Source organism: Halomonas sp. McD50-4 (genome assembly GCF_022348135.1).
GTDB lineage: Bacteria > Pseudomonadota > Gammaproteobacteria > Pseudomonadales > Halomonadaceae > Vreelandella > Vreelandella piezotolerans.
Map to the genome: position 1 here is coordinate 1 of NZ_JAKRFG010000018.1, position 56,862 is coordinate 56,862.

Consider the following 56,862-nt stretch of genomic DNA (forward strand, 5'->3'; position numbering starts at 1 on the left):
AGGTGGATAGGCTTTCACCCATAGCGGATGGCTCTCTTGGTTCAGATTCTTGGCGGAACACACTGAATTTTCAAGAGAATACCATCCGCTATCTTCGTTTTCGGGCCGGCCTCATGAATAAGCCGGGTGGATGGTTGATGGGCTTTCATGGTACTTGGCCACCAGCTCGCTCATCACTTCTATCGGATATTTAAAATCAAAGCAGCTAACGCCTCACTGCGGTATTGCTTAGTCATGGTCATGTACCTCCGAAAACAGCCCCTTTTCTATCATCGCTGTTAGGTGCGCATCCGATAGTGACAGGATGTGTTGAGCAGCCTGTTTGAAAGCCTCCTCTTCCTCATCACTGATGTTGGCCTCTTGGCTTTTGGCGAACTCATACATGAAGAGAGCACGGCTCTCCTGTCGTTAGAGAATGATGGTGCGGTGGCCCCGATTTGGCACGATAAGACAGCGCCTGGAACAAGGAAGTCAGCGACCACCTGCCTTGTTATCTTTTAGTATAGCTGCGCATGAACGAACTTGGACGTTCGATCCATTGAAACGAAGAGATAGGCCTTGCCTTCGCCTGTCTGGATATCGCTAATATCGATATGCAAATAGCCGATAGGGTAATGTTTGAAGAACTTTTTCTCGCGCGTTGCTTCGCCAGCCCTAGGCCGCTGACTAGTACCGTGGCGCTGGTAGAGTCGGTGCAGACTTGACCGTGTCAGCGATGTGGAGCGAGCTGCTTTGGGTCCCATACGCACAACTTCGACAGAGGTCCGGCTGCGCCACTTGCGTACGGTTTTAGGGTTAATGCCGTAGCGTCGACTTAACGTCGCGACCGACTCCGTCGATCGCTGTATGTCTTCTCGGATGGCGTGCGTGGTCGTGGCGCGTTGATGAAGTACCTGAGCCATGGATCCTCCGCGGACAAGGTTTCATACCATAAACCACCACACCCCAGGACCAAACACCTAGGCTTATTTTATTCCTTTATAATTAAAACAAAGTGATTATAGAAAAGAAGACTCTTACTCAGTTGGGGATATCGTTAAGCTGACATCAGGTGGGTAAGTTATGACTATCAGATAGTTGACGATAAATTTGGATAGATAGTGTACAGGTAGCTAGAAGTGTCAGTGGTTTGCTGGGAAGGTCGCTGATGACGCAACGTGCGATACGACCTCAACTGCTAATCGTCGCACGCGCGCCGGGCGTGTGGCGCTACCGCCAGAACTACCGCGCGTTGAGGTGGTGCATGAACTGCCCGATAACGATCACCACTGCCACAAGGACAGTGCCGCGCTAAAGATAATCGGTGAAGAGGTCATTGAGAAACTGCACGGGTTGCCTGCCCGGATCGAGGTGACCCGTCATGTGCGCCGCAAATATGCCTGCCCGACGTGCGAAGAAGGCATGAAGACCGCCCCCGCGCCGCCGGCCAAGCTGTTTTGCCTAAAAGCAATGCCAGCGCCACGCTGCTCGCCTCTATATCGCGACCGCCAAATACCAGGACGCACTCTCCCCTGATCGAACGACACAGCGGCTACCTCTTAGCAGCGCGCCTACCGAAGATAACGGCCACTGAAACTGCCAAGACGATGATCCGGTTGTTAGAACCACGCCGAGGCGCAGTGCAGACCATCACCTTGGATAACGGTTCTGAATTCGCCGAGCACCGACAGTTACTAAGACCGTCTCAGCCAAGATCTGTTTTTGTGACACGTACCACTCATGCCAGCGTGGCACCAATGAAAATACGAATGGCCTGATTCGCCAATATTTCCTGAAAGGGACTGACTTTCGAACCTTGTCTGACACAGAGCTAAGAAGAGTGGTCGATAAGCTGAACGATAGACTAAGAAAGAGGCTGAGATACCGCCCCCAGCCCAGGTGTTATTAAGTGAATACTTGGAGAACAACAAACCGCGGGTGCTGCACTTATTAGTTTAATTTAGGTGTTGCGCATGGACAAGGTTTGTAAAAACCTTTAACAATCTGCGTTAGGCGTCCTCTTCTGGTACCTGTACAGCTACAGCTTTGTCTTCGCCCTTGCGCTGCGCGACTGGCATCAGTTGGCGACGTATTTCAGCTTCAATCTCGTCTGAGATTTCCGGATTGTCTTCTAAATACTGCGCAGCATTGGCCTTACCTTGACCGATTTTTTTGCCTTTATAGCTGTACCAGGCACCGGCTTTATCGACCAATTTACACTGCACGCCAAGATCGATGACCTCACCAGCATGATAAATCCCTTTACCGTAAATAATCTGGAATTCCGCCTGTCTAAAGGGCGGCGCCACCTTGTTTTTCACCACTTTAACACGAGTTTCGTTACCAGTGACTTCGTCACCCACTTTTACCGAACCAGTGCGACGGATATCCAAGCGCACGCTGGAGTAAAATTTTAACGCGTTACCACCGGTGGTAGTTTCAGGAGAACCGAACATCACACCGATCTTCATCCGAATCTGGTTGACAAACACGACAAGACAGTTCGCGTTTTTTACGTTACCAGTTAGCTTACGCAGAGCCTGGGACATTAATCTTGCTTGCAAGCCAACATGGGAGTCGCCCATTTCGCCTTCGATCTCCGCCCGCGGCACAAGCGCTGCGACAGAGTCGATGATGATCAAGCCAACAGAGTTGGAGCGAACAAGCATGTCAGTGATTTCAAGAGCCTGCTCACCAGTATCTGGCTGAGAAACCAACAATTCATCCAAGTCAACGCCTAGCTTTTCAGCGTAAACTGGATCTAGTGCGTGCTCTGCATCAATAAACGCCGCGCTTAAACCTTTCTTCTGTGCTTCGGCCACCAGCTGTAAACAAAGTGTGGACTTACCTGCACTTTCTGGGCCATATATCTCGCAAATTCTGGACAATGGTAGCCCGCCTATGCCAAGTGCAATATCGAGACCCAGAGAGCCCGTAGAGATCGCAGGCATTGGGCCCGCTGACTCATTCATTTTCATAACAGCACCTTTACCGAACTGACGTTCGATCTGACTCAACGCGGCAGACAGGGCCTTTTTGCGGTTCTCATCATTCATGATCTTTCTCCAAAAAATGCTACATAATTAGGCGAGCTTGCTCTAAATTGTACTGGTACAAAATTAAAAAATATTTATTAAAGCATTGCGGAGCTGTTACTCACTCACTCGGTTAGCTTGTACCATTTTTTCTAGTACCAATTAAAAGATTTCGACGACGCGACCAAACGGCAAACCACCAATTCCCAGCGCAATATCCAGCCCCAGAGAACCGGTGGAGACAGACGGCATCACGACGCGTGGCGCATCGCCGAGGCGCATGACGGTTCCTTTGCCAAACTGGCGGTCAATTTGACTGAGTGCGGCATTGAGCGCTTTGGTGCGGTTGTCTTCCTGAGCCATGCAGAGATTCCTCATAACAAGCTGTATAATTAGCCAGTAGTATGCCAAAGATTCGCGGCTAAACAAATCCTCAACGGCTACTTTAACGATTATTTCTTCTGCGCTTGGGCGCTCAACCGAGCCACCAGCCCTGCCAGTGCTTCGCGCACCGCCTGCTCACGCACCGCTTGGCGGTCGCCAGGAAAATGGAAACACTCGGCTTCTTGCTGTTCGGCACCGCCCCAAGCGATCCATACGGTGCCGACCGGCTTGTCATCGCTGCCGCCATCGGGTCCGGCGACGCCACTCACCGCCACGGCCACATCGGCACCGCTCTCACGACAAGCACCGGCCACCATGCGCTTCACCACCGGCTCGCTGACCGCGCCGTGGGCATCGAGCGTCGCTTGCTCGACGCCTAGCAGGCGCGTTTTCGCGGCGTTGGAGTAGGTGACGTAACCGGCCGTAAAATAAGCCGAGCTGCCGGCCACCGAGGTAATGGCGCTGGCGATGCCGCCACCGGTGCAGGACTCCGCGGTGGTCACTTCCATGCCCAGTTGAAGACATTGCCGCCCCAGGCGCTGGGCAAGCAGCGATAGATCGAGGTTCTTGAGGCTTGAAACGCTGGGGGCCATGGTGACTCCTTCATGTAGGACCTTAGGGTAGCGTAGAATACTGCGTTTAGCTTTCTCAACGAAATTGCCCAACGAACATGCCGCAAGCCAATCGCTTGCGCCACGCTCAATCAGGACGCCCATGTCACAGGCCAGCCCCGCCCATACGCCAATGATGGCGCAATACCTTAAGATCAAGCGCGAGCACCCCGAGGTACTGCTGTTTTACCGCATGGGGGATTTTTACGAACTATTTTTCGACGACGCAAAACGCGCCGCCGCGCTGCTGGATATTACGCTGACGCAACGCGGCCAATCGGGGGGCAAGCCCATCCCCATGGCGGGAGTGCCTTACCACAGCGCCGAGGGGTATTTGGCGCGCTTGGTGGCTGGGGGCGAATCGGTCGCAATATGCGAGCAAATCGGCGACCCGGCCACCAGCAAAGGGCCCGTCGAGCGCCAGGTCGTGCGTATCGTGACACCCGGCACGCTGCACGACGAAGCCCTGCTCGATGCACGGCGAGATAACGTTCTAGTGGCCGTTGCCCCCGGCAAGGCGGGCTGGGGGGTGGCGTGGCTGGAGCTCTCCAGCGGTCGCTTCAACGTGCTGGAAGTCGAGAGCGAAGCGGAAATGCTCGCCGAGTTGACCCGGCTCTCTCCGGCAGAGCTGTTGGTCCCCGAAAGCCTGACGCTGCCCGATGTGTGGTCGCAAAAGCGCAGCCTACGCCGACAGGGGGAGTGGCTATTCGATCTGGAGAGCGCCACCCGCAGCCTGTGTGACCAGTTCGAGGTCAGCGATCTGCGTGGCTTTGGCTGCGCGCACCTCTCCACGGCGCTGATCGCGGCCGGTGTCTTGATCGACTATGCCCGCGACACCCAGCGCTCGCGCCTGCCCCACGTGACGGCCATCAGCGTAGAGAACCGCGATGATGCCGTGGTGATCGACGCCGCCAGCCGCCGCAACCTGGAGATCGACATCAATCTGGGGGGCAGCAGTGACAACACCCTGGCCAGCGTGCTCGACACCTGCACGACCGCCATGGGGTCACGGCTTTTAAAACGCTGGCTGAATCGCCCGTTGCGTCAGCGAGAGATCGTCGAAGGCCGCCAAGCCGGCGTTGCCCTGCTCTCCATCGATGCCGCTTATATGAGCTTGCGGGAAACATTAATCGATGTGGGCGATGTGGAACGCATACTCGCCCGTGTCGCTCTTTATAGCGCCCGACCGCGAGATCTCGCACGGTTGAGAGATGCGCTCGCCACGCTGCCCACGCTGGAAGCGCTGCTGGCCGATATCGACAGCGGCAGTGCCCTGGATAGCCTCAAGCCACACATTCGCCCCTACCCCGAGCTGGCCGATACGCTAGCACGCGCGCTGGTCGACAACCCGCCCGTGGTGATTCGGGATGGCGGCGTCATCGCCGACGGCTTCGATGCCGAGCTGGACGAGCACCGAGGCATGGCCGAAAACGCGGGCGACTACCTCGTACAACTGGAGCTGCGAGAGCGTGAGCGTACCGGGCTCGCCAACCTCAAAGTCGGGTATAACCGCGTGCACGGCTACTTCATCGAGCTGCCCCGCGCCCAGGCACAGCAGGCGCCCGCCGACTATATCCGTCGTCAAACGCTGAAAAACGCCGAACGCTTCATCATTCCAGAACTCAAGGAGTTCGAGGACAAAGCGCTTTCTGCCAAGTCGCGCGCGCTCACTCGAGAAAAATGGCTTTACGATCAGCTGCTGGCTGACCTCAATGCCCAGTTGCACGAGCTACAAAACACTTCCCGAGCGCTCGCAGAGTTAGACGTGCTGTGCGCCTTCGCCGAGCGCGCCGATGCGCTCAACTGGGTGCGCCCGCAGTTGGTCGACAGCACCGGCATCACGATTACGGCGGGCCGTCACCCCGTCGTAGAGCAGGTCAGCGATAAGCCGTTCGTGCCCAACGACGTACTGCTCACCCCAGAGCAGCACATGCTGATCATTACCGGCCCCAATATGGGCGGTAAATCGACTTACATGCGCCAGACGGCGCTGATTGCACTGCTGGCCCATAGCGGCAGCTTCGTGCCTGCCGATGCCGCTGAGATCGGTCCGGTCGATCGCATCTTTACCCGGATTGGCTCGTCGGATGATCTCGCCGGGGGACGCTCGACCTTCATGGTGGAAATGACCGAAACCGCCAATATCCTGCATAATGCCACCGAGCACAGCCTAGTCCTGATGGATGAGATTGGCCGCGGCACCAGCACCTTCGACGGGCTCTCCTTGGCCTGGGCGAGCGCCGAGCATCTCGCCAACGCCCGGGCGCTCACGCTGTTTGCCACGCACTATTTTGAAATGACGGCACTGCCTGAGCAGGCGGAGGGCGTCGCCAATATTCATTTGACGGCAACGGAACACGGCGATGGCATCGTGTTCATGCACCGTATCGAGGCGGGCCCCGCCAGCCAGAGTTATGGCTTACAGGTCGCCCAACTCGCCGGGGTCCCGGCTCCGGTGATTCGTCGCGCTCGGGAAAAGCTGATGATGCTCGAGCAGCGGGATGTCGACGAGCAGCAGCGGCCCTCAGCGAGCCCTGCGATACCGCAGCAAAACGACCTGTTCGCCAGCGTCCCGCACCCGGTGGTAGAAGCGCTCGGCAAGGCGGATATCGACGACTTGTCGCCTCGCGAAGCGCTGGCCCTGTTGTATCAGTGGCGAGAGCTGCTATAGACAATGGATATAATGAGCGGCAGTAATCGCATCAACAGATGAGCGCGAGCGCTTGCCGCCGGGTATGGGCACCACTAGAATGTCGCCCATACTTTTTTACCTTATAAAAAATCGCTGATTTATAACCATTCACGATTGACCACGACCGGGAGGCTTCTCGGTCTCGCAAGAGGGATAGCAAGATGACGTTTGTCGTTACCGAGAACTGCATCCAATGCAAATACACCGACTGTGTGGAAGTTTGCCCGGTCGACTGCTTCTACGAAGGCCCCAACTTCCTGGTCATTCACCCAGACGAGTGCATTGACTGCGCGCTGTGTGAGCCAGAGTGTCCTGCTGAGGCGATATTCTCTGAGGATGAGCTGCCCGATGGCCAGGAGCCTTTCATCGAGATCAACGCGGAGCTGGCCGAAGTATGGCCCAATATTGCCGAGAAGAAAGACCCTCTGCCCGATGCAGAAGAGTGGGATGGCAAAACGGGTAAGCTGGAAAAACTCGAGCGTTGAGCGCAGAGTGTTAGCACACCACAAAAAAACCAGCGTTTACGCTGGTTTTTTTGTGGTCGGATGGAAGACATTCATGATTGCGTAAATGGCCTGCACAAAAAAAGGCGGCCCGTAGGCCGCCCGCTCCAAGCACTTCCTCTGACCACTCCCTGTGTCAACCTCCTTAGGTGACGTCCTTGCCAGGGCTCACATCACTGTGTCACCCGGCGCACCTACTTACATCCCGTTGCATCCTGCCTGAAGCATCCTTGCCTCCCCTTGTCCTGTGTGCATTGTGGCAGAACAGGCTAACTTCACAAGCCAGCAGAAAATACAAAGGGCGAGCCTCCCCGGCTCGCCCTTCAGACAAAAAAATCTTAAATATCAACGGCTTAAATTAAGATTAGTGAAAAAATTCGCTTTTTCCTACACGGTTCCGAGCGAATGTCGTCGGCATTTGTAAGAGATCTCTTACAAATTTTTGAGAGATCTCTTACACGCGAACGCTATATTTTTGACCTATTGGCCTTTGATGGCTTTCAAACCGGGGTAGCTCACATCACCCAGCTCGGCTTCGATCACCAGCAGGCGGTTGTACTTCGCGACACGGTCAGAGCGACACAGCGAGCCGGTCTTGATTTGTCCCGCACAGGTGCCTACGGCCAGATCGGCAATGGTGGTGTCTTCGGTTTCACCACTACGGTGGGAGATGACCGCCGTAAAGCCCGCATCTTGGGCCATTTTGATCGCGTCGAGAGTTTCGGAGAGCGAGCCAATCTGATTGAACTTGATCAGAATCGAGTTACCGATCTGCTCGTCAATGCCACGCTTGAGGATGTTGGTATTGGTGACGAACAGGTCGTCCCCCACCAGCTGCACCTTGTCGCCCAGCTTGTCGGTCAAGGCTTTCCAACCGGCCCAGTCGGACTCGTCCATGCCGTCTTCGATAGACACGATGGGGTAGTCGGCACACAGGCCCGCCAGGTAGTCCGCAAAACCTTCGGCGTCGTAGCGCTTGCCTTCGCCAGAGAGGTCGTACTGGCCGTCTTTATAGAATTCGGAGGAAGCACAGTCCAAGGCCAAGGTGACATCGCTCCCCAACGTGTAACCCGCATCGGCAACGGCTTGCTTGATGACCGCCAGCGCGTCGGCGTTGGATGCCAGGTTTGGCGCAAAACCGCCTTCATCACCCACCGAGGTAGACAGCCCTTTGGCAGAGAGCACTTTCTTGAGGGCGTGGAAGATCTCTGCGCCCATACGCAGACCTTCACGGAAGTTCGTAGCGCCAACCGGCTGCACCATGAACTCCTGAATGTCCACGTTGTTGTCCGCGTGCTCGCCGCCGTTCAGAATGTTCATCATCGGGACCGGCATGCTGTACTGGCCGGGCTGGCCGTAAAGCTCGGCGATATGGGCATACAGTGGCACGCCTTTAGCATTGGCCGCCGCCTTGGCTGCCGCGAGCGACACCGCCAGAATCGCATTGGCTCCCAGAGTCGCCTTGTTATCCGTGCCATCCAACTCCAGCATGGCATTGTCCAAACCGCGCTGGTCCCGCGCATCCATGCCCAACAACGCATCACGAATCTTGCCATTCACGGCCTCGACGGCTTTTAAAACGCCTTTACCGAGGTAGCGCGCCTTGTCGCCATCACGCAGTTCGAGTGCTTCGCGGGAGCCCGTGGAGGCACCGCTGGGGGCACAGGCAACGCCGACGGCACCGCTTTCCAAACGTACGGTGGCTTGAACGGTCGGGTTACCGCGCGAATCGAGCACTTCCAGCGCACTGATTTCAACAATTTTGGTCATGACAGTGTCCTTTGGTTGTCGGTCTAATCGATGAGAGGTCCAATGTATACCACGGATATCCGCCGCGATTAACGGATGGTCAAGGGGTCGAAGCCTTTGACCAGTGCGTCCAGCTGTGACAGTTGGGTCAGAAACGGCTCGAGCTGGTCCAGTGGCAGTGCGCAGGGGCCATCGCACTTGGCGTTATCGGGGTCTGGATGAGCTTCCAAAAACAGCCCGGCCAAGCCCACTGCCACACCCGCGCGAGCAAGCTCGGCAACCTGGGCACGGCGGCCATCGGCGCTGTCCGCCCGGCCACCCGGACGCTGCAGAGCATGGGTGACATCGAAGAACACCGGGTAACCGGTCTGCTTCATGTCGCCAAAGCCCAGCATGTCCACGACGAGGTTGTTGTAGCCAAAACTGGTGCCGCGTTCACATAGCATCAGGCGGTCGTTGCCCGCTTCCTGAAACTTGGTGAGGATATGGCGCATTTCGTGCGGGGCCAGAAACTGCGGCTTTTTGATGTTGATCGCCGCACCGGTTTTCGCCATTGCTACGACGAGATCGGTTTGGCGCGCCAAAAAGGCCGGCAGTTGGATGATGTCGGCGACTTCCGCCGCAGGCGCTGCCTGCCACGGCTCGTGCACGTCGGTGATGATGGGCACGTCATGGCGGGCCTTGATATCGGCCAGGATTTGCAGGCCTTTTTCCAGCCCAGGCCCGCGGTAGGAGTGGATCGAACTGCGGTTCGCTTTATCAAAACTGGCCTTGAACACATACGGCATGCCCAGCTTTTGCGTCACATTCACATAAGCCTGTGCGACTTCATCGGCCAGCTCCGCCGACTCCAGTACGTTCATACCGCCCAGCAGCATGAGTGGCAAAGAATTGCCGGCGGTTAAGCCGGCAACGTGGATGTGATGCTCTGGGAATGGAGACTGAGAAGACATGCTTCCCCCTTTATTCCTGAGGTGCGGCGTGGGCACGGGTCCGTGCCGTTTTGTGCTCTAACGCGGCATTGACGAAGCCCGAGAAGAGCGGGTGACCATCACGCGGGGTGGACGTGAACTCTGGATGGAACTGACACGCCACGTACCAGGGGTGATCGGCCAGCTCGACCATCTCCACCAGAGACTGATCGACGCTCTTGCCGGAAATCACCAGGCCTGCCGTTTCCAGCTCATCGATGAACTGGTTATTGACCTCGAAGCGGTGACGATGACGCTCGACGATCTCGTCAGCCCCATAGGCTTCGCGGGCTTTGCTGCCTGACTTCAAATGGCAAACCTGGCCACCCAAGCGCATGGTGCCGCCAAGATCCGAGGCCGCATCGCGGAGCTCGATCTTGCCTTCGGCGTTGATCCACTCAGTGATCAAGCCCACGACGGGGTGCTTGGTGTCGTGGGTAAACTCGGTGGAGTTGGCGTCTTTCCAACCAGCTACGTTACGCGCGAACTCGATCACCGCTACCTGCATACCCAAACAAATACCCAGGTAAGGGATGTTGTTTTCGCGAGCGAACTGAGCGGTCAGAATCTTGCCTTCCACACCGCGCTCGCCAAAACCACCGGGCACTAGAATGGCGTCTTTGCCTGCCAGGCGCTCGGTGCCGTGACGCTCGATGTCTTCGGAGTCGATATAGTCGACGTTGACCTTGATTCGACCCTGAATACCCGCGTGGATCAGCGCTTCATTCAGCGACTTGTAGGCATCCAGCAGCTCCATGTACTTGCCGACCATGGCGATGCTGACGGACTTCAGCGGGTTGAGCTTGGCATCGAGTACCTTGACCCACTCCGACAGGTCCGCAGGTGCCGCTTCCAGGCGCAGCTTGTCACAGACGATATCGTCTAGACCGTGCTCGTGGAGCATCAGCGGAATGCGGTAGATAGTGTCGGCGTCTTGCAGCGGCACTACTGCACGCTCTTCCACATTGGTGAACAGCGCAATCTTGCGGCGCTCGCTCTCTTCGAGCTCGACTTCGCTACGGCAAATCAGAATGTCTGGTTGGATACCGATGGAGCGCAACTCTTTGACGCTGTGCTGTGTCGGCTTGGTCTTGGTTTCGCCAGCGGTCTTGATGTACGGCACCAGAGTCAGGTGCATGTAAATGGCGCGGCTGGCGCCAAGCTCGCTGCGAATCTGACGAATGGACTCCAGGAAGGGCAGTGACTCGATATCGCCGACCGTACCGCCGATCTCCACCAGCGCCACGTCGAAGCCTTCGCCACCGGCGTAGACGCGCTGCTTGATTTCATCAGTGATGTGCGGAATGACCTGCACGGTGCCGCCCAGATAATCGCCACGGCGCTCTTTGCGCAGCACGTGTTCGTACACACGGCCCGTAGTGAAGTTGTTGCCCTGGGTCATTTTGGTACGAATGAAGCGTTCGTAGTGACCTAAGTCCAAGTCCGTCTCGGCGCCATCCTCGGTGACGAATACCTCGCCGTGCTGGAAAGGACTCATGGTGCCCGGGTCCACGTTGATGTACGGGTCGAGCTTGAGCATGGTGACCTTAAGGCCGCGGGCCTCTAGAATCGCCGCCAGCGAGGCAGACGCGATGCCCTTGCCAAGAGAGGACACAACGCCGCCGGTCACGAAGATATATCGTGTCATGGAAAACCTGTCGAAACGTGATCAAAAGGCGTAACAGAAAGCCACACCAGGATGGGACGACAGAATAGCAGAGTACGCCTTAAGGCTCAATTTGAACTGCCGAGGCCACCTAATGAAGGATGAGAACTGACGACGCCGGGATCAGGCCAACGCGAAGGTATTTCGCCATGGATGGCGAAAATAGCGCCCAAGGATGGGTTAACAGCGCCCTCGCGTTGGCCTGAGGCGGGTAATGTCGCGGGGCTGGAGAACCCCGCGAAAAAAATCAAACCCCTAGGTAATCCAGGATGCCCTCAGCCGCCTGACGCCCTTCATAAATAGCGGTGACCACGAGATCGGAGCCGCGCACCATGTCGCCACCGGCAAAGATTTTTTCGTTGCTGGTTTGGAAGGCGTACTGGCCGTGCTCGGGCGCTTTGACCAGGTCCCAATCGTTGACGTCGATCTTGGCACTTTCGAACCACGGCGCCGGGCTTGCCTGGAAACCAAAGGCGACCACCACGGCGTCAGCGGCAATGATCTCTTCAGATCCCGGCACGACTTCCGGGCGGCGACGGCCGTTTTCGTCCGGCTCGCCCAGGCGCGTACGAACCACCTTCACGCCTTCGACCTTATCTTCACCAACTACCGCGACCGGCTGGCGGTTGAACAGAAACTCGACGCCCTCTTCCCGCGCGTTGGCCACTTCGCGGCGCGAACCCGGCATGTTCTCTTCATCGCGGCGATAGGCACAGGTCACGCTGGCAGCACGCTGACGAATCGAGGTGCGGTTACAGTCCATCGCAGTATCACCACCGCCCAGCACCACCACGCGCTTGCCTTCCATCGAGATGAAGTCGTTCGGGTCCTTCTCGAAACCCAAGCGGCGGTTGACGTTGGCAATCAGAAAGTCCAACGCCTTATAGACGCCGGGCAGGTCTTCACCGGGGAAGCCACCCTGCATGTATTTGTACGTCCCCATGCCCAGGAACACCGCATCGTACTCCTGCAGCAGCGTCTCGAACTCGACATCGGTGCCGATTTCGGTATTCAGACGGAACTCGACGCCCATCTCCTCGAAGACCGCGCGGCGGCGCTCCATGACGTTCTTTTCCAGCTTGAACTCAGGAATACCGAAGGTCAGCAGACCGCCAATTTCGGGGTACTTATCGAACACCACCGGCTTGACGCCGTTGCGCGCCAGAATGTCGGCACAGCCCAAGCCCGCAGGGCCTGCACCGACAATCGCGACTTTCTTATCGGTCCACACCACCTTGGACATATCCGGGCGCCAGCCCATGGCAAAGGCGGTATCGGTGATGTACTTCTCCACCGAACCAATCGTCACCGCACCAAAGCCGTCATTCAAGGTGCAATCACCCTCGCACAGACGATCCTGGGGGCACACGCGGCCACACACTTCCGGCAGCGAGTTGGTTTTGTGGGATAGCTCGGCAGCCTCGATGATGTTGCCTTCCACCACCAGCTGCAGCCAGTTGGGAATGTAGTTGTGTACCGGGCACTTCCACTCGCAGTAAGGGTTGCCGCAGTGCAAGCAGCGGTGCGCTTGGCTCGCCGCATCGGTGGGCTTGAACGGCTCGTAAATTTCTGCGAACTCTTTGGCCCGGGTGTGCGCCGGTTTTTTCTGTGGGTCTTTACGACCCACGTCGACAAACTGAAAATCGTTATTCAAACGGTTGGCCATGATCTCTCTCCTCGAAGCGTAGGCGCTGACGGTTATTGCGGCTGACGCCGAGACTGATCCAGCAGACTACCCAGACTGGCCGCTTTTGGCTTCACTAGCCAGAAGTGGCGCGCGTAGTCGCTAAAGTCTTCCAGAATCGCCGCACCGCGTGCGGAACCCGTCGCGGCCACGTAGGCCTCGATCATTTCCCGCAGGTGGCGACGGTAGGCTTCCATCGCTTCGGTGTTGACCCGGTGAATTTCGACCAGCTCGTGGTTGTACTTGTCCACGAAGGTCCGGTCTTCATCGAGCACGTAGGCAAAGCCACCGGTCATGCCCGCCCCAAAGTTAACGCCGGTTTCACCCAGCACGCAGACCAAACCACCGGTCATGTACTCACAGCAGTGGTCACCCGCGCCTTCGATCACGGCCGTGGCGCCGGAGTTACGTACCGCAAAGCGCTCGCCAGCGGTACCGGCGGCAAACAGCGTGCCACCCGTAGCCCCATAGAGGCAGGTGTTGCCGATGATGGCCGTTTTGTGGCTCTCGAACTGGCTGACCTTGGGCGGCACGATGACGATGCTGCCGCCGTTCATGCCTTTACCGACGTAGTCGTTGGCATCACCTTCCAGGAAGAGGTTCAGACCACGGGCGTTCCACACGCCGAAGCTTTGGCCCGCCACACCGATAAAGCGCGCCGTCACCGGTGCGGCTTCGAGCCCCTCTTCACCGTAACGCTTGGCAATGGCACCGGAGGTGAGCGCCCCGACGCTGCGGTCGCAGTTGGTGATAGTGAAGTCGAAGGTGCCACCTGACTGAGACTCGATGGCTTCTTTCAGCGCCGCCAGCACTTCCTGGTTCTTGGCACCCGGGTCGTGGGGCACGTTGCGGCTCACTTCACAGAACTGAGGCGCATCCGCAGGCACGAAGTCGTTCGCCAACAGCGGCATTAAATCCAGCTTGCGCTGTGATGCCGTGTTGCCCTCCAACACTTCCAGCAGGTCCGTGCGGCCAATCAGGTCGGTGAGCTTGCGAACGCCCAGCATGGCCATCAGCTCGCGTACTTCTTCGGCAATAAAGCGGAAGTAGTTCTTCACCATATCCACGGTGCCGCGGAAGTGCTCGCCGCGCAGGAAGTCGTCCTGGGTCGCTACACCGGTGGCACAATTGTTCAGGTGGCAAATACGCAGGTATTTACAGCCCAGCGCCACCATCGGCGCGGTACCAAAACCGAAGCTCTCGGCCCCCAGAATCGCCGCTTTGACGACGTCAAGACCGGTTTTCAGGCCACCATCGGTTTGTAGGCGGATTTTGTCCCGCAGGCCGTTGATGCGAAGCGCCTGATGTACCTCCGGCAGGCCCAGCTCCCAAGGAGAACCGGCGTGCTTGATAGAGGTGAGCGGGCTAGCCGCGGTGCCGCCGTCGTAGCCAGACACGGTGATCAAGTCCGCATAGGCTTTGGCGACGCCGGTGGCAATGGTGCCGATCCCTGGCTCGGAGACGAGTTTCACCGAGACCTGCGCGTCTGGGTTGACCTGCTTGAGGTCAAAGATCAGCTGCGCCAAGTCTTCGATGGAGTAAATATCGTGGTGTGGCGGCGGCGAAATCAACGTGACGCCGGGCACCGAGTAGCGCAAGCGGGCAATCAGCTGATTGACCTTGCCGCCCGGCAGCTGGCCGCCTTCACCGGGCTTCGCGCCCTGAGCCACCTTGATCTGCAGCACGTCGGCATTGACCAGGTAAGCTGGCGTAACACCGAAACGACCTGAGGCGATCTGTTTGATCTTCGAGCTGCGAATGGTGCCGTAACGGGCCGGGTCTTCGCCACCTTCACCGGAGTTGGAGCGACCGCCCGCCTCGTTCATGGCCTGTGCCAGCGCTTCGTGCGCTTCGGGCGACAGTGCGCCCAGCGACATACCGGCACTATCGAAACGCGGAATCAGCGCTTCGATGGGCTCGACCTCTTCCAGCGGCACGGGCGACTCAGAAGGCTTGAGCGTCAGCAGGTCACGAATGGTGGCCACGGGACGTTCATTCACGAGTTGCGCAAATTTCTTCCACTTGGTGTAGCTGCCCTCTTGCACGGCGGCTTGTAGCGACTTCACCACATCCGGGTTGTAGGCGTGATACTCATGGCCGTGCACGTATTTGAGCATACCGCCTTGGGAGATACCTTTGCGGGGAATCCACGCCTCTTTGGCTAGTAGCTCTTGCTGAAGCTGGAGCTCGGCGAAGCCGGTGCCTTGAATACGCGACGCCATGCCCACGAAGCAGGTCTCCATGACCTCGTTCGACAGACCGACGGCCTCGAACAGCATGGAGCCACGATAGGAGGCCAGCGTCGAAATGCCCATCTTCGAAAGGATCTTGAAGAGCCCCTTCTGCAGGCCTTTACGGTAATTCTCGCGGGCGTCTGCCGGGTTGCCAGTCAGCTCCCCGGTGCGGTGCATATCCGCCATGACCTGATACGCCAGCCATGGGTAGACCGCTGTCGCGCCCACCCCGAACAGCACCGCCATCTGGTGCGCATCGCGGGCATAGCCAGTCTCGACCACGATGTTGGCATTGGGGCGTAGCGCCAGGCGGCCCAGGTGGGAATGCACCGCACCCACGGCCAGCGCTGCCTGAATGGGCAGCTGGCCTTTGGGCAGCTCCGCATCGCTCAGCACCAGAATCACTTTACCCGCTTTTACCTGCGCTTCGGCTTCTTGGCACAGCGCGGTAATCGCCTGCTGCAGGCTGGTCTGCTCTGGATCGTACCCGAGCGGCAGCATATGGCTAGCAAAGGCCGGATCGTCCTGGCTCACCAGGGCGGTGAATTTACGCGGCGAGAGCACCGGCGTGGTCAAAATCAAGCGATGGGCGTGTTCCGGTGTGGCCTTGAAGACGTTCAGCTCCGCGCCACAGCAGGTTTCCAACGACATCACGATCGCTTCGCGCAGCGGGTCGATCGGCGGGTTGGTGACCTGGGCAAACTTCTGCCGGAAGTAGTCGGTGAGCAGGCGCGGGCGGCTCGACAGTACCGCCATCGGCGTATCGTCGCCCATGGAGCCCACCGCCTCCTGGCCGCTCTCCGCTAGCGGGCGCAGTACCTGGTCGCGCTCTTCGAACGTTACCTGGAACATCTTCTGCTGCACGTTCAGCGCATCCGTGTCCATCGTTTGGAAGCGCGCCAGTTCGGTCAGCGCCGACTCCAGGTAGTTCGCTTCCTGTTTCAGCCAGCGCTTGTAGGGGTATGCGGACTTCAGGCGATCATCGATGTCCTGAGTGTGCAGCACTTCGCCCGTTTGGGTATCGACGGCCAGCATCTGGCCGGGGCCGACGCGGCCTTTTGCCACCACGTCTTCCGGCTTGTAGCCGTAGGTGCCGATTTCGGAGGCCAAGGTGATGTAGCCGTTCTTGGTAATCACCCAGCGCGCGGGGCGCAGGCCGTTACGGTCCAGCATACAGACCGCTTGGCGACCGTCGGTCATGACCACGCCTGCAGGGCCGTCCCACGGCTCCATGTGCATGGAGTTGTACTCGTAGAACGCGCGCAGCTCGGCGTCCATGGTCTCGACGTTTTGCCAGGCGGGCGGCACCATCATGCGCACGGCGCGGTGTAGCTCCATACCGCCGGTCAGCAGCACTTCCAGCATGTTATCCATACTGGAGGAGTCGGAGCCGGTGGTGTTGACGATTTCGTCTAGTTTAGCGATATCCGGCAGACGCTCGTTGACGAAGTTTGCCTTACGCGAGTTCGCCCAGCCGCGGTTGGCTTCGATGGTGTTGATCTCGCCGTTGTGCGCCAGCAGGCGGAACGGCTGTGCCAACGGCCAGCGCGGTGCGGTGTTGGTCGAAAAGCGCTGGTGGAAGACGCAGATGGCGGTTTCCAGGCGTGGGTCGTTCAGGTCTTTATAGAAGGCCGGCAGATCTTCCGGCATGACCAGGCCTTTATAGGAGACCACTTCGGTGGAGAGCGACGCCACGTAAAAGTCTTCGTCGCTGCGCAGCGCCTGCTCGGCGTAGCGGCGACCCATGAAAAGATCGACATCGAAATTGTCGCTGCTGCCGGGGGCAACGAACAGCTGCTCGATACGCGGCAGGCAGTCCAGCGCCATGGGGCCACAGACACTCGAGTCCGTGGGCACTACGCGCCAGCCCAGCACGTCCAAACCGCGTGCGCTTAACTCAGCCACCAGCGTCTCTTTAGCTTTGGCGGCACGCGCATCGTCGTTGGGTAAAAACACCGACCCCACCGCGAAGCGCTCGCCCAGCTCTACATCGAGCGACTCTTTAGCAGCAGCACGCATGAACTGTGCGGGCATCTTCAGCAGCAGGCCGCAACCGTCGCCAGTTTTACCATCTGCCGCGATACCGCCACGGTGGGTCATGCAAGTCAGTGATTCAATAGCCGTTTTCAGCAAGTCGTGGCTGGCCTGCCCTTCCATGTGGGCAATAAGGCCAAAGCCGCAGTTATCGCGAAACTCGCCTGGCTGGTGAAGACCTCTATTCATGGGCGTGCCTCTAGTCAGCGTATTTTGTAAGCAGCGTTTTTATGGTATTATTACGGGTTTTTCTTTTTTTATGGCTCTTGTTACCCGCCCAAAATAGGGTGTTTTCCGCATTCGCTGCTGCAAGAAAATGGTCGCTCAGCATAGCGATTTGCCACCGCGTAGCGCAATCGCTCGACACTCGCCAATCGTCAAAAACCCTCGCCAAATCCCGTAGTTGCACTACCGTTCAATAAAAAAACAGTTATACTTCAACGGCTTGCAGGCTAAAGAAACGGTATTTTAACGACCAATATAGAACACTAGACTTTAGTCTAATTTTAACCAAAAACCCCATGCCGATAGCGCATAAGGCATACGGATATCACTAGTCAGCAGCCATTTCGGCGCTTTCTAGGCAAACAAAACCCGCCTGTTTCGAGGCGGGTTTTGAGCGGGTGCGCTTACGATTGATTCCCCTAGCCGCGCGGATAACCATCAAGTAGCTGTCTCAGCGTCTCGATAGGCGTGGCATCGCTAACGCAGGCATCGCCCAAGTCGTTCAGTAGCACCAGACGCAGACGCGCGTCCACGTTCTTTTTATCCAGCCGCATTCGTGTCAAGAAGTCATCCGACGACATGCCCATTGGCGCAACAAGCGGAAGGCCCGCGCTTTCGATCACCGCTTTCGTGCGCTCTAAGGCATCAGCGCTGATCCACCCCAACTGGTGGGAGAGCGTGGCGGCCATCGCCATGCCGGCCCCTACGGCTTCGCCGTGCAGCCAGTTGCCGTAACCTTGATGCGCCTCGATGGCATGGCCAAAGGTGTGTCCTAGGTTCAACAGCGCACGTACGCCCTGCTCGGTTTCGTCTTCCGCTACGATATCGGCTTTGATCTGGCAGCTTTTGGCAATTGCATCTGCCACCACCTCGGGTTCGACGCGGCGCAGCGCCGCCATGTTCTGTTCCAGCCAAGCAAGGAAGGCGGCATCGCGAATGAAGCCGTACTTCACCACCTCCGCCAGCCCTGCAGAGAGCTCCCGCGCAGGCAGCGAGGTCAGCGTGGCGATATCCACTACCACGGCTCTGGGCTGCCAGAATGCGCCAATCATGTTCTTGCCCAGCGGATGGTTGACCCCGGTTTTACCGCCTACCGAGGAGTCCACCTGAGAAAGTAGTGTGGTGGGCACTTGAATGAACGCCACGCCGCGCTGATAGGACGCGGCCGCGTACCCCACCATGTCGCCAATCACACCACCTCCCAAGGCAATCAGGGTACAGCGGCGATTGAAGCCTGCCTCGAGCAGCGCATCCCAAATGCGCCCCACTTGTTCGATGGTTTTGTACTGCTCCCCATCCGGTAGCACCACGGTACGCACGTCGAGCCACTCGGGCAGCGACGCCTGCAGCGTCTGCAAATAGTGCCGGGCCACCGTCTCGTTGGTGACGATCATCACTTGGCTGCCCGCCAGATAAGGCACGAAGCTGTCTGCGCGTTGCAGCAGCCCTACGCCAATATGGATGGGGTAACTACGCTCGCCCAGATCGACGGTGAGCGTGCGTTGGGGGGCGTATTCGGTCATGGAGAAACCTTCTTCTGTGGGGCGCTGACAGCGTCCAACGGATCGATCAGGCGGTGTACGCGGCGCAATATCTCATTGACCACCGCACGCGGGCTGCGGCGGTCCGTCCGCACGGTAATGTCAGAGGTCGCACGATAAAGCGGATCGCGGGCGGCGAACATGTCGTTGAGCACCTGCTCGCGGTTCGCGCACTGCAACAGTGGACGATTGCGGTCTTTCGCGGTGCGCTTCAGCTGCTGTTCGACGGTGGTCATCAGGTAGATGACGGTGCCACGCTCGCGGAGCACCCGACGGTTCTCTTCTCGCAGTACCGCGCCACCACCGGTGGCAACGACCACCTCCGCTAGCTGGGTAAGCTCGTCGATCATCTGAATTTCACGCTGACGAAAACCTGGCTCGCCCTCGACGTCAAAGATCCAGGGAATATCGGCACCACAACGATCCTGTATGGCGTGGTCGCTATCGTAAAATGGGCGCGATAGCTCCCCTGCCAACAGGCGACCTATCGTGCTCTTGCCAGCCCCCATGGGGCCTATTAAAAAAAGATTGGGTAAATCCTGCATCAGCGAACCGCCAAACCATCGTCAAGTAGTCGTGGAGTAATAAAGACCAGTAACTCTACCTTTTCATTGCTCTCTTCGGTATAGCGAAAGAGTCGACCCAGCACGGGCAGGTCGCCTAATAGCGGCGTTTTCGCCATCTGGCTGAGCTGCTCCGTGGTCAAAATACCGCCCAATACCACCGTCTGACCATTATCCACCAGCACTTGGGTTTCGATTTGGTTGGTATCGATGGGCGGCTCGCCGCCAAACTCACTCTCTCGAAAGCTATCATTCTTGATCACCAGATCCATGATGATGCGATTGTCTGGGGTGATTTGCGGCGTTACCTCCAGCGATAGCTCTGCCTCTTTAAATTCGGTGTCTGGGTTACCCTGCGCATCGACACTCTGAAATGCTCGCTCTTCGCCCTGGCGAATGGTGGCCGTGCGCTGATTGGCCGTGATCACGCGAGGCTGTGAGATCGTCTGACTCTTCCCTTCACTCTCGAGCGCACGCAGTTCCAGGTCGAGCAGAATATCCCCCGACAAATAGCCAAAGCTGAAGCCGGTGTTGGCTGCTGCCGTGGACCCCAAATCCACCGCCAATCCCCCCTGGGCACGATTGATACCGTTGGGGTTGATATCCCGGCGTGAGAAAGTGCCGTCATCGTTTTCTAAAAAACCGCGAGTGCTGGAAACGCCCCAGTTCACGCCCAGCTCGCGAGAGGCGGTATCCCGAGCAATGACGATACGTGCTTCGATTTGCACCTGTCGCACCGCCACATCGAGACGGTCGAGAGTCCGCAAGATGTCGCGTACCTGAGCAGCGGTATCCTGAATCAGTAGCGTGTTGGTACGCTGATCGACGCTCACCCGACCACGCTCGGTCAGCAGACCGAAACCTTCTGCTCCGCGCAGCAGCTGTGCCAGGTCCTCGGCACGGGCGTATTTCACCTCGATGAACTCGGTCACCAGCGGTGCCAGCGTTTGCTGCTGGTTGCGCGCTTCGATCTCCTGGCGTTCGATGTCTGCCAACTCACCCGCAGGTGCCACGACGATCACGTTCCCCTGCTCACGGCTTGAGAGCCCCTGGCTTTGCAAAATCAGCGCCAGGGCTTGGTCCCAGGGCACGTCGTTGAGATTGAGTGTCACACGCCCCGTCACACTGTCGCTCGCCACCAAGTTCAAGCCGGTAAATTCGGCCAGCGTGGCCAGCACTGCGCGCACTTCGATATCTTGGAAATTGAGGCTCAAGCGATCACCGGTAAAACTCTCGCCCTGACGCTCACGCTCTTGCTGGCTGGCCTGGCTCACCGGCTGCACTTCGACGGTGAGCGTGCGTCCGCTTTGCGATGAGACCATGGCGTAGGGGCCGTTGGTTTGCAGCTCCAGCAGTGTATCGCGCTGCCCGGAACGGGGCGTAATACGGGTAATCGGCGTGGCAAAGTCGGTTACGTCGTAGATTTGGTTGAGCGCATCGGGAATGTCCACATCGCGGAGTTCAGCCATGACCACGCCGCCACTGCCTTCGCGCACCTGCGTCACCACACCTTCCCGGTCGAAGGTGACCAGCAAACGGCCTGCTCCATCCTCCCCTCGGCGAAAATCGATATTGGTGACGCGTGGGCCTTCAGACGTTTCCAAGCCACTATCGACCGATGGCGGCGCTGCGCTGCTCAAGGCCACGCGCTCGGACGTTGGGACGTCCCCAGCACTCTTCAAGGTAATTCGTAGCTGATCGGCTTCCACGCGGGAGGTGTACTCGAGCGGTTGGCGTAGGTCGACCACCAGACGCGTTCGGCCATTTCCTTCCAATGCAGTAATCTTCTCGACGCCTGCGCGATCGACGTTGATCCGCCGCTGGGGCAAGCCACTTTGGGTATCGGCCAGGTCCAGCGCTAAGCGGGGCGGCGCGTCCAACCGATAGCCACGCAGTTCGGCCACACCGCCGCTGAATTGCAAGAGCAGCTCGACCTCACCGCTGTCGGTTTGGCGCACGTCCAAGTCGGTTAGCACAGACCCAAAGGCAAAAGTCGGCAACAGAGCTAACAGTGATAGCGTAATTCGACGAAGCGTGACGGCCATAGATATCATCCGGTAACGAGTCAATGTAGTGTACTGCCGAGTAGCGTGGGGCTAGCTACTCCTTTAGCGTGAGCGTTGCCTCGCGCTCTTGCCAACCTAACTGCTGATGTAACGTACGTTCGGTGATGCGCACTTCTTGCGGACTGATCGTGGTCACCTGCCCGAAATCGGTGCCTAGGTAGTTGCCTTCGCGCACGCTAGTGACGCTACCGTCTGGCGCGCTGATCAGTGCCACCTGTTGCCCGCCCATCCGCAGCGTGCCCACCAAACGTAGGCTTTGCAGCGGGAACTGCTCTAACGGCTCGGTCTTTCGCTGCTGGTCGGGGGCCAGGGCGCTTGCAAAGACGGCCGCCGCCTCGGTCGCTCGCACGCTCTTAGGAGCGAGGAACGGACTGCGGGCATCACTATAGCGGTACTCTATCGGCTGGTAGTCGGGAATCGTTGGAATGGCGACCGGCGGCTGTCCCGCTGGAGCGCGCCGAATCTCGTCCAACACCGACGCTAGCTGGCCAAGGTTGGCGTCACTACAACCCGCGAGAAGCGCCATTACGCCAAAAGTGAGTAAACGCTTCATGGTACGGGCGCCTCCCCGTCTGCTGCGTCTATATAGCTATAGGTGCGAGCGACCAATGACATACGCAGCGACTCACCGCTCTGCTCGGCCGGTGAGAGCGCGATATCGTGCTGGGTCACGATACGTGCCAACTGACTAATGTCGGCCACGAAGTGCGCCAGCTCGTGATAGCCGCCGCGCACCTGAATATCCAGCGGGTGCTCCACGTAGTGCGTATTTCGCACGGTGGGGCGCAGGCGAATCGTTTCGATACTCAAGTCATTATCCAGCGCTGCCTCGCTAATGCTATCCAATAACGAGGGAATTTCGGCACTGGTGGGCAGCATGGAGCGCATGGTGGTCATCTGCTCTTCGAGCGCGATGAGTTGGTCACGCACTTCGGGCAAAAAGGCCGCTTCAGAGACTTTGCTACGATACTCGTTCAGAAGACGCGCCTCTTGGCGCTGCGCCGCTTCCAGTTCGATGCGCTTTTCGCTCACCAACCACCAGCTCAGTCCGCCCAAGGCTACGCAAAACGCTAGCGCGCCACACAGCACCTTGAGTAGCACGGGCCACTCGCCCGCTTCTTTGACATCCAGCGACTGCCAATCCAGCGTTTTCAATCGCTGCCACTCATCCCGCCAGCGCTCGCGCCCCCCCTATCATGGCGACTCCTCCCCGTCACCACTCTCTCTCAGCGACGACTGCACCACTTCGAACTGGAACAAGCGACTATTGCCATCTTGCCCGCTGGTCACCTCCGACAGTAGCGGCACTCCTAGCCCAGGCATACTGGCAATCTGACGCAGCTGATCGGATACCTGACGTTCGCTGCCCGCCATGGCCGATACGCTTACCTGCTCGCCGTTACGGGTCAGCCGCTGATACACCACGCCGTCTACCGCGCTTGCAGCGATATCGTTGAACAGTTGCACGGTACTCACCCGCTCGGCCTGCAGCGTGTTGAACAGCGCCAACTGCTCGCCTAGTCGCTCGGCGGTTTGTTGATAGCGCTGCACATCGGCAATTTCGTTATTCAGGCGCTCGATGTGCTGGGTGATATAGGCGTTACGCTGCTGCTGAGCGGCGAGCTTCTGCTGGTAAAGCTGAGCGACCCCCAGGCCCAGCGCAACCCCGGCGATCAGCATCAGCACGACGACCCCGTAAAAACGGCGGGTGCGTTTCTCCCGACGCGCCTCCCGCCAGGGAAGCAGGTTGATATTAATGCTCATAGTCCAACCCTCATCGCCAAACCGCCCGCGGTGAGCATGGCTGGAGCATCGTTCGTCAAACCTTCCATATTGAGGCGCTTATTGACACGCATACGCTGAAACGGATTGGCGATGGTCACCGACATACCGCTATCGTCGGCGATGCGCTCGGCCAAGCCGGGAATGACGCTCGAGCCGCCTGCCAGTACGATGTGCTGCACTTCGTGCTGGCGCCCGGCGGTATAATAGAGCTGCAGGGAGCGCCCCACCTGTTGCACGACGGTTTCCAGGAACGGATTGAGCACTTTCTCGTGGTAATCCTCAGGCAGGCCGCCGCGCTTTTTGGCAAAGCCCGCCTCTTCGTTACTCAAAGAGTAATGGTCGCGAATCGCGTCGGTGAGCTGGCGACCGCCAAACACCGTGTCCCGGCTATAAACGATGTGACCTCCACGCACGACGTGAAAGGCATTCATGTTCGCACCAATATCCACTAGCCCTACGCAGGCGTTGGGGTCGCTGTCGACGTTGAGCTGACGACGCAGCTCGGCCAGCGAGCGCTCCATGGCGAAGGTTTCCACGTCCACCGCCGCAGGCTCCAATCCGGCACGCTCCAAGGTTTCGGTGAGCTGTGACACATCCTGCTGGCGGCAAGCCACCAAAATGACCTGCTGCTGCTCGTCATCGAAGGGCGCAGGGCCCAGGCAGTGGAAGTCGAACGCCACTTCATTGAACGGAAACGGAATATGCCGGTCTGACTCGGCGATTATGCGCTCTTCGATCTCGTCTTCGCTCAGCGAGACGGGAAATTGAAGCGTTTTGGTAATGGCAGCGCTGGCCGGAACGGCCACGGCGGCTTTACGCGTTGAGGGTTTGGCGTGTTCGACGGCGCGACTCAGCATGTTGGCTACATCGTTCATATCTCGAATACGGCGTTCGACCACCGCACCTTCGCGAAGCGGGCGCACGGCGTAGCTCTCGACTTGGTAATTATCGTTGCACCGTTTGAGTTCGAGTAGCTTGACGGTCGCCGAGGTAATATCGACACCAATCAACCCTTTACTGGGTGTTAGTAAACGCATGTTGAGTTCGGCTCCGCCTGCCTATCGTGCGAGTTTCGAGGTTACATGATTTTTAGTTAAGGCACACGCCAATGCCTCTACGCCATATCAACACTGGTGGCCGCTGCCTCCCCTTCCTATAATGGCAGCCACTTGCGCGCCATGGCGTTAATACTGCCCTGGCTACTCCTCTTTTTACGGGTGCCCACTGTTCATGACGTTTTTACGGACTCTTGTGCTGTCACTATTTTCACTGGTCGTTGCGCTCTCGGGTGCGGTCATACTGGCGGTGATCGGTGCGGCGATCTATTTTTCGCCGGGCCTGCCCGACGTGCGCCAGCTGCAGGATTTCGAACTGCACACGCCACTACGGATTTTTACCAACGACGGCAAGCTGATCGGCGAATTCGGTGAAGAGCGCCGCGTGGCGATCGACTTCGATGACATTCCCCAAGACATGATCAACGCGCTGATTGCTGCCGAAGACGCCAGTTACTTCGATCATGCAGGCGTCGACCCGCGCGGCTTGGCGCGCGCGGCGGTCGAGCTGGTACAGAGTGGCGGCACCATTCAATCAGGGGGCTCCACCATCACCATGCAGGTCGCACGTAACTACATGCTGACCCTCGACCAGACGTTCACACGAAAAATTCGCGAGATTCTGCTGGCCTTACAGATGGAGCAGATTCTCGACAAAGAGGAGATCTTCGAACTTTACGTCAATAAGATCTTTCTAGGTAACCGTGCTTATGGCATTGCCGCTGCCGCCGAGACCTATTACGACAAGCCACTCGCCGAGCTGAGCCTGGCGGAAACCGCCATGATTGCCGGACTGCCCAAAGCCCCCTCGGCGTTCAACCCACTGGCCAACTCCGAGCGTTCGCTGATTCGTCGCAACTGGATCCTATTCCGCATGCGTGAGCTTGGGTATATCGATAACGATACCTATCAAAGTGCCGTTCAGGCCCCAGTCACCGCACGCCGCCACTACACCCAAACCGAGGTGGATGCCGCCTACGTGGCAGAGATGGCACGCCAATACGCCATCGAGCGCTTTGGTGATACCGCCTATACCGGTGGCTACCGCATTTACACCACCATCGATAGCGAACTGCAGCCGTTTGCCCGTCAGGCGCTGGCCAATGGTCTGATCGCTTACGACTTACGCCATGGCTGGCGGGGTGCCGAGCAAGAGGACATTGCCCCCAGCTTGGTCGAAGCCCAAGAGCAGACCACTACCCAGGGTTTGGAAGAGGAGCTGTCCGAGTCGCCGGAGATCCGCCAAACCGCTCGTCAGGCTGCCCAGCGTAGCCAAACCGAAGTCGAAGGCGTGGATGGCGATGTGAGCAACTGGCTTCAGGTACTGGAGCGTACGCCCAACTATGGCCTGCTGCAGCCTGCCATCGTGGTCGAGAGCAGTGGCCGTGAGATGCAGGTGCTGACTCGTGGCGGTGAGCTGCAGACGATTCCATGGAGTGGCCTTAGCTGGGCGCGCCCCTATTTGAGCCCGCGTAGCCGAGGGGCCGAACCGACCAATGCGGCACAGATTGCCGAACGGGGCGACCTCATCCGCGTCATCGAGACCGATGACGGCACGCTGCGCCTTTCCCAACGTCCAGACGCCGAAGGCTCGCTGGTGGCGCAAGACCCACGCACCGGTGCGATTCTGGCGCTGCAGGGCGGCTTCGACTTCAACGCCAGCAAGTTCAACCGCGCCGTGCAAGCCCAGCGTCAGTCCGGCTCGATCTTCAAGCCGTTCATTTATCTCGCCGCCTTGCAAGATGGTGAAATGAACGCGGCGAGCGTGGTCAACGACGCGCCGGTGGTTTTGGATGATGGCAGCAATTCACTATGGCGCCCAGTCAACTCAAGCCGCGACTTCCAAGGTCCGATGCGCCTGCGCCCGGCGCTGGCACGCTCGCGCAACCTCGTCACGATTCGCGTGCTCCAAACCATGGGGCTCGACCACACGATCCAATATCTGGAAGGGTTCGGCTTCTCGCCGGAACGTCTGCCCCGCGGCCTGTCACTGGCCCTGGGTAGCGCCAGTCTCACCCCGATGGAGATGACCAACGCCTACGCGGTGATCGCCAACGGCGGCTTCCAAGTCTCGCCTTGGTTCATCGAGCGGGTGACCCGCGATGACGATAACGAAGTGATCGACGAAGCCACACCGCAGGTTGCCTGCGTGAATTGCGCCGAGGGCCAGGAAACCGTCGAGATCGATGGCAAGACCTACCCGGTCGCCCCTCGTGTGGCCGACGCGGCAGCGGTATATATTCTGCGAGACATGCTGCGCGACGTCATTACCTCTGGTACGGGCCGAGGTGCACTGAGCCTAAACCGTGAGGATATCGTCGGTAAAACCGGTACGACCAACAGCCAGCGAGACGCCTGGTTTGCCGGTTTCAATAGCAATCTCGTCACCACGGTGTGGGTCGGTAAAGACAGCAACGACACCATTGCCGAGTATGGCGCGAATGCCGCTCTACCCATCTGGATCGACTTCATGAGCGATGCGCTCGAAGGAACCCCCTCTGCACTGCCCGAGCGTCCCGACACCATCGTCACCGCACGGGTGGACCCGGAGACGGGCCGTCGTTTACACGATGACCAACCGGGCGGCATGACCGAGCTGTTCCACAGAGACCATCTACCGGATTTCCAGCCTCGGCGCATTAGCCAAGAGCTCGAGGAAGCCAGCGGCTCGCAAGGGTCTGGCACGGCAGAGTCGATCTTCTAAATACGAACCGACGCTAAAACGTAAAAGCCCGGGAACGAATGTTCCCGGGCTTTTTTGGTGCTGCTTTTCTCCTAGGCAAAATCAACCGGCCACCGGCGTTGGCTCCCGTTTGCTCGCCTGCCAGTTAGCGGCGATGGCTACGACCATGACAGTGACGCCGGCCACCTCCGTCCACAAGCTTGGGTAGAACACACCGACGATGGCGCCACCAATGGCCAAACGAGGCAGCCAAGACATACGCGTGAACAGGTAGCCTTCTAGCGAGGCCGCGAACGCACATAGCGCCAGTAGCGCGATGACTGCATTCCATACCACCACGAGCACCGGCCCACCGATGATGATCTCCGGATTGAAGACCATGAACAGCGGAATCAGGTAGAGCCCCTTGGCAAATTTCCACGCCTGGAAACCTGTCTCCATGGGTTTACTGCCGGCAATGGCCGCCCCCGCAAACCCCGCCAGGGCAATCGGTGGCGTGACGTTGGAGTCCTGGGAGTACCAAAAAACCACCAAGTGAGCGATCAACAGCGGCACACCGAATTCGGCGGTCAGCGCCGGGCCCACCAGCACGATCAGAACGATGTAGCTGGCAGTGACCGGTAACCCCATCCCCAAAATTAGACTCGCCAACAGCACCAACAGCAGTGCCAGCACCAGGTTGCCACCGGAGAACGCCAGCATCATGGAGGAGAACTTCAGACCCAGGCCGGTCAAACCGACCACGCCGACGATGATACCGGCGACAGCGCAAGCCATGGAGACCGCCACGGCATTGCGCGCGCCCAACTCTAATCCCTGGACCAGCTTCACGAGCCCTGCCCACACGACCGCTTTCGTGCGCTCGACCGTGACCGGTTGCCCCTGTTTGGGTGCCACGAAGAAGTACCATAATGCATAGCGCAAGACGGCCACCGCCACCATGGTGACGACCGCGTAATACCCCACGCGCATGGGCGACATGCTCATGGCCAGCAGCCATACCAACACCGCCAGCGGCAGGAGGAAGTGCCAGCCATCTTTCATGACTTGGCGCATTTGGGGCAGCTCGCTCTTGGCCATGCCCTGCATGCCTTGTTTCAAGGCAATGATGTGGACGAACAGATAGACCGTCGCAAAGTACATGATCGCCGGCAGAATGCTGATTTTGACGATCTCTAAATAAGGCGTATTGGTATATTCGGCAATCAAGAAGGCGCCTGCACCCATCAGCGGCGGCATGATTTGCCCGCCGGTGGAAGCGGCCGCTTCGATGCCCCCCGCCTGCTTCGGCTGGTAGCCCAGTTTCTTCATCAGCGGAATGGTGAACGCGCCGGTGGTGACCACGTTGGCAATGGCGCTGCCCGAAATCGATCCCATACCCGCCGAGGCCAGAACGGCCGCTTTGGCCGGACCGCCGCGCTGGCGTCCAGTAGCGGCGTAAGCCATATCGATGAAAAACTTACCGGCACCCGTGCTTTCCAAAAAAGCACCGAAGAGGACGAAAATGAAGATATAGGTAGCGGCAACTCCCAGCGGCAGGCCAAAAATGCCCTCTTGGCCCAGGTAAAGCTGCCCGGCCACGCGGTCGAGGCTGTAGCCACGGTGCTCCATGATGCCGGGCATCCACTCGCCCAGCCAGGGAAGCTCCCCACGGGGGCCGGCAAACGCATAAACGATAGCGAGCAAGCCAATCACCGTCATACCAAAACCCACCGCGCGGCGGCTGGCCTCGAGTACGGTGACCGTGGCAATACAGGCAACCAAAATATCGGTCTGGTTCCAGAACCCGGCGCGACTGAAGATGGCATCCAAGTTGAACACCAAGTAGCCACCCGTGATCAGCGCACCGGCAAAGAATACCAGGTCGATTCCCCAGCCCACGATGCCGCGCTTACGGTTTGGCCCAAAGGCCGGAAACATCAAAAAGGCCAATAGCATGATCAGCGCTAGGTGAATGCTGCGCTGATAAAATAGGCCCAGCGGCTGAATACCCGCCGAGTAGAGTTGGAATAACGACAGTCCCACCGCCACGATGGTGATACACCATAAAACGAAGCGGGGTTGAATCGCATTGCCGCCCGGCATCACAGTCGGCGGTGGCGTGGATTCGTTCATGAAGTCCTCGGAAGCATAAGCTAACTTAGGGGGTTAACACCCACTTAATTTTTATGAAAAGCGACATCGATCGGCGCACTTATGAGGTGTTTGGCTAACGACACTCAACGCGATGACAAGGCTATCGTGACGCGTTGGCCAGCCGCCCGCTCACTCAGGCTCACGGTGGGATGCTCGCCATCTGGCCACATGACGCGGTGATTGACGGCCGTCGAGCCGACCCGTAGCACGTAGCGATTGTTCGCCACTGGCTCGTCGATGGCATTGATCCAGTAACCGCCCTGGCCGTCCGACACCTGCTCGCCGCGCCCGAAGATGTGCCCAAGCCCAGCGGCAAAATCCGGTTGGTGGCTGCGCTCGAGCTGCATCGTGCCACCCGCGTTGCGGTAACAGTCCAACACCGTAAAGTGCTCGACAGAGTGCTGCCACTGGATGCACCAGCGGCTGCCCTGCGGCGCAGCTGCATCTACGAGCGTGTCGCCCTGCTCGGTCACGACCCGCAGATGCCAAGACGCAGTCGCCGAAGCGGGGGAGGCCCCCGCTTCGGCGAACAAACCACTCATCAGTAAGAGCGCCATCAGTCGTCGTTGCCACTGCATGGCACGGCTCCTAATGGGTTACGGACGCAGACGGTCCGGGATCTCAGCGCCAACTTCTTCGAAGTAGCGAAGCGCGCCCGGATGCAGCGGTACCGGCGTAGAGTTCATAGTGAACTCGATGGTGGTGTCGTTGGCAGCCGGGTGGACGGCAATCAGCTCATCGGTGTTTTCGAACAGCAGCTGAGTCAACTGGTAGGCCAGTTCTTCGTCCATATCGGCGTTGACGACCAGCACGTTAGGGATACCGATGGTCTGTACCGCCTCGTCCATACCGTCGTACATGCCCGCCGCCAGCTCGTAAGGTGCAAAGACCGCTTCCTCTTCCTGAGCGTTGGCGATCTCTTCATCCGACAGGCTAATCAGGCGAATGTCGCGGGTCGCGGCGAGGTTGAGAATGGAGCTGGTGGGCGGCCCAACGCTCCAGAAACCGGCATCGATATCGCCATCACGAATGGCGTCAGCGGTTTCGTTGAAGTTAAGACGTTGGGGCGTGAAGTCTTCATAGCTCACGCCGTTGGCTTCTAGCAGAGCACGGGCGTTCAGCTCGGTGCCGCTACCCGGTGCGCCTACAGAGACACGCTTACCGGCCAGGTCGGCAATGCTCTGAATGTCAGACTCTGCCAGGGTGACGAGCTGCACGGCATTGGGATACACCGACGCCAGCGCGCGGGTGTTCTCGATCTGGCGGCCTTCGAAATCGCCGGTGCCGGTATAGGCTTGGTAGACCGTATCGGCCAACGCCAGCGCCATATCGGCGTCGCCACGCATGATCAAGCCCATGTTCTCGACCGAGGCGCCGGTCACTTCAGCCGTCGCTTGAGCACCTTCGATATGGTTGTTGATCATTTCGGCAAAGCCACCGCCGATGGGGTAGTAAACGCCGCCAGTACCGCCCGTGGCAATCGAGAGCTGCTGCGCGCTGGCAGGCAGCGCCACGGCGAGCATGGAGGCGGCGACGGTATATTTTAGAGTTCGCATGAGCGTTTCCTCCGTCCTACTTGGACTTATAGGTATGGTTGACGTAAAGGAGGTGTGAAGCCCCAGCCCCAGGCTGGTGTTGCCAGCCTTTGGAGCGGTGGACAGAAGTTAGCACGGCTGGCGCGTAAGATGCTAATCCAGCGCCATGCGGCTTTTTATTTCAACAGCGCTTTGACGTGCTCGACGATATGCGCCCCGATAGGCAGCGCCGACGTGGCCGCCGGCGACGGCGCATTGCCAACGTTCACCGTGCGCTTGGTGTTCACGAACAAAAAGTCGTCCACCAACTTGCCATCCTTAGAGACCGCCTGGGCGCGCACCCCTGCGGGATAAGGCGTAAGATCGTCGAGCGTCAAGCTGGGACAGTACTTACGCACCAGCTCGAGATAGCCACGCTTGTAGAGCGAGTTCTTCATTTCGAAGAGCCCCGGCTTCAAGTGTTTACCTAACACCTTCAAGATACCAGGGTGGGTGAACATCTGGCCCATGTCACTCAGCGACATGTCCTGTTTGCGGTAGCCCTCGCGTTTTAACGCCAACACGGCGTTCGGCCCCACGGTGACCGTGCCATCGATCATCCGCGTCAGGTGAACGCCCAAAAACGGCATGGCAGGATCGGGAATAGGGTAAATCAGATGGTTGACGATTTGGTTGTGGCGCTCGGGTAGCCGATAGTACTCACCGCGAAAGGGGCAAATCGTAAAGCCAGGGTCTTTGCCCAGCATGCGGATGACGCGATCGGCCATCAGTCCCGAGCAAGAGACGAGGTAACGACCGGTGAAAGCGCCCTTTTGGGTCGTCACCACTACCTCGTTGGTACGCTCTTCCAACCCGGTCACGCGGTGGTCAAAGCGGATCTCACCGCCAAGGCGGGTAAACTCCGCCGCCATGGCACGGGTCACCTCGGCGTAGTTCACAATGCCACTCGAAGGCACGTAAATCCCCGCCACGCCGGTGATATTGGGTTCGCGCTCTTTGAGCGCCTCGGTCTCTAGCCACTCTCGCTCCAATCCGTTGGCGGCGGTGCGCTCCCACAGCGCCTCCATGCGCTGTTTTTCGAGTGCATTGGTGGCGACGAGCAGCTTGCCGCAGATGTCGTAGCGCACGCCGTGCTGGTCGCAGAATTCACGGGTGGCGCGGTTGCCTTCCAGGCAGAACCTCGCTTTCAGGCTGCCCGGCGTGTAGTAGACCCCCGCATGAATCACACCGCTATTGTGACCGGTTTGATGCTGGGCCGCTCCCGACTCTTTCTCGATCACCAAAAGGCGCTTATCTGGGTACGCCTGTTGCAGCTGCATGGCGGTAGAAAATCCCAAAATACCACCGCCTACAATGATGAAATCCCACATGAATGTCGTTACCTGTGCCAAATTTTCAAAATTTATTGATAATAGCCGCTATTCAGCGTTGACCGCCACGCCCCTACATTGGTCTAAGCCACATTGGTTCAAGGAGTTCCCATGGAGCATGAAGCCCCGCGTCAAAACCTCGCGATGAGCGCCTACCAATCGCTCAAGCATGACATCATTCGCGGCCGCTACGCGCCTGAAGAGAAGCTCTTGATGAGCCGCTTGAAAGCGTATTACGGGGTGAGCACCGGGCCGCTGCGCGAAGCCCTTTCACAGCTGGTGGCCGACCGTTTGGTGGTCGCCATCAGTCAACGCGGCTACCGAGTGGCCGCCATGTCGCTGGCCGAGCTGAACGATATCTACGATGCCCGCGCCCAGTTGGAAGGGCTGATTTTGCGCTTGGCGATCGAGCGCGGCGACGACGATTGGGAAGCCAACGTACTGGCGACCGCCCACCGGCTAGCCAAAGTGACCGAAGTCAGCTCCCCCGACGAGCTGCTGGATGGTTGGGATTTGCGCCACAAAGCGTTTCACACCGCCATCGCCAGCGGCTGTAACTCGCCGCACCTGCTGCAAATGCGTGACACCCTCTTCGATCAGGTGGAGCGCTACCGCCATTTATGGCTGAAAGAGACCGTCATGTCGCCCCAAGCCCTTGACACCAAACGCCAGGAGCATGCCGCTCTGGTCGACGTGATTCTGGCGCGCAACGCCGAGCAAGCCGCTAACCTGATGCGCGACCACCTCATGACGCCAGTCCCCATCATTACCCGGGTACTCCAAGCCCGTGGCATCGATTAAAATCTTCGTTTTAAAAAAATGTAGAAATTTTTAAATAACGGCGATACATTGGGCTCAACACGATCATCTTTCGGAGTTCACGCCATGACACGCTTCAACTGGGACGACCCGCTACTGCTGGAAAGCCAGCTCACCGACGAAGAGCGCCAGATCCGCGATGCCGCTCACGACTACTGCCAGGAAAACCTGCAGCCTCGGGTGCTCAGCGCCTTCCGTGAAGAGCGTTTTGATCGACAGATCATGAACGAGATGGGCGAGCTGGGCCTGCTAGGTGCCACGGTGTCTCCGGAATACGGCGGTGCGGGCGTCAACCATGTGGCTTATGGCCTAATCGCCCGCGAAGTAGAGCGTGTCGATTCCGGCTACCGCTCGGCCATGAGCGTCCAGTCGTCGCTGGTGATGTACCCCATCGAAGCCTACGGCTCCGAAGAGCAGAAGCATAAGTACTTGCCTAAGCTTGCCAGCGGCGAGATGGTCGGCTGCTTTGGTCTGACCGAACCCGACCATGGCTCCGACCCAGGCTCCATGATTACCCGTGCGGAAAAGGTCGATGGCGGTTACCGCCTGACCGGCGCCAAAATGTGGATCACCAACAGTCCGATTGCCGACATTGCCGTGGTATGGGCGAAATCTGCCGCCCACGACAACCAAATCAAAGGGTTCATCGTCGAGCGTGGCACCGAAGGCTTCTCCACCCCGAAAATCGAAGGCAAGGTCTCTCTGCGCGCCTCCATCACCGGCGAGATCGTGTTGGACAACGCCTTCGTCCCCGAAGAGAACCTGCTGCCTAACGTGAGCGGCCTGAAAGGCCCCTTCGGCTGTTTGAACAAAGCCCGCTACGGCATCGCCTGGGGTGTGATGGGCACCGCCGAGTTCTGCTGGCACGCTGCCCGTCAGTACACCCTCGACCGTAAACAGTTTGGCCGCCCGCTGGCCGCCAACCAGCTGATCCAGAAGAAGCTGGCCGACATGCAGACCGAAATCACCCTGGGCCTACAAGCCGCCCTGCAGGTGGGCCGCCTGATGGACAGCGGTAACTGGGCGCCGGAAATGATCTCGCTGATCAAACGCAACAACTGTGGCAAAGCACTGGACATCTCCCGGGTGGCGCGCGACATGCACGGTGGCAATGGCGTCTCCGACGAGTACGGCGTGATCCGCCACATGGTGAACCTGGAGTCCGTGAATACCTATGAAGGTACCCACGATGTGCACGCCCTGATTCTGGGCCGCGCACAAACCGGCATCCAGTCGTTCTTCTAAATTCGTAGCTACTCAGCGAGGCACCCGATGAGCACAGTCGCAAAGCCCCTGGCAGGCATCAAGGTACTCGATATCTCTCGGGTACTGGCAGGCCCCTGGTGCGGGCAGATGCTGGCCGACATGGGTGCCGAGGTGATCAAGGTAGAGCGCCCCCAAAGCGGCGATGACACACGCCACTGGGGGCCACCCTGGCTCTCCGGCAGCAATGAGTCGGCCTACTACCTGTGCGCCAATCGCGGTAAGCGTTCGGTGACGGTGGATATGGCCAAGCCCGAAGGCCAAGCGCTGATCAAGCAGCTCGCCGCGCAGTCGGACGTGCTGCTCGAGAACTTCAAGGTGGGCGGGCTGAAAAAGTATGGCCTGGACTACGCGAGCCTGAAAGCACTCAATCCCGGCTTGGTCTACTGCTCCATCACCGGCTTTGGCCAGGAAAGCCCTTACGCCCACCGGGCGGGCTACGACTTCATGATCCAAGCCATGGGCGGCCTCATGAGCCTGACCGGCCAACCCGACGGTGAACCCGGTGGCGGCCCAGTCAAGGTGGGGGTCGCCATTACCGACATTTTCACGGGCCTGTATGCCACCAATGCGGTGCTGGCAGCGCTATACCAGCGCCGCGACAGTGGCGAAGGCTGCCATATCGACCTGGCGCTCATGGATGTGCAGGTGGGCGTGTTGGCCAATCAGGCGTTGAACTACCTGACGTCTGGCCAGGTGCCCCAACGTCTGGGTAATGCACACCCCAACATCGTGCCCTATCAAGCCTTTGCCACGGCCGATGGTCATATGATCGTGGCAGTCGGTAATGACGAGCAGTTCAGACGCTTCTGCCAGGTGATCGACCAGCCGCAGCTCGCTCAAGACGAGCGCTTCGCCACCAACGGCAGCCGAGTTCAGCATCGCGACACCTTGATACCGCTTCTGGAATTGGCACTTGGCGCACAACCTACCGATACTTGGCTTTCGGCCTTCGAGGCCGTGGGCGTGCCCTGCGGGCCGATCAATACCCTGGATCGCGTGTTCGACGACCCCCATGTCAAAGCACGCGGATTGAAACAAACGTTGCCACATTCCCAGGCAGGTGAGGTCAACCTCGTAGCCAATCCGATCCGCATCAACGGCGAATCGATCAGTGCCACGACAGCGCCGCCCACGCTTGGCGAGCACACGGACAGCGTGCTGGATGCCATCGGCATCAGCGATGAGCAGCGCCTAGCGCTTCGCCAAGCGGGCATAATCTAATCAGACGCTATTGGCGGCAAACGAGCCTACCGCCCCGCTTCTCAAAACGCCCTTCGGGGCGTTTTTTATTGGGAGGAAAGCGTTCACCTCATCGCCCACTTCGCTATACAAAACCTATACAGACATGACATAAGCCGCTAGACTGGCGATATCTTCTCTGTTGATACCTGTCTAACAAAGCACGGACATACTCGGGCTTTTGACAATCAAGGTGAGCGGTATTGCCGCCACGTTAGCGAGCGCAAGCGAACATGTCAGGAGACGTTATGGGTAACTGCGCGCGGGTAAATGGCACGTGTAAACGCTGCGAGGGAGCGCTCCCTTTTGATTTCACGATGGCGTTTCAACCCATCGTGGACGTTGCCCTGGCACGCGTGACGACCCACGAAGCCTTGGTTCGAGGCATCAATGGCGAGTCGGCTTGGAGTGTCATTTCCCAAGTCACCGATGACCTACTCTACCGCTTTGATCAATCCTGCCGAGTCAAAGCCATCGAGCTTGCCAGTGAACTAAGTATGGAAACGGATCTTTCCATCAACTTTCTTCCCAATGCCGTATACGAACCGGAAGCATGTATTCAGGCAACGCTAGAAGTCTCGCAGCGAGTCGGCTGGCCAACCGACAAGCTCATTTTCGAGATCACCGAAACCGAGCGTGTGCGCGACCGGCAACACCTCTGCAACATCATCGACGCCTATCGCTCCATGGGCTTCAAAACCGCTCTCGATGACTTCGGTAACGGCTATGCCAACCTGGACCTGCTCACCGACCTCGCCCCGGACAAGCTGAAAATCGATCGCGAACTGGTGATGCAGTGCGACCACGACCCTCGTCGTCAGGCGCTGCTGAATGCCATTATTGTGCTCGCCTCCGAACTCGACATGACGCTGATTGCCGAAGGTGTCGAGACCCGCGCTGAAGCCTTATGGCTTGCCCAGGCGGGGATTACACGTCAGCAGGGCTTCTTCTATGCCAAACCGGCGATCGGCAAACTGGGCACCGAATTGACCCCGCTGCTCGAGGCGCTGCGGTCAGAGTCCCAGCGACGCACGGAGAGCTGAATGACCAGCATGAGCACGGACCATCTCTACCAATTGGTGAACCGTTCCAAACGGAATACGGAGAACGTCATCAAAACGGCGCCTCTCGGTATCTGCATTACCGATCCTCACGGGTATTTCGAGATGGTCAATCCGGCCTACTGTCAATTTTACGGCTATCGAGAAGAGGAGCTGATTGGCCAGCACTTCACGCTCGTGGTGCCTGAAGCGTACCGCGCCCAAATGCGTCAATTGCACGATGAGTTCATCCACGGCGAGGAGACCCATGAACTGCGTCAGGAGTGGGAAGTGCGCTGCAAGAATGGCGAAGCCCGCACCATCATCGCCGAAGCTGCCCGTATCGAGGGCGACGATGGTCAATCGCGCAAAGTCACCTTCATCGTCGATATCACCCAGCGCAAGCAGCTCGAGGAGCGCTTGAAACAGGCCAACGAACGTTTGGAGTATTTGGCCCACCATGACGAGCTCACTGGGCTGCTCAACCGTCGTCAAGGCCTCGCCAAACTCGAAGAGGCGATCGAACGCTCTCGCCGTTACGGCAACCCACTTAGCATCGTGCTGTTCGATCTCGACGATTTCAAGAACATCAATGACACCTACGGCCACAGTACCGGCGACAGCGTTCTACAAGCGCTGACGCAGGTCGTCAATCAACAGCTGCGAGAGACCGACTTCCAAATACGTCTTGGCGGCGAAGAGTTCTTGATCATCATGCCAGAAGTCGATGCCGATTCGGCCCGTATCGCCATGGAGCGCATTCGCCAAGAAGTCGCGCGAACGCCCTACACCGAACATGCGCTAACCGTCACGCTATCGGCGGGCATCGCATGCTACATTGAAGCCTCGAGTACTCGAATGCTTGATCGCGCCGATAAAGCGATGTATCAGGCCAAACAAGCCGGGCGCAACCGGATTGTCATCGCACCGTCACCTGTGTGATCAACGCTATTGCGCACTATGCTAAAGCAACACCCTATCCTAAAAGGAGCTGAGTCATGAGCAATGCCGAGCTTAACGAACTAAAGCAGAAATACGTCGCGGCGGGCGCTGCAAGCCCCGCTACCGCCTTTGCGGATCGCGCCGAAAACGCTGAGATCTGGGACGCCGACGGCAACCGCTTCATCGACTTCGCAGGCGGCATTGGCGTGTTGAACGTGGGGCATCGGCATCCAAAAGTCGTGGCCGCCGTCAAAGCCCAATTAGATAAGGTGATGCATACCTGCCAAACGGTCATGCCTTATGAAGGCTACGTCAAAGTGGCCGAGAAGCTGAGCCACATCGTTCCTGTGCGTGGCCACGCCAAAGTGATGCTGGCCAACTCTGGTGCCGAAGCGCTGGAAAACGCAGTAAAAATTGCCCGCGCCGCCACCGGCCGCTCTAATGTCATCTGTTTCGACGGCGGCTATCATGGCCGGACCTTCTACACCATGGCCATGAACGGTAAGGTCGCGCCCTACCAAACCGACTTCGGCCCGATGCCCGGCACCGTCTTCCGCGCCCCCTACCCGGTGCCTTATCACGGCGTGAGTGAAGACGAAGCGATTCGCGGCCTGAAAATGGCGCTGAAAACCGACGCCAACCCGAAAGACACCGCCGCGATCATTCTGGAGCCGGTGCTGGGTGAAGGCGGTTTCTATCCGGCCCCGAAGAGCTTCTTGGAAAAGATCCGCGAAATTTGCGATGAGCACGGTATGCTAATGATCATCGACGAAGTGCAGTCGGGCTTTGGTCGTACCGGCAAGATGTTTGCCATCGAGCACAGCGGCGTCGAGCCGGACATGATGACCATGGCCAAGAGCATGGCCGACGGCATGCCGATCTCTGCCGTGGTCGGTACCGATAAAATCATGGATGCCTCAGGCCCGAACTCCCTGGGCGGCACCTATACCGGTAGCCCCACTGCGTGTGCAGCGGCGCTGGCCGTCATGCAAGTCTTCGAAGAAGAGAACATTCTCGAGAAGAGCCAAGCGGTGGGTGAAAAGCTAGCTCAGCGCTTCGGTGGCTGGCAGAGCAAATTCGACTGCATCGACAACGTGCGCAACATGGGTGCCATGGCCGCGTTCGAACTCGTCAACAACAAAACCGACCGCACGCCAAACCCAGACCTGGCCGCTGCGCTGTGCAAGAAAGCCCGCGAAGAGGGGCTGATCCTGCTCTCCTGCGGTATGTACGGCAACACCATTCGCTTCTTGATGCCCGTCACCATTGAAGATGACGTGTTGAATGAAGGCCTGGATATCATCGAGTCCTGCCTGGAATCACTGATCTAAGCGTTCGATACGAGCCACAGCGCCGCCTCTAAGGGCGGCGCTGTCGTTTGTGTACGGCGTATCTCGTCAGATGAACAGGGGAACCGGCCTACTGACCCACGCGAACACCCTCTCCTTCTTATGTACACGTCGCTGCAGCTTTAGCATCACAGAAAACACGCGATACTGTCGGACATGTTGATGTCAATCACGACTCCTCTATTGAACGCCTCTTGCAATACGTTATAACATATCAAAACAACACAACGGAGATTCGATCATGCCAACACTTGCTAACAAGAAGTCCTGCGCGATGGCGCTAAGCATTGCGATCCTAGCCAGCGCCCCGCATGCCTTTGCTAATCACGATCACGACCATCACCACGATGATGGTGAAGCCCATGCGCATGACCATGACCATGACCATGACCATGACCATGACCATGACCACAATCATAGCCACGATCACGACCAGGGCCATGCGCATGACAACGATATTTACGCGGGCTATTTCGACGATGCGCAAATTGCCGATCGCGCGCTTTCCGACTGGGAAGGCGACTGGCAATCCGTATATCCCTATTTACTTGACGGCACTCTAGACCCTGTCTTCGCGCATAAAGCCGAACAAGGCGATAAAACTGCCGAAGAGTACAAAGCCTACTACGACACCGGTTATGCCACCGATGTCGAGCGGATCGTGATCGATGGTAGCAGCGTCACCTTCTTTGCCAACGGCGAGTCGATGACCGGCGACTACCAGTACGATGGCTACGAGATCTTGAATTACGAGGCCGGTAACCGAGGCGTTCGCTTCATCTTCGAACTAGCAGACGACGCCAGCGACGATGCGCTCCCCCACTATATTCAGTTCAGCGACCACAGCATCTATCCGACGGATGCAGGCCACTACCACTTGTATTGGGGAGATGATCGTGAAGCGCTGCTGGAGGAGTTGACCCACTGGCCGACCTACTATCCTTCGTCGCTCAGTGGCGAAGATATCGTCGACGAAATGTTGGCTCACTGACGGTTTAGCCCGACACTCGCCATCCCCGAGCGCTGGCCACTACGCCAGCGCTCTCTTCATCTCTCCTTTCACTCCCACCATTCACTATAGGCAACCGCGTCATGGGCATGCAGACTCTCGGCATGCACCACTTTTAGCCGGAACCCCGACACACCTGGCGCTTGGCGCAGCGTGGTGTCCAGCCGCCGTGCGGCATCCTCGCAGAACATCAGGTTCTGCCCGTTGGCCAAGGCAAACGCCTGCTCGTCGATGCGCTTGACGGCGGTTTGCAGTGCCGTACCTAAGGCTCGCTCTACCCGGTCGATCATGTTCTCCATGAACGTTTCTATCGAGATGGCAGCGTCGTCCGTCGTGGCAAGGCGAAGCGTGAGGTGAGCCACGCTACGCTGGCTATGGGGCGTCGCCAAGATGCCCTCTTCACTGCCCAGCCACGCCAATACCGCCGACTTGCTCAGCGGTATGTCCTCAAAGTCCTCTTCGAAGGCTTGCTGAATCAACTGCCGCGCCAAAGCAGCCGAGCATGGGCATGTCGAAGAGTAGCCCACCTCGAGATCGAGCGCCGATTGAAACCCATCGGGGGACAACTCGCAGCGCAACGTGAAGGGGTAGTACTTCCACCCCGAGAGCGGACTAATCAGCGCGGCGCGCTCGAGCGGTAACTCCCCTGCGATGCTGAGGTAGGCGTGCTGGGACAGCCCCTCCTGGCTGGCTAAAAAACGCTCGAGCACGCTCTGCACCAACCCTAGGGAGAGCGGTGTCTGCTCGAGCGGCGCCAACCCTAGATAGAGCCGCGACATATGAATGCCCCGGGCCTCTTTCGCGTCGAGACTGACCGTGGCATCGAGCTTGGCAGCGACGCGCTGGGTGCCGAGCAGTACCGGCATCGCGATGCCCTCCATGCCCACACGGGTCAACGTGCCCTGCGAATTAGGGGCTTGCTTGGCGACATCGGGCATGGTGGAAACGATCATGGAGTAACCTCTTGAGCGGCGGTAAAAAAGCGGTAGAGTCCTGCGACGGTATCGGGCGACACGTTCTGGGTAATGAAAACGAAGCGGGAGACACGATCACCCACACTGGCCTTGGGCAGCGGCGCCGGCGGGTGAAAAATATGCTGCACGCCGTGCAGTGCCAGCGGGGCTTCTCTGTCGGTCAGGTGTACCACGGCTTTCATGCGCAGCATCTTTTCGTCCATCAGGGACATCAACAAGTTCAGCCACTCTTCCAAGGCGTCCGGCTCGATCGGCTCGTCCACACTAAAGCAGAAGGAGTGGATGCCATCGCCATGCTGGACCGCGTTGGCCTGCGAGTTGGCAAAAGCCCCCTTGTACTGCTCCACCGGATGTAACTCGTAACGGCTGGCGCTAAGCCATTGAGCCACTTGGAACGCTTGGCTTTCTTCCGAGTAAAGCCCCGCGCCCACCAGTAGATCGGCCGACAGTTCGCCGTTGACCACCTGCCACTGCTCGGCGGCAGGGTTGAGTTTGGCCAAGCGATTCGCTAGGCGAGAAACCTGCTCGTCGCTCGCCAAGTCCGTCTTGGTGATCAGCAGCTTTTCCGCCACGGCGGCTTGCTGCTGCGCCTCCTGGTGGGCATCCAACGTAGCAACCCCATTGACCGCATCCACACAGCACACCACGCTATCCAGCCTGAATCGGTGTGCTAACCAGTGATCCGTCATCAACAGTTGGAGCAGAGACGTTGGCTCGGCCAGCCCAGTGGTTTCGATCACCACGCGGGCGGGCAGTGGTTTCCCTTGCGCCTCCAAGCCATCGCACGCTTGCTGCAAGGTGCGGCTAAGATCCCCCCGTAGCGTGCAGCACAAACAGCCGCTGCTCATCTCGATGACCGCCTGCTCATCGCTGTGGGTAATCAGCTGGTTGTCGAGCCCGATAGCACCGAACTCGTTGATCACCACCAGGGTGTTCTGCATGGAGCTTTGGTGTACCCAGCGGTTGAGCAGCGTGGTTTTACCGCTGCCCAGAAAGCCCGTGAGTAGGTTGATGGGTGTTAACGATGGATCCTGCATATACCTTATCCCCACCTTGCTTTGCGGTAATGGTGCTCGTGCTGCTCCTGGCGCTCTTTCGCTTCGATACAGAGCTTGGCGGTGGGCCGAAACATCAGCCTGGCCAAGCCGATGGGCTCTCCGGTTTCGTCGCAGTAGCCGTAGTCGCCGTGTTCGATACGTTTCAACGCGGCGGCAATATTATTGAGCAGACGGCTCTCGCGATCCGCTTGCCGCAACGCCAAACTCAGCTCCTCCTCGAACGCCGCTTGATCGGCCTCGTCGCTGTCACGCTCGTGGGAAGCAATGACGCACCGGATTTCCTGTAGATGCGCTTCTATCTCATCGCGCTCCTCCAGCAACCGCTGACGGAAAAAGGCGAGCTGTTCGTCGTTCATATAGTCGCTGTCGGGCATCGCCAGGAGCTTATCTGCCCAGGCTTTATCAGCCTTTCTCGGGCGCGTGTCGGCGGGGTTGCCTTGATCTGGCATAGCGTCATCCCATCCAAAATAGTACGTTATAAAGTCACACAAAATAGGCAGCGATCATGGGTGCCCCTCGGCGCTCATGCGCTGCCGAGTCGTTTGTAAAGAGAGACTCCCAGCGCTAGGCGGGATCGATACTCATCAACAGGGGCTTACTACCGCTCTCCAGTGACGGGCTTCTATGCACCAGGCCCCGCTCTTCGCTGCCGATCCAGCCGCTGCCCTTGATCAAACCGATATCGCCGGGCGAGAGGCGCCGGACTGCCGCATTGTCGGTGGCAATCTCGGGTTTATCGGGGTGCGGCGCCCCCAGCCCTTGACGATTGATGGCGTCCTCCGGCAACCACTCGCTGCCTGGGCCCACATAGGTCGTGACGAGCCGCACCGGCAGGTTGTCGCAGTGAAAGCGGGGGCACATGGCACCATCAAGCAAGCGCAGGCGAAGACCGACGGTACGCGTTTCGAATAGGAAGGCCATCGCTTCGGCAATGGTGGCGATGTCGTCCACCAGCGGCTTGGCTGCTTCAGGTGCGGGAAGCTGACGCAGCAGGTCCGCCACCATGGCATCGTCGGGCTGCCCCAACCAGCTATATTGCCAGGCGCGCTCCGTTTGGCACTGGGCTTGGGCACTCAAGGCGATCTCAGCGGGCATGGGGCGTTCGAAAATCGCGATATTCACGGCCTCTTCGAAAATACGCGGTAACACGCTAATGTCCTGACCAATGGCCGCGTGCGCAGGCCATGCGTCAGCGGGGGATACATAAGACACGGGCGACGACATCATGAGAACTCCGATAGTGTGAAGAAGCGATGGAGACGGCCACACGCTCGCACCGGGGCAGACGGTCGACCGCTGCCAGCACGGCGGCGTTAACGCATGGGAAAGCGCTCCGACTCGAGCGCAAAGCGCTGACGAACGAGCCGCCAGCCCTGGGAGATCAGCGTTGACAGCATGAACAGCAGGGCAGCGAGCGAGACGATGGTAGGGCCAGTCGGCGTATCGAGGAGATAGGCGCTTTTCAGCCCTCCCGCCACCGACAGCATGGCCACCCCCATTGCAAGCAGCGCCATGGTCTCGGGCGTGCGACAAAACGGACGCGCCGTGGCGGCGGGTATGATCAGCAGAGCGGCGATCAGCAGAACACCGACGACCTTCAACGCCACGGCAACGACCAGGGCCAACGCCAGAGTGAGCACTAACTGTTCACGACGCGGCTGAATGCCGCTGGCATAGGCCAGCTCCTCGCTGAGAGTGGCGGCCAGTAAGGAGGACCACCGCCAGCACAGCAGCAGCAACACCAACGCCACGCCGCCGCCGATCACCCACAAATCCTGTTTACCGACGGCCAGAATATCGCCAAACAGGTACGCATGTAGGTCGATACGGACCCCACTAAGAAACGACACGGCGACCAGCCCAATCGCGAGCGCCGAGTGGGCCATCACGCCAAGCAGCGTATCCATGGCGTAGCCACGGCCGCTCAGCAGGGAAACACTGGTGGCCATTAACAGTGCCACCGCCAGTACGCCGAGGAAAATCGAGATATTCATCAACAGCGCTAGCGCCACGCCCAGAATGGCCGCGTGGGCCGTAGCATCGCCAAAGTACGCCATACGCCGCCACACCACGAAACAGCCCAGCGGAGCGGCGGCCATCGCTACGAGGATGCCCGCCAACATGGCGCGCCACATGAAGTCATCCAACATGGGCGGTCTCCTGGGGTTGGTGACGATAGAGCGCCAGCGTTCGTGCGGCCTGGTCACCGAACAACGAGCGATAATCCTGCGTCGAGGCCACGTGCTCGGGCTTGCCCTGGCAACAGACGCAGCGATTCAGGCAAAGCACGTGATCCGAGGTCTGCATCACCACGTGCAGGTCGTGGCTGACCATTAAAACGGCGCAGCCGTACGTGCGGCGAACGCTATCGATATGGCGATAAAACGCCGCCGTACCCTGGTGGTCGAGGCCTTGCGTTGCCTCATCGAGAATCAAAATATCGGGCTTGACCAGCAGCGCTCGCGCCAGCAGTGCGCGCTGAAACTGTCCCCCTGACAGCTCGCTCATATTGGCCTGCCGCAGTGTCTCGGCACCGGCGTCTTCAAGGGCGCTATCGACCTCTTGACGTGAGTGGCGGCGCGGCAAGTTGATGAAGCGCTGGACCGTCATGGGTAGCGTAGGGTCCAGATGGAGCCGTTGGGGCACGTACCCAATGCACTGATTCGGAGCGATGGTAACGCTGCCCGAGGTGGGTTTTACCGCGCCCACCAGGGTTTTCACCAGCGTCGACTTTCCCGAGCCGTTGGGGCCAATCAACGTGAGTACCTGTTCACGAAACAAGTCGAGATGAATATTCTCGAGTATCTGCTGCCCACCGAAGCGAACGTTCAACTGACGAACGCTAAGTACCGCTTCACGATGGAGGTAAGATGCAAGTGACATCATTGACATCCGCTCTTGACGCATTTGTTATGTTATAACATAAATATCAAGACTAGCGATACTTGGATGTCCTTTCTTGTCTCGTTCACTCAGCCTCGTCTCATCAGGAGCCCTCATGCCACACCTCTTTACGTACTTCGCTCTGCCATTACTAACGGCCTTTCCCTTAGCAGCCTCGGCGGAAGTGCCCCGCGTCGCGGTCGATATTCCCCCCGTTTACTCACTGGTATCGATCGTGATGGGCGACGTTGGCTCGCCCGAGTTGTTCATTCAGCCCGGCGCCTCTCCCCACGGCTATTCGCTGCGTCCATCGGAAGCCAGCGCGCTGGACAGTGCGGATCTGGTGATATGGGTCAGCGATGCGCTCACCCCTTGGCTGGAAGGGCCGGTGGACAATCTAGCGGGCGACGCTCACCACCTAGAACTGATGGACGTTCCCGGCACCCGCACGCTGGAATATCGCGAGGGGGCGACGTTTTCTCTAGACGGTGAGCTGGCACACGGCCATGACCATGACCATGACCATGATCACGAGCATGAGCACGGACACGAGCATGACCATGAACACGGGCATGACCACGGGCATGATCACCATGGTCATGATCACAGCCATACCGGCATGAACCCGCACGCTTGGCTCGCCCCTGGGAATGCCCGCCAGTGGCTGGCGGCCATCGCCGAGCAGCTAAGCGAACTCGACCCGGATAACGCCGCCACCTATCGCGATAATGCCGCACAGGGCCAAGCGTCACTGACCGCCCTCGAACAGCGCCTCCAGGAGCGCTTGGCCGACAGCACGGACACCCGCTTCATCGTGTTCCACGATGCGTACCAGTACTTCGAAGAGGCCTTTAACGTTCATGCCGCGGGGGCCATTTCCATCGGCGATGCATCCGCTCCCAGCCCGGCACGCATCGAGGCGTTACAGACGCTCGTCAACGAAGAGAATATTCAGTGTGTCTTCAGCGAACCGCAGTTCAACCCGCAGATGGTCAACAACGTGTTTGGGGATACGTCGGCGTACTTGGGCGTGATGGATCCACTCGGCGTGGGCTTGACGCTGGAGGCGGGACTGTACTCCGCATTACTGGAACAGCTAGCCGGTGAAATAACCAACTGCACGAGCGCTAAAAGTGAGTAATACTCGTCATTTGCCTAAGTGATCAAACGTAACGCTGCGTGCGAAGTGCTGAGCGCAGCGTTACGTGAGCCTCGGTAAGGAGCGATGACTCGACTACTCAACGACGGAACGATGACATGAAGCGCGTCGCAGGCGCTGCGGTTGGCGTGGCCTTGCTCGTCGCACTCACGCTGTGCGTGAGCCTTTATCGCACCCTTCATGCGCCCGCGAGCGTCTCGGTGGTCAGCCCGATGGGCGATTACCTGATCGAATCGGTGAGAGTCTCAGGACTACTCGCCCCCTTGGGAGGCGTCGCTTACCTGCGTGTCATCGAGCGGGCAGCGCCCGCGAACGTTTATCGCACGCCCCTTTTCGACACGCAGCATATCGACTTTTCGACGACATCCGAGAATAGCCGCTATTTAGAGGCCATCGTTTGGGTGCGCTTCGATAAGCAGATGCAGCACTTCTTTATCAGCATGCCGCAGTGGCGTGCTGATTGGCGAAACCGCTTCATCAGCAATACGCCCTTCGAAGCAGGCGGAAACGGCTAGGAAGCCCTCCCCGACGGCATCATTTACCGTGGCCGCCGGTCGCCTTCCAGGAAATTGGCGGTAAACACGGCTTTTCCGTGGGTCTCGAACGACCACTTCATCACGTCACTCAGTGCCGCCATCACCTCATCGAACTCGCCAAATACCTGGGTGCTCATTCGGTTGGGGTGAACCTCCAGTCCGGTAGCCTCCAATCGTTGGACCACCTCTTTGACGACTGGCTTGAAATCATCGGCCAGCGGGTAGTAGCTTAGCTGTACAGAAAGGTACATATCGCCTCCTCGATCGTTTCTATGGCGCAGTTCGAAACTGCTGCCACGCGGCCAGTATGGCCGTACGCGTCTCATCTGGATGCTCCATGGGGAACATGTGTGTCCCCGGCACCGTGCTGACCGGCAGCCCGCGACGAGCGATACGCTTGAGCCGCCCCGGCGTCATCAAGTGCGACTGCTGCCCCGCCACCAGTTGAATGGGCACACCCACGCGCTGCGGTAATTTGGAGAGGTGATCCGGCAAGTGGCGGAAAATCTCCAGCTCGATGTTGGGGTCGAAGGTCAGCTCAGCGCTGCCGTCGTCCAGTAGTCGCGTGCCTGCTTCAATGTAGTCGTTGAGTGCCTCGGGGGTAAAGCGACGGAAGAGACCACGGCGACGCAGCGAGGTCGCCATCGCCTCGCGGCTGGGCCACACGCTGCGACGCCCTTTGGTTTTACCCGCCGGTGTGATGCGATCCATCAATCCAAAGCGCTTGGCCGCTTTCATCGCCCAGGCATCCGGCCCCAGCATCAGCGGCGGGTCGAGCATGATCACACCGCGAAAACGCTCCGGCTGCTTGTCGGCAGCCATGGCCATCAGCGTGCCGCCCAACGAGTGCCCCACGCCCAGCAGTGGCGCGTCGGTCTCGGGCAGGTAACTGAGCAATTCATCCACCAAGTTGCTCCAGTTATGGTTCACTGGATAATCCGGGTGGTGGCCCAGGCGGTCCAGCGGGTGGACATCGAACGATTCTGCCAGTGGGTCTAACAGGCTGCGGTAGCTCAAGCCGGGAAAGCCATTGGCATGGGCAAACACTAAGCGGGGGCGTTGGGTGGCATCGGCAGGCATGGCAGGCTCGCGGGTCGGCTAACGGGAAGGGGCGCTATCTATCATACGTCTGTTTTAACGCGGGCACCGAACCTCGTCAATCCATCCAAGGATTAACCGGCTAATTAAAACAGCGAGAGCTGCTGGGCAGCGGTTTCTTCCGCCAAGCGGTAGCCGACGCCCAGCAGGCGCACGGGGCGTGCGCCCCTCGCCCAGCCCACGTTGAGCAGTGTCTCAAACTGCTCCAGGTTAGGTGCGGGGTCGGCGTGTTCGACAGTGGTTTGGGTGAAGTCGTTGAACTTTACTTTCACCATCACCCCGCGCACGGCGGGGGCCGGGTCTAGGCGAGCGTAACGGCGCTCTAAATCGCTGATCAGCTCGGGGAGCTGCTGGCGGCAGGCGTCTAGGGTGGGTAAATCCTGGGAGTAGGTTTGCTCGGTGCTGATCGACTTGCGCTCGCGGTGGGTTTTGACCGGGCGCTCATCGCGCCCGTGGCTAAGTTCGTGTAGCCGATGACCAAAGCGGCCAAAGCGTTCCACCAGCTCGGTCAACGGCCGGGCGCGCAGATCCGCGCCGGTCTGAATGCCCAGCTCGGCGAGTTTTTCAGCGGTCCGCGGCCCCACGCCGTGGATCTTTTTCACCGGCAGCTGCTGCACGAAGGCGTCGATATCGTCAGGCGTGATGACAAAGAGACCATCGGGCTTGCGCCAGTCGCTGGCGATCTTGGCGAGAAACTTGTTGGGTGCCACGCCCGCCGAAACGGTAATACCCACTTCTTGCCTCACCCGCTGGCGAATGGCTTCGGCCATGCGGGTAGCGCTGCCGTGGTACAGCGTGACCTCCGAGACATCCAGAAAGGCTTCATCCAGCGACAGCGGCTCGATCAGCTCGGTCACATCGCGGTAGATGGCAAACACCTGGCGGGCAACATCTTTGTACTTCGCCATATCGCCCCGAATCACCGTGAGATGGGGGCAACGTTTGAGCGCCTGGGCCATAGGCATGGCGGAGTGAATACCGAACTTACGCGCCGGGTAGTTGCAGGTGGCAACCACCCCGCGCTGCTCCACACTGCCGCCAATGGCAATGGGGATATTGGTCAACGCGGGGTTATCGCGCATCTCTACCGCCGCATAGAAGCAGTCACAGTCGCAGTGGATGATTTTGCGCACAGGCCGACCTTGCCTCCGCCCTTACCTGTAAAAAAGCACAGTTTATCACAGGGTGTGCTACAGCGCTGATGAGCAGCAAAACCCTAGGCGGGGGCGCTGTGAATCCCTCCCTGGACGCTACTTTCGCCATCCCTGGCGAAAGACCCCCGCTACGGGTTTTCCGCCCATACTCGCTGGTCTAAATCACGTACCACAAAAGGTGCGCAACACCTGCTCGCTTTCCGTGGCCGGAGCGGCCAAGCGGCGCGCTTCTTCGGATTCATCAAAGGGCTGCGTGACCGCCGCGAGCAGCGTGTGGAAAGGCGCGAAATCGCCTTCTACCGCCGCATCGATGACCTCTTGAATGCGGTGATTGCGGGGAATCACCACCGGGTTGGCGTGGCGCATGGCATCCAGACGCTCACTCTGCTGGCTCGCTTGCTGGGCGTTTTCCCAGTCGGCCAGCCAAGCGGTCAGGCCAGCGGGCTGCGTGGTCAGCGCCAGCAGCGCCTCTTTTTGGGAGTGGGCTGACGTGTCCGCGCTCAAGACTTGAGCATAGTGCGTCAACGCGTCGAACGTCGCGGTCATGTCCATGCGGCCTTGATGCATCTGGATCTCTAGCGCTTCCATCAGCGCCACGGCGCGATCGCTTTCCGGGGCAAGGCCCAGCTTGTCGGCATGCAGGCGGCGCTGCTCGGCGCCAAAACGAGCGGTAAAGCCGCGTAGCACCTCGGTGGCTTGCTCTACCGCAGCATCGCCCTCAACGCGCATCAGCGGAAGCAGGGTTTCGGCAAAACGAGCCAGGTTCCATTGGGCAATGCCAGGCTGATTGTCGAAGGCGTAGCGCCCGCCCTGGTCAATGGAGCTATACACCTTCTGCGGGTCGAACTGCTCCATAAACGCGCAGGGGCCGTAATCGATGGTTTCACCGGCAATGCTGCAGTTGTCGGTATTCATCACGCCGTGAATAAAGCCCAAGCTCATCCAACGCGCCACTAGCGCCGCTTGGCGGGCGGTCACCGCCTCCAACAGCGCCAGGTACGGATCGTCAGCATTGGCCGCCTCTGGGTAGTGGCGGGCAATCACATGGTCGGCCAGCGCTTTTAGCGCGCTTTCATCGCGGCGAACGGCGGCAAACTGGAACGTGCCCACGCGAATATGGCTGCTGGCCACGCGGGTCAGCACGGCTCCCGGCTCGGCCATTTGGCGCACCACGCGTTCGCCGGTTGAAACGGCAGCCAAGGCGCGAGTGGTAGGTACGCCCACGGCGGCCATGAACTCGCTCACCAGGTATTCGCGTAGCACCGGGCCAAGGGGCGCACGGCCGTCGCCACCGCGAGAAAACGGCGTGCGCCCGCTGCCTTTTAGCTGCACATCACGGCGCTCACCCTGCTGGTTCACCACTTCGCCCAACAACAGCGCGCGGCCATCGCCTAGCTGAGGCACGAAGTTACCGAACTGGTGCCCGGCGTAGCCCAACGCTCTAGGCTCGGCACTCGGCGGTAGCTGGTTACCGCTGAACCACTGGGCCAGCGTGGCGTCGTCGGGCCGCGTTTGCATGCCTAGCTGCGCGCCCAAGGCATCGTTGAAGGCGATCAGGCTGGGCTGGGCAACGGGCGTGGGCTGGCACGCCACCCACAGGGGTTCCGGCAAGGTGGCGAACTGATGTTCGAAAGACAGCACGGGCAACTCCGCTTTTCAATGAATGGCCTAAAGAATACCCTAGCAGCTTACTCAAGTAATGGGCGATAGCATGCCGCAAAGAGACGCGTTAACCCCTGTTAAGTCACCGATAGAACAAGAGGCGCTCACGCCCCTGCCCCTGGGTTTCTACAACCGCGATACGTTGGAAGTGGCCCGAGACCTGCTTGGCTGTTAGCTGGTGCGCCAGCTGGATGGCGAGCTGATGGCCGCGCGCATCGTGGAAACCGAGGCCTACCGCGGCTCGGAAGATTCCGCCTGCCACGCCCACCGGCGTAGAACCCCGCGAACCGAGGCGATGTTTGGCCCGCCCGGTCACGCCTACGTCTATTTGGTGTACGGCATGCACTGGCTGCTGAACGTGGTCACCCAGCCAGAAGGCAACCCCTGCGCGGTACTGATTCGCGCGGTGGAACCGGTGATTGGCGAGCCAGCCATGCGCGCATGGCGCAGCGTCGCGGGGCGCAATCTGTGTAACGGCCCTGGCAAACTCACCCGCGCGCTGCTTATCGATAACGCCCTCTACGGCCACGATATGACGCAGAACAGCGATCCGTCGAACGGATTGTGGATTACGTCTGGCGAGCCGCTCAGCGCGATTGCCAGCGGCCCAAGAGTCGGCATCGATTACGCCCAACCCGCCGACCGCGACGCCCCCTGGCGGTTATGGAGCGAGGGCAACCCGTGGGTATCTAAAGCGCGTTAAGCGCCCTTCAAGCGGGCCACCGCCTGCTCCAGCACCGGCGTTAGCGGCGCGCGCCACTGGTGAGTCAAAAACTCATCGGCGCGAGTCACGCCCAGCGAGAGCGATGCCACGGGCAGGCCCATGGCATGGGCATCCCGGCAGAAGCGGTAGCCAGAATAGACCATCAACGACGTACCCACCGCCAGCACCGCATCGGCTTGCTGCAGCCCCGCTTGGGCCGCCAACCGACGCGCTGGGGGCACCACATCGCCGTAATAGACCACCTGCGGTTTGAGAATGCCCTTGCAGCGCGGACAGTCCAATACGTTAAAGGTGGAGAAATCGGTTTCCAGATCCGCATCACCATCCGGCGCGTGGTGGGCGTCCAGCGCGGCAAAGGCTGGGTTCATGCGCGCCATTTCGCTGTGCATGGCGTGGCGCATCATTTGATAGCCACAGGCCATACAGGCCACCACGTCCGCTCTGCCGTGAAGATCGATCACCTTTTTCGAGCCCGCCCGCTGGTGCAGGCGGTCCACGTTTTGCGTGACCAGCAGCGCCACATGCCCCATGGCCTCAAGCTCTGCAAGCGCTCGGTGCGCCCCGCTCACCTGGGCTTCGCGCATGGCTTTGAAGCCCACCAGCGCCCGCGCCCAGTAACGCTGGCGTACGGCAAAGGAGCTCATGAAATCACCGTGCTGCACCGGCGGCGGCCGCTTCCACTGGCCATCGGCATCGCGGTAATCGGGAATCCCACTGTCGGTACTCACCCCCGCCCCGGTAATCACCCAGAGTTTGGGGTGGCGTTTGATGAACGCGGCCAGCGCTTCACCGGCCACCTGGCTGCTCTCGCGTTTTTCTGAACTTTCCACGGCCTGCGTCAATGGATCACCCTAGGCAACACTGCGACAAGTCAACGATACTGTATGACAATATAAGCACATGCAATGTGCCCTCGATAGCGGAGTAAGGAGCCTCTCATGCAGTGGGATCACGAGATTATTATTGTCGGTGGCGGCATGGTGGGCGCGGCCCTAGCGGCACGGTTAGGCCAAGCGGGCATTTCCGTGGGGCTCGTCGAGCGCGGTAGCGCCCCCAAACCCGCCAGCGGCGACTACGACCTGCGTATTTCATCGCTCAACGCCCGTTCGCTGGCGTTCGTGAAAGCCAGCGGCACGATACTGCCCGGCGAGCGCTGCTGCCCGTTCCGGCATATTGATGTGGCCAATCAGGATGGCACCGGCCACTCCGTGTTCTCCGCCGAAGAGAGCGGCATGAACGACTTCGGTATCTTTATCGAAAACCGCGCCCTGCAATACGCCCTGTGGCAACGCTTGGAAGCGCTGCCAAGCGTGACCTGCTACACCCAGTGCGCCCCGCTGAGCACCATGGCGGCCACCACCGCCCGCATGCTAGAGCTGGATAACGGCAAAACCCTAAGCGCCCGGCTGATCGTGGGGGCCGATGGTGCCCGCTCTACGCTACGCGAGCTGGCGGGCATTGGCGTGACCAGCTACGACTACCACCAGCGGGCGATGATCATTAACGTCGAGACCGAGCTGCCCCAGCAGGACGTTAGCTGGCAGTGTTTTACCCCCAAAGGGCCGATTGCCATGCTGCCGCTGCCCGGCCAGCGTGCCTCGCTGGTGTGGTACGACAGCGACGAAGCCACCAAAGCCCGCGAACAGCTCTCCGACAATGCGCTCCAGCACGCCATCGAAACCACCTTCCCCCAACGCCTGGGCAAGCTCACCCGCATCGTGGCGCGGGCCAGCTTCCCGATCAAGCGCCAGCACGCCAAGCGCTACATCGGCAAACGCCTCGCGCTGATTGGCGACGCCGCCCACGTGGTGCACCCGCTGGCAGGGCAAGGCTTGAACATCGGCCTGCACGACGCCGACACCCTCGCCGAGCTGATCATCAAAGGCCGCGACCCCGGCGACCACATCAGCCTGCACCGCTTCGAGTGCCAGCGCCGCCTCGCCAACCAAGCGATGATTGCCGCCACCGACAGCTTCCACCACCTATTCACCGGCGCAAAACCGCTGCGCCAACTGGGCGATCTCAGCCTGCACTTGGCCGAGCGCGTGCCGTTTGCCAAACGCATGATGATGCAGCAGGCCAATGGGCTGAATCCGTTTAAAATCGGCTAACGCTGACTATGCTGAGGGAATGGCTGCGATGAGCAGCCCTAAAACAACCACAAGAATCCCTCAAAAAAGGAAAGCGCATGCGACGCAAGCAACCATTCGCGCTAGTAACGGCCGCCTCGTTCACCAGCATTGGCCTGCTGTTGGCCACGCCCTTATGGGCCTGGGATGGCGTGGTCGAGAAGCAGACGTTCGAGATGGAGAGTTTTACCACTCAGGGCGGCGAGACGATTCCCAACGTGACGATCGGCTGGGAAGCCTACGGTGAGCTAAACGAGGCTCGCGATAACGCGATTCTAATTACCCACTTTTTCTCCGGCAACAGCCATGCCGCAGGCCGCTACGAGGCCGATGGCGAGCCCACCGGCTATTGGGATGCCATTATTGGCCCCGGCAAGCCGCTGGATACCGATGAGTACTACATCATCTCTTCCGATACACTGGTGAACCTGGGGGCGAATGACCCTAACGTCACTACTACCGGCCCCGCTTCCATCAACCCCGATACCGGCGAGCCCTGGGGCATGGATTTTCCCGTAGTGACTATTCGTGACTTTGTCGAGGTGCAGCGCGCTCTGCTAGAAAGCCAAGGCATTGAATCGCTGCATGCGGTGATGGGTGCTTCCATGGGTGCCTTGCAGGCTATTGAGTGGGCCAGCGCTTACCCTGAACGGGTCGAGCGGTTGATTCCCGTAATTGGTGGCGGCATGGCCGACCCGTGGCTGCTGGCCACACTAAGCGCCTGGGCCGCGCCGATTCGCCTGGATGCCCACTGGAACGAAGGCGACTACTACAACGGCGAGCCGCCCTCCGAGGGGCTAAAAGAGGCGCTGAAGCTGGTCACGCTCAATGCCAACCACTGGCAGTGGGCCAACAAAGCGTTCAACCGCGATTGGGCCGACGACGCGCGCGACCCCGCCCAGGATATCAACGCCTTATATGCCATCGAGCAAACCCTGGATGACATCGCAGGCGCACGGGCGAAGCTCTCCGATGCCAACCATCTGCTCTACCTGGTGCGCGCCAACCAAACCTTTATGGCAGGCCACGGCGACTCGTTAGAAGCAGGCCTCGCCGCCATCGAAGCGCCCACGCTGATGCTGTATAGCGAGAATGATTTGGTCTTCGCCCCCGAGGGCGTGCGCCGCACCGCCGAGCTGATTGAGGCTGACGGCACCGAGGTAATCCTGGAAACGCTGGAAGGCAACCGGGGCCACCTGGATGGCGTCGTTTCCATCGAGCAAGCCAGCGATACACTGCGAGAGTTTTTGCAGTAAGAAAGAAAGCGCTGGCCTCTTTGAGAAGCCAGCGCTTAAAAATGTCACTACACAGGCGTCTGACTAACCATGCTCCAACGCCCACTGCACCGCCTGCGCTGCGTGAATCTCAGTGGTATCGAACAGCGGCACGCTCGTATCGGCTTGCTGGATCAGCAGGCCGATCTCGGTACAGCCTAAAATCACGCCCTGCGCGCCGCGCTCAGCCAGCGAATCGACGATTTCAAGATAGTCAGCTTTGGCATCTGCCTTCACCACGCCCAAACACAATTCTTGATAAATCACCGAGTGCACGCGCTCGCGCTGTGGCTCGGTGGGCACCACCACCTCGATGCCGTGGCGCTGCAGGCGCTCGATATAAAACGCCTGCTCCATGGTGAACCGCGTCCCAAGTAACCCCACGCAGCCAATGCCCTGCTGTTGCAGCACCTGGGCCGTGGCATCGGCGATATGCAGCAGCGGAATGGATACGGCCGCTTCCAGCGGTTCGGCCACCTTGTGCATGGTGTTGGTGCACAGCACCAGAAAATCGGCCCCGGCGGCCTCGACCGACTTACCCGCTGCCACCAGTATCTCGGCGGTGGCCTGCCAGTCGCCCTGGTGCTGCAGCGCCTCTATCTCGGCAAAATCCACGCTGTACAGCACCACCTTGGCGGAATGCAGCCCGCCCAGCGCATCGCGCACATGCTGGTTGATAAGGCGGTAGTAGGTTTGCGTGGACTCCCAACTCATCCCGCCGATTAAGCCAATCGTTTTCATCGTGACTCCCTTCAAGCTCGCGGGCCGCTGGTGATGCCCTATGAATGAGCGTTCATCCGGCAACCTTAGCCGCTAGCGTTCTCTTCGGCCACTTGGCGCAGCGCATCCACAAGCACATCAGCAGGCTGGGCACCTGAAATCAAATAACGCCCTTCGAGAATGAACGCAGGCACGGCGTTGACCCCTGCCTGCCGAAAACGCTGCTCGGCCTCACGCACTTCGTCCGCGTATTGATCAGAGCGGGCGATAGCCTCGGCGGTGTCGCCGTCCAGCCCCACCTCGATGGCCTTTTCGCGAAGCACCTCGGGGTCAGCGGGATTTTTCGCTTCACCGAAATAGGTCTCGAACAGCGCCAACTGCAGCGCCGTCTCTTGGTGTTGGGTTCCGGCCCACGCCAGCACCCGGTGCGCGGCAAACGTATTGTTCGCCCGGCGCTCCAGCGCACCCCGGAAATTCAGGCCAAGCGCCTCGGCGGCGGCCATGATCTCGCGCTGGGACTGCTGCATAGTATCCGCGTCTTTGCCGTACTTGCGGCACAAGTGCTCCAAAATCGGCTCGCCTTCAGGCGGCATATCAGGATTCAGCTCGAAGGGCTGCCATACCAGCTCGACGTCGATTTCACCCTCGAGCGTCTCTAGCGCCTGCTCCAAACGCCGATAACCAATGGCACACCACGGGCAGGCCACGTCGGAGACTAGGTCGATTCTTACCTTTTGCATTTATATATCCCTTCGACATATCTCAAAATTCGATCAAACTAAAGAAAGCATGGTACGTGTATATTGTGAGTAACGGCAGTACAGATATGGGGACCTCCATGGAAAAGGCAACGGTATTTAAAAGCAAACGCAGTCAAACGGTGCGCATGCCGAAATCCCTTGCGCTGCCTGAAAACGTTAAACGCGTTGAAGTTATTGCTTTGGGTCGCGCGCGCTTGATCGCCCCCGTAGGTGAAGCGTGGGACAGCTGGTTTGATGGCGAAAGTGTCAGTGCAGGCTTTATGAGTGAACGCGAGCAGCCAAATGAACAGGAACGTGAGGCATTTTGATGCTTAAGTACTTGCTTATAATAAATATCTGCATGTTTACCATTAAAGGTGATCAAAGCTTAGAGTAGGAATTGGATTTAGACGGCCATTCCCCCCCAGCAGGTATCAATACTCATGATCAAAACCGCGTTAGCCCGGATTTCTCATAGCACCTCAGCAAGTATCTTACCCAAGACGTAATGCTACTAAAAACCTATTGGCACGGTTTAAACTGCCTACTTTTTAACCACTTCCCGTCGTTCAGACACACTTCCCCC

The 56,862-nt window shown here is 59.0% G+C and carries 50 protein-coding genes and 2 pseudogenes; 19 read left to right on the forward strand and 33 right to left on the reverse strand.

Features of this window, described 5'->3' with window-relative positions:
* Nucleotides 1-194, forward strand: a 194-nt coding sequence (locus MHM85_RS16865) for a hypothetical protein (RefSeq protein WP_239285175.1), incomplete at its 5' end; no start/stop codon positions are given.
* A gap of 306 nt (nucleotides 195-500) precedes the next feature.
* On the opposite strand, the pseudogene MHM85_RS16870 reads toward MHM85_RS16865, so the two are convergent.
* A pseudogene (locus MHM85_RS16870) lies at nucleotides 501-902 on the reverse strand (IS481 family transposase); the annotation flags it as partial.
* Between the two features lie 301 nt (nucleotides 903-1,203).
* On the opposite strand from MHM85_RS16870, the gene MHM85_RS18520 reads away from it, so the two are divergent.
* Nucleotides 1,204-1,515 carry an IS66 family transposase zinc-finger binding domain-containing protein gene (locus MHM85_RS18520; RefSeq protein WP_239285177.1) on the forward strand — a complete coding sequence of 104 codons (312 nt, stop codon included), beginning with the start codon at nucleotides 1,204-1,206 and terminating at the stop codon, nucleotides 1,513-1,515.
* A gap of 473 nt (nucleotides 1,516-1,988) precedes the next feature.
* On the opposite strand, the gene recA is transcribed toward MHM85_RS18520, so the two are convergent.
* The 3 genes and pseudogenes from recA to MHM85_RS16890 all read right to left on the reverse strand — a co-directional run bounded on the left by recA (nucleotide 1,989) and on the right by MHM85_RS16890 (nucleotide 3,991).
* Nucleotides 1,989-3,038: a recombinase RecA gene (gene recA, locus MHM85_RS16880; protein ID WP_285263957.1), complete on the reverse strand. Its 1,050-nt coding sequence runs from the start codon at nucleotides 3,036-3,038 to the stop codon at nucleotides 1,989-1,991.
* 141 nt (nucleotides 3,039-3,179) lie between these two features.
* A pseudogene (locus MHM85_RS16885) lies at nucleotides 3,180-3,377 on the reverse strand (DNA recombination/repair protein RecA); the annotation flags it as partial.
* An 89-nt stretch (nucleotides 3,378-3,466) separates the two neighbouring features.
* Nucleotides 3,467-3,991, reverse strand: coding sequence for a CinA family protein (locus tag MHM85_RS16890; protein WP_139525138.1), 525 nt, complete (start codon nucleotides 3,989-3,991; stop codon nucleotides 3,467-3,469).
* 121 nt (nucleotides 3,992-4,112) lie between these two features.
* Here MHM85_RS16890 and mutS point away from each other — a divergent pair, with 121 nt between their 5' ends.
* Together mutS and fdxA are read left to right on the forward strand one after the other, a co-directional pair.
* Nucleotides 4,113-6,680, forward strand: a complete 2,568-nt coding sequence (gene mutS / locus MHM85_RS16895; RefSeq protein ID WP_139525137.1) for a DNA mismatch repair protein MutS — start codon at nucleotides 4,113-4,115, stop codon at nucleotides 6,678-6,680.
* A gap of 182 nt (nucleotides 6,681-6,862) precedes the next feature.
* Nucleotides 6,863-7,186 (forward strand): ferredoxin FdxA, encoded by a 324-nt coding sequence (gene fdxA / locus MHM85_RS16900; protein WP_139525136.1) that lies wholly within the window; start codon nucleotides 6,863-6,865, stop codon nucleotides 7,184-7,186.
* 498 nt (nucleotides 7,187-7,684) lie between these two features.
* Here the strand turns inward: fdxA and eno are convergent, their stop codons facing one another.
* From eno to pilM, 12 genes are all read right to left on the reverse strand, one after another.
* Nucleotides 7,685-8,974 carry a phosphopyruvate hydratase gene (gene eno, locus MHM85_RS16905; protein WP_139525135.1) on the reverse strand — a complete coding sequence of 430 codons (1,290 nt, stop codon included), beginning with the start codon at nucleotides 8,972-8,974 and terminating at the stop codon, nucleotides 7,685-7,687.
* Between the two features lie 68 nt (nucleotides 8,975-9,042).
* A complete protein-coding gene (gene kdsA / locus MHM85_RS16910; protein WP_139525134.1) occupies nucleotides 9,043-9,906 on the reverse strand; it encodes a 3-deoxy-8-phosphooctulonate synthase in 864 nt (287 codons plus the stop codon).
* 10 nt (nucleotides 9,907-9,916) lie between these two features.
* Nucleotides 9,917-11,572 (reverse strand): CTP synthase, encoded by a 1,656-nt coding sequence (locus MHM85_RS16915; protein ID WP_139525133.1) that lies wholly within the window; start codon nucleotides 11,570-11,572, stop codon nucleotides 9,917-9,919.
* A 265-nt stretch (nucleotides 11,573-11,837) separates the two neighbouring features.
* Complete coding sequence (locus tag MHM85_RS16920) at nucleotides 11,838-13,256, reverse strand: FAD-dependent oxidoreductase (protein ID WP_139525132.1); 1,419 nt, start codon at nucleotides 13,254-13,256, stop codon at nucleotides 11,838-11,840.
* A 32-nt stretch (nucleotides 13,257-13,288) separates the two neighbouring features.
* Nucleotides 13,289-17,731, reverse strand: a complete 4,443-nt coding sequence (gene gltB, locus MHM85_RS16925) for a glutamate synthase large subunit (RefSeq protein ID WP_139525131.1) — start codon at nucleotides 17,729-17,731, stop codon at nucleotides 13,289-13,291.
* Between the two features lie 455 nt (nucleotides 17,732-18,186).
* Entirely contained in the window at nucleotides 18,187-19,290 is a 1,104-nt protein-coding gene (gene aroB / locus MHM85_RS16930) for a 3-dehydroquinate synthase (RefSeq protein WP_219862946.1), read from the reverse strand.
* The gene (gene aroK, locus MHM85_RS16935; RefSeq protein ID WP_139525129.1) at nucleotides 19,287-19,853 is read right to left on the reverse strand and encodes a shikimate kinase AroK; all 567 of its coding nucleotides are present in this window, start codon (nucleotides 19,851-19,853) and stop codon (nucleotides 19,287-19,289) included. Before aroK ends, aroB begins: the two co-directional genes overlap by 4 nt.
* Nucleotides 19,853-21,916 (reverse strand): type IV pilus secretin family protein, encoded by a 2,064-nt coding sequence (pilQ, locus tag MHM85_RS16940; RefSeq protein ID WP_219862944.1) that lies wholly within the window; start codon nucleotides 21,914-21,916, stop codon nucleotides 19,853-19,855. Before pilQ ends, aroK begins: the two co-directional genes overlap by 1 nt.
* A gap of 55 nt (nucleotides 21,917-21,971) precedes the next feature.
* The gene (locus MHM85_RS16945) at nucleotides 21,972-22,490 is read right to left on the reverse strand and encodes a pilus assembly protein PilP (protein WP_219862942.1); all 519 of its coding nucleotides are present in this window, start codon (nucleotides 22,488-22,490) and stop codon (nucleotides 21,972-21,974) included.
* Nucleotides 22,487-23,092: a type 4a pilus biogenesis protein PilO gene (locus MHM85_RS16950; RefSeq protein ID WP_239285181.1), complete on the reverse strand. Its 606-nt coding sequence runs from the start codon at nucleotides 23,090-23,092 to the stop codon at nucleotides 22,487-22,489. The genes MHM85_RS16945 and MHM85_RS16950 overlap by 4 nt, the downstream gene beginning before the upstream one ends.
* Nucleotides 23,093-23,131: 39 nt before the next feature.
* On the reverse strand, nucleotides 23,132-23,701 hold the full coding sequence (locus MHM85_RS16955) for a PilN domain-containing protein (RefSeq protein WP_139525125.1): 570 nt from the start codon (nucleotides 23,699-23,701) through the stop codon (nucleotides 23,132-23,134).
* Nucleotides 23,698-24,759, reverse strand: a complete 1,062-nt coding sequence (pilM, locus tag MHM85_RS16960; RefSeq protein ID WP_139525124.1) for a type IV pilus assembly protein PilM — start codon at nucleotides 24,757-24,759, stop codon at nucleotides 23,698-23,700. Before pilM ends, MHM85_RS16955 begins: the two co-directional genes overlap by 4 nt.
* Nucleotides 24,760-24,952: 193 nt before the next feature.
* Here pilM and MHM85_RS16965 point away from each other — a divergent pair, with 193 nt between their 5' ends.
* Nucleotides 24,953-27,481, forward strand: coding sequence for a penicillin-binding protein 1A (locus MHM85_RS16965; protein WP_219862940.1), 2,529 nt, complete (start codon nucleotides 24,953-24,955; stop codon nucleotides 27,479-27,481).
* Between the two features lie 81 nt (nucleotides 27,482-27,562).
* Here the strand turns inward: MHM85_RS16965 and MHM85_RS16970 are convergent, their stop codons facing one another.
* The 4 genes from MHM85_RS16970 to lhgO all read right to left on the reverse strand — a co-directional run bounded on the left by MHM85_RS16970 (nucleotide 27,563) and on the right by lhgO (nucleotide 32,501).
* Nucleotides 27,563-29,575 carry a TRAP transporter permease gene (locus tag MHM85_RS16970; protein ID WP_153842148.1) on the reverse strand — a complete coding sequence of 671 codons (2,013 nt, stop codon included), beginning with the start codon at nucleotides 29,573-29,575 and terminating at the stop codon, nucleotides 27,563-27,565.
* Nucleotides 29,576-29,679: 104 nt separating this feature from the next.
* Nucleotides 29,680-30,174 (reverse strand): DUF1850 domain-containing protein, encoded by a 495-nt coding sequence (locus tag MHM85_RS16975; protein ID WP_139525121.1) that lies wholly within the window; start codon nucleotides 30,172-30,174, stop codon nucleotides 29,680-29,682.
* Nucleotides 30,175-30,192: 18 nt separating this feature from the next.
* Nucleotides 30,193-31,152: a TAXI family TRAP transporter solute-binding subunit gene (locus MHM85_RS16980; RefSeq protein ID WP_139525120.1), complete on the reverse strand. Its 960-nt coding sequence runs from the start codon at nucleotides 31,150-31,152 to the stop codon at nucleotides 30,193-30,195.
* Nucleotides 31,153-31,307: 155 nt separating this feature from the next.
* A complete protein-coding gene (gene lhgO / locus MHM85_RS16985; RefSeq protein ID WP_153842147.1) occupies nucleotides 31,308-32,501 on the reverse strand; it encodes an L-2-hydroxyglutarate oxidase in 1,194 nt (397 codons plus the stop codon).
* A 111-nt stretch (nucleotides 32,502-32,612) separates the two neighbouring features.
* Here lhgO and csiR point away from each other — a divergent pair, with 111 nt between their 5' ends.
* From csiR to MHM85_RS17020, 7 genes are all read left to right on the forward strand, one after another.
* A complete protein-coding gene (gene csiR, locus MHM85_RS16990; protein ID WP_153842146.1) occupies nucleotides 32,613-33,302 on the forward strand; it encodes a DNA-binding transcriptional regulator CsiR in 690 nt (229 codons plus the stop codon).
* An 84-nt stretch (nucleotides 33,303-33,386) separates the two neighbouring features.
* The gene (locus tag MHM85_RS16995; protein ID WP_239285183.1) at nucleotides 33,387-34,565 is read left to right on the forward strand and encodes an acyl-CoA dehydrogenase; all 1,179 of its coding nucleotides are present in this window, start codon (nucleotides 33,387-33,389) and stop codon (nucleotides 34,563-34,565) included.
* Nucleotides 34,566-34,592: 27 nt separating this feature from the next.
* The gene (locus MHM85_RS17000) at nucleotides 34,593-35,807 is read left to right on the forward strand and encodes a CaiB/BaiF CoA-transferase family protein (RefSeq protein ID WP_219862936.1); all 1,215 of its coding nucleotides are present in this window, start codon (nucleotides 34,593-34,595) and stop codon (nucleotides 35,805-35,807) included.
* A 266-nt stretch (nucleotides 35,808-36,073) separates the two neighbouring features.
* The gene (locus MHM85_RS17005; RefSeq protein WP_139525656.1) at nucleotides 36,074-36,868 is read left to right on the forward strand and encodes an EAL domain-containing protein; all 795 of its coding nucleotides are present in this window, start codon (nucleotides 36,074-36,076) and stop codon (nucleotides 36,866-36,868) included.
* Nucleotides 36,869-37,807, forward strand: coding sequence for a sensor domain-containing diguanylate cyclase (locus MHM85_RS17010; protein ID WP_219862933.1), 939 nt, complete (start codon nucleotides 36,869-36,871; stop codon nucleotides 37,805-37,807). It abuts the gene before it with no gap.
* Nucleotides 37,808-37,863: 56 nt separating this feature from the next.
* Nucleotides 37,864-39,138, forward strand: a complete 1,275-nt coding sequence (gene gabT / locus MHM85_RS17015; protein ID WP_219862931.1) for a 4-aminobutyrate--2-oxoglutarate transaminase — start codon at nucleotides 37,864-37,866, stop codon at nucleotides 39,136-39,138.
* Nucleotides 39,139-39,397: 259 nt separating this feature from the next.
* Nucleotides 39,398-40,147 carry a metal-binding protein ZinT gene (locus MHM85_RS17020; protein ID WP_219862929.1) on the forward strand — a complete coding sequence of 250 codons (750 nt, stop codon included), beginning with the start codon at nucleotides 39,398-39,400 and terminating at the stop codon, nucleotides 40,145-40,147.
* Between the two features lie 68 nt (nucleotides 40,148-40,215).
* Here the strand turns inward: MHM85_RS17020 and folE2 are convergent, their stop codons facing one another.
* The 6 genes from folE2 to MHM85_RS17050 all read right to left on the reverse strand — a co-directional run bounded on the left by folE2 (nucleotide 40,216) and on the right by MHM85_RS17050 (nucleotide 45,083).
* Entirely contained in the window at nucleotides 40,216-41,118 is a 903-nt protein-coding gene (folE2, locus tag MHM85_RS17025) for a GTP cyclohydrolase FolE2 (RefSeq protein WP_219862927.1), read from the reverse strand.
* Nucleotides 41,115-42,176 (reverse strand): GTP-binding protein, encoded by a 1,062-nt coding sequence (locus MHM85_RS17030; protein ID WP_219862925.1) that lies wholly within the window; start codon nucleotides 42,174-42,176, stop codon nucleotides 41,115-41,117. Before MHM85_RS17030 ends, folE2 begins: the two co-directional genes overlap by 4 nt.
* A 5-nt stretch (nucleotides 42,177-42,181) precedes the next feature.
* Nucleotides 42,182-42,646: an RNA polymerase-binding protein DksA gene (gene dksA, locus MHM85_RS17035; RefSeq protein ID WP_139525111.1), complete on the reverse strand. Its 465-nt coding sequence runs from the start codon at nucleotides 42,644-42,646 to the stop codon at nucleotides 42,182-42,184.
* Between the two features lie 115 nt (nucleotides 42,647-42,761).
* Complete coding sequence (locus tag MHM85_RS17040; RefSeq protein WP_343218337.1) at nucleotides 42,762-43,424, reverse strand: DUF1826 domain-containing protein; 663 nt, start codon at nucleotides 43,422-43,424, stop codon at nucleotides 42,762-42,764.
* A gap of 86 nt (nucleotides 43,425-43,510) precedes the next feature.
* Nucleotides 43,511-44,347 carry a zinc ABC transporter permease subunit ZnuB gene (gene znuB, locus MHM85_RS17045; protein ID WP_219862923.1) on the reverse strand — a complete coding sequence of 279 codons (837 nt, stop codon included), beginning with the start codon at nucleotides 44,345-44,347 and terminating at the stop codon, nucleotides 43,511-43,513.
* Complete coding sequence (locus MHM85_RS17050) at nucleotides 44,337-45,083, reverse strand: metal ABC transporter ATP-binding protein (protein ID WP_239285185.1); 747 nt, start codon at nucleotides 45,081-45,083, stop codon at nucleotides 44,337-44,339. The genes znuB and MHM85_RS17050 overlap by 11 nt, the downstream gene beginning before the upstream one ends.
* 112 nt (nucleotides 45,084-45,195) lie before the next feature.
* Here MHM85_RS17050 and MHM85_RS17055 point away from each other — a divergent pair, with 112 nt between their 5' ends.
* Nucleotides 45,196-46,221 (forward strand): zinc ABC transporter substrate-binding protein, encoded by a 1,026-nt coding sequence (locus tag MHM85_RS17055; protein ID WP_219862921.1) that lies wholly within the window; start codon nucleotides 45,196-45,198, stop codon nucleotides 46,219-46,221.
* Between the two features lie 116 nt (nucleotides 46,222-46,337).
* Nucleotides 46,338-46,754 (forward strand): hypothetical protein, encoded by a 417-nt coding sequence (locus MHM85_RS17060; protein WP_219862918.1) that lies wholly within the window; start codon nucleotides 46,338-46,340, stop codon nucleotides 46,752-46,754.
* 23 nt (nucleotides 46,755-46,777) lie between these two features.
* On the opposite strand, the gene MHM85_RS17065 is transcribed toward MHM85_RS17060, so the two are convergent.
* The 4 genes from MHM85_RS17065 to MHM85_RS17080 form a co-directional block, all read right to left on the reverse strand.
* On the reverse strand, nucleotides 46,778-47,026 hold the full coding sequence (locus MHM85_RS17065) for a YkoF family thiamine/hydroxymethylpyrimidine-binding protein (protein ID WP_153842134.1): 249 nt from the start codon (nucleotides 47,024-47,026) through the stop codon (nucleotides 46,778-46,780).
* 19 nt (nucleotides 47,027-47,045) lie between these two features.
* Nucleotides 47,046-47,855, reverse strand: coding sequence for an alpha/beta hydrolase (locus MHM85_RS17070; RefSeq protein WP_153842133.1), 810 nt, complete (start codon nucleotides 47,853-47,855; stop codon nucleotides 47,046-47,048).
* A gap of 104 nt (nucleotides 47,856-47,959) precedes the next feature.
* Nucleotides 47,960-49,006, reverse strand: a complete 1,047-nt coding sequence (gene dinB / locus MHM85_RS17075) for a DNA polymerase IV (RefSeq protein WP_219862916.1) — start codon at nucleotides 49,004-49,006, stop codon at nucleotides 47,960-47,962.
* A gap of 183 nt (nucleotides 49,007-49,189) precedes the next feature.
* On the reverse strand, nucleotides 49,190-50,668 hold the full coding sequence (locus MHM85_RS17080) for a YdiU family protein (RefSeq protein WP_239285187.1): 1,479 nt from the start codon (nucleotides 50,666-50,668) through the stop codon (nucleotides 49,190-49,192).
* A gap of 70 nt (nucleotides 50,669-50,738) precedes the next feature.
* Between MHM85_RS17080 and MHM85_RS18445 the strand changes: the two genes are divergently transcribed.
* Both MHM85_RS18445 and MHM85_RS17085 read left to right on the forward strand, forming a co-directional pair.
* Nucleotides 50,739-50,864, forward strand: coding sequence for a hypothetical protein (locus tag MHM85_RS18445; RefSeq protein WP_275443327.1), 126 nt, complete (start codon nucleotides 50,739-50,741; stop codon nucleotides 50,862-50,864).
* A 3-nt stretch (nucleotides 50,865-50,867) separates the two neighbouring features.
* A complete protein-coding gene (locus MHM85_RS17085; protein ID WP_239285189.1) occupies nucleotides 50,868-51,392 on the forward strand; it encodes a DNA-3-methyladenine glycosylase in 525 nt (174 codons plus the stop codon).
* Here the strand turns inward: MHM85_RS17085 and MHM85_RS17090 are convergent.
* The gene (locus MHM85_RS17090; protein WP_239285191.1) at nucleotides 51,389-52,243 is read right to left on the reverse strand and encodes an NAD-dependent protein deacetylase; all 855 of its coding nucleotides are present in this window, start codon (nucleotides 52,241-52,243) and stop codon (nucleotides 51,389-51,391) included. The genes MHM85_RS17085 and MHM85_RS17090 overlap by 4 nt on opposite strands.
* A 108-nt stretch (nucleotides 52,244-52,351) precedes the next feature.
* Between MHM85_RS17090 and MHM85_RS17095 the strand changes: the two genes are divergently transcribed.
* Together MHM85_RS17095 and MHM85_RS17100 are read left to right on the forward strand one after the other, a co-directional pair.
* On the forward strand, nucleotides 52,352-53,524 hold the full coding sequence (locus MHM85_RS17095) for a UbiH/UbiF/VisC/COQ6 family ubiquinone biosynthesis hydroxylase (RefSeq protein WP_219862906.1): 1,173 nt from the start codon (nucleotides 52,352-52,354) through the stop codon (nucleotides 53,522-53,524).
* A gap of 77 nt (nucleotides 53,525-53,601) precedes the next feature.
* On the forward strand, nucleotides 53,602-54,798 hold the full coding sequence (locus MHM85_RS17100) for a homoserine O-acetyltransferase (RefSeq protein ID WP_219862904.1): 1,197 nt from the start codon (nucleotides 53,602-53,604) through the stop codon (nucleotides 54,796-54,798).
* Nucleotides 54,799-54,861: 63 nt separating this feature from the next.
* Here MHM85_RS17100 and MHM85_RS17105 read toward each other — a convergent pair whose 3' ends face one another.
* Together MHM85_RS17105 and MHM85_RS17110 are read right to left on the reverse strand one after the other, a co-directional pair.
* Complete coding sequence (locus MHM85_RS17105; protein ID WP_219862902.1) at nucleotides 54,862-55,557, reverse strand: aspartate/glutamate racemase family protein; 696 nt, start codon at nucleotides 55,555-55,557, stop codon at nucleotides 54,862-54,864.
* A 65-nt stretch (nucleotides 55,558-55,622) separates the two neighbouring features.
* Nucleotides 55,623-56,276, reverse strand: a complete 654-nt coding sequence (locus MHM85_RS17110) for a DsbA family oxidoreductase (protein WP_219862900.1) — start codon at nucleotides 56,274-56,276, stop codon at nucleotides 55,623-55,625.
* A 98-nt stretch (nucleotides 56,277-56,374) separates the two neighbouring features.
* Between MHM85_RS17110 and vapB the strand changes: the two genes are divergently transcribed.
* Entirely contained in the window at nucleotides 56,375-56,605 is a 231-nt protein-coding gene (vapB, locus tag MHM85_RS17115; protein WP_153842124.1) for a type II toxin-antitoxin system VapB family antitoxin, read from the forward strand.
* Nucleotides 56,606-56,862 lie beyond the last annotated feature (257 nt).

What these genes read in the sequence shown, in the direction of transcription:
- pilM (WP_139525124.1), bottom strand. Translation starts at nt 24,759, where the DNA reads ATGCGTTTACTAACACCCAGTAAAGGGTTGATTGGTGTCGATATTACC.
- MHM85_RS16915 (WP_139525133.1), bottom strand. Translation starts at nt 11,572, where the DNA reads ATGACACGATATATCTTCGTGACCGGCGGCGTTGTGTCCTCTCTTGGC.
- MHM85_RS17105 (WP_219862902.1), bottom strand. Translation starts at nt 55,557, where the DNA reads ATGAAAACGATTGGCTTAATCGGCGGGATGAGTTGGGAGTCCACGCAA.
- MHM85_RS17095 (WP_219862906.1), top strand. Translation starts at nt 52,352, where the DNA reads ATGCAGTGGGATCACGAGATTATTATTGTCGGTGGCGGCATGGTGGGC.
- MHM85_RS18445 (WP_275443327.1), top strand. Translation starts at nt 50,739, where the DNA reads ATGCCGCAAAGAGACGCGTTAACCCCTGTTAAGTCACCGATAGAACAA.
- vapB (WP_153842124.1), top strand. Translation starts at nt 56,375, where the DNA reads ATGGAAAAGGCAACGGTATTTAAAAGCAAACGCAGTCAAACGGTGCGC.
- MHM85_RS17040 (WP_343218337.1), bottom strand. Translation starts at nt 43,424, where the DNA reads ATGATGTCGTCGCCCGTGTCTTATGTATCCCCCGCTGACGCATGGCCT.
- csiR (WP_153842146.1), top strand. Translation starts at nt 32,613, where the DNA reads ATGGAGCATGAAGCCCCGCGTCAAAACCTCGCGATGAGCGCCTACCAA.
- MHM85_RS16980 (WP_139525120.1), bottom strand. Translation starts at nt 31,152, where the DNA reads ATGCGAACTCTAAAATATACCGTCGCCGCCTCCATGCTCGCCGTGGCG.
- aroK (WP_139525129.1), bottom strand. Translation starts at nt 19,853, where the DNA reads ATGCAGGATTTACCCAATCTTTTTTTAATAGGCCCCATGGGGGCTGGC.
- eno (WP_139525135.1), bottom strand. Translation starts at nt 8,974, where the DNA reads ATGACCAAAATTGTTGAAATCAGTGCGCTGGAAGTGCTCGATTCGCGC.
- folE2 (WP_219862927.1), bottom strand. Translation starts at nt 41,118, where the DNA reads ATGATCGTTTCCACCATGCCCGATGTCGCCAAGCAAGCCCCTAATTCG.
- fdxA (WP_139525136.1), top strand. Translation starts at nt 6,863, where the DNA reads ATGACGTTTGTCGTTACCGAGAACTGCATCCAATGCAAATACACCGAC.
- MHM85_RS17055 (WP_219862921.1), top strand. Translation starts at nt 45,196, where the DNA reads ATGCCACACCTCTTTACGTACTTCGCTCTGCCATTACTAACGGCCTTT.
- MHM85_RS17050 (WP_239285185.1), bottom strand. Translation starts at nt 45,083, where the DNA reads ATGATGTCACTTGCATCTTACCTCCATCGTGAAGCGGTACTTAGCGTT.
- MHM85_RS17005 (WP_139525656.1), top strand. Translation starts at nt 36,074, where the DNA reads ATGGGTAACTGCGCGCGGGTAAATGGCACGTGTAAACGCTGCGAGGGA.
- znuB (WP_219862923.1), bottom strand. Translation starts at nt 44,347, where the DNA reads ATGTTGGATGACTTCATGTGGCGCGCCATGTTGGCGGGCATCCTCGTA.
- dksA (WP_139525111.1), bottom strand. Translation starts at nt 42,646, where the DNA reads ATGCCAGATCAAGGCAACCCCGCCGACACGCGCCCGAGAAAGGCTGAT.
- MHM85_RS16955 (WP_139525125.1), bottom strand. Translation starts at nt 23,701, where the DNA reads ATGAGCATTAATATCAACCTGCTTCCCTGGCGGGAGGCGCGTCGGGAG.
- MHM85_RS16970 (WP_153842148.1), bottom strand. Translation starts at nt 29,575, where the DNA reads ATGAACGAATCCACGCCACCGCCGACTGTGATGCCGGGCGGCAATGCG.
- MHM85_RS17060 (WP_219862918.1), top strand. Translation starts at nt 46,338, where the DNA reads ATGAAGCGCGTCGCAGGCGCTGCGGTTGGCGTGGCCTTGCTCGTCGCA.
- MHM85_RS16920 (WP_139525132.1), bottom strand. Translation starts at nt 13,256, where the DNA reads ATGGCCAACCGTTTGAATAACGATTTTCAGTTTGTCGACGTGGGTCGT.
- MHM85_RS17010 (WP_219862933.1), top strand. Translation starts at nt 36,869, where the DNA reads ATGACCAGCATGAGCACGGACCATCTCTACCAATTGGTGAACCGTTCC.
- gltB (WP_139525131.1), bottom strand. Translation starts at nt 17,731, where the DNA reads ATGAATAGAGGTCTTCACCAGCCAGGCGAGTTTCGCGATAACTGCGGC.
- MHM85_RS17020 (WP_219862929.1), top strand. Translation starts at nt 39,398, where the DNA reads ATGCCAACACTTGCTAACAAGAAGTCCTGCGCGATGGCGCTAAGCATT.
- pilQ (WP_219862944.1), bottom strand. Translation starts at nt 21,916, where the DNA reads ATGGCCGTCACGCTTCGTCGAATTACGCTATCACTGTTAGCTCTGTTG.
- MHM85_RS16945 (WP_219862942.1), bottom strand. Translation starts at nt 22,490, where the DNA reads ATGAAGCGTTTACTCACTTTTGGCGTAATGGCGCTTCTCGCGGGTTGT.
- MHM85_RS16995 (WP_239285183.1), top strand. Translation starts at nt 33,387, where the DNA reads ATGACACGCTTCAACTGGGACGACCCGCTACTGCTGGAAAGCCAGCTC.
- gabT (WP_219862931.1), top strand. Translation starts at nt 37,864, where the DNA reads ATGAGCAATGCCGAGCTTAACGAACTAAAGCAGAAATACGTCGCGGCG.
- lhgO (WP_153842147.1), bottom strand. Translation starts at nt 32,501, where the DNA reads ATGTGGGATTTCATCATTGTAGGCGGTGGTATTTTGGGATTTTCTACC.
- MHM85_RS17030 (WP_219862925.1), bottom strand. Translation starts at nt 42,176, where the DNA reads ATGCAGGATCCATCGTTAACACCCATCAACCTACTCACGGGCTTTCTG.
- MHM85_RS17000 (WP_219862936.1), top strand. Translation starts at nt 34,593, where the DNA reads ATGAGCACAGTCGCAAAGCCCCTGGCAGGCATCAAGGTACTCGATATC.
- MHM85_RS17070 (WP_153842133.1), bottom strand. Translation starts at nt 47,855, where the DNA reads ATGCCTGCCGATGCCACCCAACGCCCCCGCTTAGTGTTTGCCCATGCC.
- MHM85_RS16965 (WP_219862940.1), top strand. Translation starts at nt 24,953, where the DNA reads ATGACGTTTTTACGGACTCTTGTGCTGTCACTATTTTCACTGGTCGTT.
- MHM85_RS16890 (WP_139525138.1), bottom strand. Translation starts at nt 3,991, where the DNA reads ATGGCCCCCAGCGTTTCAAGCCTCAAGAACCTCGATCTATCGCTGCTT.
- aroB (WP_219862946.1), bottom strand. Translation starts at nt 19,290, where the DNA reads ATGACCGAATACGCCCCCCAACGCACGCTCACCGTCGATCTGGGCGAG.
- MHM85_RS17100 (WP_219862904.1), top strand. Translation starts at nt 53,602, where the DNA reads ATGCGACGCAAGCAACCATTCGCGCTAGTAACGGCCGCCTCGTTCACC.
- MHM85_RS17065 (WP_153842134.1), bottom strand. Translation starts at nt 47,026, where the DNA reads ATGTACCTTTCTGTACAGCTAAGCTACTACCCGCTGGCCGATGATTTC.
- MHM85_RS17110 (WP_219862900.1), bottom strand. Translation starts at nt 56,276, where the DNA reads ATGCAAAAGGTAAGAATCGACCTAGTCTCCGACGTGGCCTGCCCGTGG.
- kdsA (WP_139525134.1), bottom strand. Translation starts at nt 9,906, where the DNA reads ATGTCTTCTCAGTCTCCATTCCCAGAGCATCACATCCACGTTGCCGGC.
- mutS (WP_139525137.1), top strand. Translation starts at nt 4,113, where the DNA reads ATGTCACAGGCCAGCCCCGCCCATACGCCAATGATGGCGCAATACCTT.
- MHM85_RS16975 (WP_139525121.1), bottom strand. Translation starts at nt 30,174, where the DNA reads ATGCAGTGGCAACGACGACTGATGGCGCTCTTACTGATGAGTGGTTTG.